A 57671-nucleotide genomic window follows, 5' to 3' on the forward strand; every position below is an offset into this window, starting at 1 on the left:
GATGGCCAGCAAGGTGGCTGGCGGTCGCGTGGCCACTGTCGCGATCGACCGCATTGCATTCCTGGTTCCGGTCGCAGTGGGCGCTCAGCTCTCCTTCTATACCCAGGCACTGGAAATCGGCCGCAGCTCGATCCAGATGATGGTCGAGGTCTGGAGCGACGATCCCCTGTCCAGCGAATGGCGCAAAGTCACTGAAGCGGTGTTTGTGTTCGTCGCCATCGATGGCAGCGGCCGTACTCGTTCGGTTCCGCCCAGAGCACGTTAAAACCGGGCGGCGTTAAACCCGATAAGCGTTTTGCGGTCCATTGCAGTCACCGTTACTGATCGAGAGCTGTCCCATGAGCACGCCCAACGTTGAAGCCGTCAAACTGGATGAACTGAACTGCTGGCGCATCCGCCACGGTCAGGCCGAATTGCTGGTGGCCCAGCAAGGTGCGCACATCCTCAGCTATCAATTGGCTGGCCAGCCACCGCTGATCTGGCTCAACGACGAGGCCGTCTTCAAGGCGGGCAAAAGCATCCGCGCCGGTGTGCCGGTGTGCTGGCCGTGGTTCGGCAACCTGGCGCGTAACCCGCAGAGCGTTCAGGCGATGCGCATCAGCAACGAACCCGCCGCCGCTCATGGGTTGGTGCGGGCGATCGACTGGGAATTGGGCGGCATCGAGGCCGAGGGCGAAAGCCTGAAGATCGAGTTCCTTCTGCCCAGCCCCGAAGGCGGCTTGCCAGGCTGGCCGCACAAGGTCGACCTGAAGTTGAGCATTCGCCTGGACGAGCAGCTGCATATCAGCCTGACCAGTCACAACCAGGGCACCGACACCGTCACGATCAGCCAGGCGCTGCACAGCTATTTCGCGGTCAGCGATGCGCGTAATGTGCATGTCGAAGGGCTGGACGGCCTGAGCTATATCGAGACGCTGGACGACTGGAAAACCGTGACCCAGTCCGGTGACTTGCGCTTTACCGGCGAAACCGATCGCATCTACCTCGATACGCCGAGCCGGCTGAGCATTGTCGACCCGGCCTGGGAACGGCGCATCGAGCTGACCAGTACCGGTTCACGTTCGGCCGTGATCTGGAACCCGTGGACCGAGCGCGCCGCGGCGTTCAGCGACATGGCCGACGATGGCTGGCAGCGCATGCTGTGCATCGAGACGGCGAATGTGATGGGTGATGTGGTGACGTTGGCGTCGGGTGCAAGCCATACCCTGGGCGTGAGCATCGCCAGCAAAACGCTCTAAGCAACACCAAGAACCAATGTGGAAGCGAGCTTGCTCGCGAAGAGGCCACAACATCCAACATCCATGTTGACTGTTATGCCGCCTTCGCGAGCAGGCTCGCTCCCACAGTTCTGTGCTTTTACAAATCCGACTCCTGCACCACCCTCACCTTCGCCGCATCCAGCGCATACGCTGCATCTGCCAGGTCATTGCTGACCTTCTCGACCTTCAGCGTGCCGGTCACCCACAGCGGCGTGTAGATGTCATCCAGCTTCAAGCCCTTGGGATAACGCACCAGCACCAGTTGATTGGGTGGCGGCGGCGGTACGTGGATGCAGGCGCCCGGGTATGGCACCAGGAAAAACAGCGTGCTGCGACCCTTGGCGTCGGACTCCAGCGGTACCGGATAACCACCTAGACGGATGTCCTTGTCGTTCATCGACGCTACGGTCTTGGTCGAATACATCACCGCAGGCAAACCCTTGCTCTGCTTCATGCCACCTTTCTCAGTGAAGGTGCCATTGGCTTCCGGGGAGTCGTGGTCGATTTCGGGCATGGCCTCGAGGGCTTTTTGGTCCGACTTGGGCATCAGTTCGAGCCAGTCGGTTTCCGGCAGCTCGCCGGCATGGGCAAGGCCCGTACTCAGTAAAACAAGAGTCAGCAGAAGACGGCGCATGAAAATGCTCGGTAAGGATAAGGAAATCGCCGGGCATTCTAGTCCTCCCGGGGCGCGCAGCCGAGAGGACTTTGTCGCTTGAATCAGTTCTTTCTGATCAAGCCGTAGATCACCAGCAAGATGACGGCGCCCACCAGTGCCCCGATGAAGCCTGCGCCCTCACCCGCCTGATAGAAGCCCAGGGCCTGGCCGCCATAAGTGGCCGCCAGCGAACCGGCGATACCGAGCAGGATGGTCATGATCCAGCCCATGCTGTCATCGCCCGGTTTAAGGAACCGCGCCAGCAGGCCGACGATCAAGCCGATAAAGATGGTTCCGATAATTCCCATGGCATTTCCCTCTGAATGGACAGTTATGCGAAAGCCTAGTCAGACTTTCGCATCCTGCCATGAGAGAACCGCGGTCCCTGAATGGTTCCGCCGCTGCCAGATGAAACTATTCGGCGATGAGCGCTTCGACCTTGAGGATCTGCGCGGCCAGTGTCTCGCGGTCTGCACAGCGCAGGTTGGCGTGACCGACCTTGCGACCGACCTTGAACGCCTTGCCATAGTGGTGCAAATGGCAATCGGCGATGGCCAGGACTTTGTCGGTCTCCGGCACTTTACCGATGAAGTTCAGCATCGCGCTTTCGCCGACCTTGGCGGTCGAACCCAGCGGCAGACCGGCGACCGCCCGCAGGTGGTTTTCGAACTGGCTGCACTCGGCGCCTTCGGTGGTCCAATGACCGGAATTGTGCACGCGCGGGGCAATTTCGTTGGCCTTCAGGCCGCCGTCGACTTCAAAGAACTCGAACGCCATTACACCAACATAATTCAGCTGCTTGAGCACCCGGCTGGAGTAATCCTCGGCCAAGGCTTGCAACGGATGATCGGTGCTGGCCACGGACAGCTTGAGGATGCCGCTGTCGTGGGTGTTGTGTACCAGCGGATAGAACTTTGTTTCGCCATCGCGAGCACGTACGGCGATCAGCGAGACTTCGCCGGTGAAGGGTACGAAGCCTTCCAGCAGGCAAGCCACACTGCCCAGCTCGGCGAAAGTGCCAACGACGTCTTCAGGTGTGCGCAGGACTTTCTGGCCCTTGCCGTCGTAACCCAGGGTGCGGGTTTTCAGCACGGCGGGCAGACCGATGGAAGCCACGGCGGCGTCCAGATCGGCTTGCGACTGAATGTCGGCGAACGCCGGGGTTGGAATCCCCAGGTCCTTGAACATGCTCTTTTCGAACCAGCGATCGCGAGCAATGCGCAAGGCTTCGGCGCTCGGGTAAACCGGCACGAACTGCGACAGGAACGCCACGGTTTCCGCCGGGACGCTCTCGAACTCGAAGGTCACCAGATCGACTTCATCGGCCAGCTGACGCAGGTGATCCTGATCGCCGTAATCGGCCCGCAGGTGTTCGCCCAACGCGGCGGCGCAAGCGTCCGGCGCCGGGTCGAGGAAAGCGAAGTTCATGCCCAGCGGAGTGCCCGCCAGCGCCAACATGCGACCCAACTGGCCGCCACCGATTACACCGATCTTCATCGTCAACAACCTCAGGCGATGCGTGGGTCTGGATTTTCCAGGACGCTGTCTGTCTGCTCAGCACGGAAGGTTTTCAGCACCGTGTGGAACTGCGGGTGCTTGGCGCCCAGGATACTCGCCGACAGCAGGGCTGCGTTGATCGCACCGGCCTTGCCGATGGCCAGGGTGGCGACCGGAATGCCTGCTGGCATCTGTACGATCGAGAGCAGCGAATCGACGCCCGAGAGCATCGCCGACTGCACCGGCACGCCCAGCACCGGCAGATGGGTCTTGGCCGCACACATGCCAGGCAAGTGGGCTGCGCCACCGGCACCGGCAATGATCACCTCGATGCCACGCGCCTCGGCTTCTTCAGCGTACTGGAACAGCAGGTCCGGGGTGCGGTGGGCAGAGACCACTTTCACCTCGTAAGGGATGCCGAGCTTTTCCAGCATATCGGCGGTGTGGCTAAGGGTGGACCAATCGGACTTGGAGCCCATGATCACGCCAACCAATGCACTCATCGTCGTGCCTCTTCTCTCTGGGCGCCCGCAGGCGCATCAAAAAACAACAAGCCACGCATTGTGCGTGGCTTGATTGTACGAATTATGGCCAGGCGAACCGGCCGAAGGCCGCGCAGTATACCTCAATGAAGCAGATAAACAGCCCCCGAAACGACCATCTGTCATGCGGCGCAAAGTGCCGGTTTTATTGACCGCAAGGTCAATCAAATCCACCCCCCATTCCCTGTAGGAGCCGGCTTGCTGGCGATCCCGGCGACGCGGTGTTTCAGGCAGACCGCGTCGCCTGGATCGCCAGCAAGCCGGCTCCTACAGTCCCGTGGGCGTTTGGGCAGCGCCACCTTCAAGTTTGCGCCACAGCAATCGCACGTTAGCTTTGCGCACCAACGCGCATCGGTACAGACGAATCTCCAACGGCACATGCCATTGCGGACCGCCACAGACCACCAACTCACCGCGCGCCAATTCGGCGCGCACGCTCAGTTGCGGCACCCAGGCAATCCCCAGCCCTTCCAGCGCCATGCTTTTGAGGCTGTCGGCCATGGCGGTTTCATACACAGTGGTAAAGCGCAGCGCGCGCTGGCGCAACAATCCATTGACCGAGCGCCCGAGAAACGCACCCGCGCTGTACGCCAGCAACGGCACGCTGGCCTCGCCTTCCAGATCGAACAGGGGGTTGCCCTGCTCATCTGCCGCACACACCGGGAGCATTTCGGTATGCCCGAGGTGCAAGGAAGGAAAGATTTCCGGGTCCATCTGCATGGCCGCATCCGGGTCATAGAACGCCAGCATCAAGTCACAACCGCCCTCGCGCAATGCATGCACGGCGTCGCCAACGTTGGTCGCCACCAACCGTGTAGCGATGTTCAAGCCTTCATTGCGCAGTTGCGCGATCCAGCGCGGAAAAAATCCCAGCGCCAGTGAGTGCGCCGCCGCAACTTGCATCACTTCGCCCTGCCCGCCTTCCAGATGATGCAGGTGTCGCAGCACTTCACCGAGCTGTTCGACCACGGTGCGCGCGGTGACCAGAAACAGCTGGCCCGCCGCCGTCAGCTCGACCGGCGTGCGCGAGCGGTTTACCAGGGTCAATCCCAGCGCGGCTTCGAGGCTGCGGATTCGGCGGCTAAAGGCCGGTTGAGTCACAAAGCGGCGTTCCGCTGCCTGGGAGAAGCTGCGGGTGGCGGCCAGGGCGCTGAAGTCCTCCAGCCATTTACTTTCCAGGTTCATCACGTCCTCCCGGACACGCACCAAATTAGGTCGCACGCTCGCCATCAACACGGCGTCACATGGGCATTATGCCGAATGTGCATAGGCCAGTGTTTAACAGCATTGGCCGAAAATTCTCCACAAGCCTAGCATTTGCAGTGTTCCGGCACAGCCCGGGTCCATATCGAGATGATTTCTATCATGTCCTCCGCTGCATCATTCCGCACAGAAAAAGACCTGCTTGGCGTACTCGAAGTACCGGCTCAAGCGTATTACGGCATCCAGACCCTGCGAGCGGTGAACAACTTCCGTCTCTCCGGCGTTCCGATTTCGCATTACCCGAAGCTCGTTGTCGGCCTGGCCATGGTCAAACAAGCTGCCGCTGACGCCAACCGCGAGCTGGGTCACCTCAGTGAAGCCAAGCACGCTGCCATCAGCGAAGCCTGTGCCCGTCTGATCCGCGGCGATTTCCACGAAGAATTCGTGGTGGACATGATTCAAGGCGGCGCTGGCACTTCGACCAACATGAATGCCAACGAAGTCATCGCCAACATCGCGCTGGAGGCCATGGGTCACCAGAAGGGCGAATACCAGTACCTGCACCCGAACAACGACGTGAACATGGCGCAGTCGACCAACGACGCCTACCCGACGGCGATTCGCCTGGGTCTGCTGTTGGGTCACGATGCGCTGCTGGCCAGCCTCGACAGCCTGATCCAGTCGTTCGCCGCCAAAGGTGAAGAGTTCAACCACGTTTTGAAGATGGGCCGTACCCAGCTGCAAGACGCCGTTCCGATGACCCTCGGCCAGGAATTCCGCGCCTTCGCCACTACCTTGGGCGAAGACCTGGCGCGCTTGAAAACGTTGGCACCTGAGCTGCTGACCGAAGTGAACCTGGGCGGTACCGCGATCGGCACCGGCATCAACGCCGACCCGCGTTACCAGCACCTGGCCGTTCAGCGCCTGGCCACTATCAGCGGTCACCCGCTGGTACCGGCGGCCGACCTGATCGAAGCCACCTCCGACATGGGCGCCTTCGTGCTGTTCTCCGGCATGCTCAAGCGCACCGCGGTCAAGCTGTCGAAGATCTGCAACGACCTGCGCCTGCTGTCCAGCGGCCCACGCACCGGCATCAACGAAATCAACCTGCCGGCGCGTCAGCCAGGCAGCTCGATCATGCCAGGCAAGGTCAACCCGGTAATCCCGGAAGCCGTTAACCAGGTCGCGTTCCAGATCATCGGCAACGACCTGGCCTTGACCATCGCGGCCGAAGGCGGCCAGCTGCAACTGAACGTGATGGAGCCGCTGATCGCCTTCAAGATCTTCGACTCGATCCGCCTGCTGCAACGCGCCATGGACATGCTGCGCGAGCATTGCATCACCGGCATCACCGCCAACGAAGAACGCTGCCGTGAACTGGTCGAGCATTCGATCGGCCTGGTCACCGCGCTGAACCCGTACATCGGCTACGAAAACGCCACCCGCATCGCCCGCATCGCCCTCGAAAGCGGCCGAGGCGTGCTGGAACTGGTGCGCGAAGAAGGCTTGCTCGACGAAGAAATGCTCGCCGACATCCTGCGCCCGGAAAACATGATTGCTCCGCGTCTGGTTCCGCTTAAAGCCTGAGCCGACGCGTTACCTGTAGCACCGCTCACCAGGTCGAGGGACTAGACACCTCTCACCTTTTGAGGGCTTGGAGATCACTCTCCAGGCCCTTTTTTTTACAAGCGAAAAGATCGCAGGCTGCGATCTTTTGATCTTGCAGCATCCTCGATTCACCGCATGCACCACAATCGTGCAGACGGACGGTACTGTCATCGGTATAGTGCCGCCCCTCTTCGCGTGAGCGGTCGTCGGTAGCGAGGCCACAACCCATGCGAAACCCGAACTAATAACAAACCCGCGATATGAAACCGGGACGAACATCGACCCGCCTGTTGTGCCGTGCGCAAACGGGTGTAACTCGATGTGTCTGTCCGGCCAGCATTGTTGCCCACACAAAAAACAGCGAGGAATAATTCATGCTCGAAGTCATTAACGACTTCCTCTCAGGGAAAGTACTGATCGTGCTCATTGTCGGGCTCGGTAGCTACTTCACGATCCGCTCGCGTTTCGTACAATTGCGCCACTTCTTCCACATGTTCGCGGTATTCCGTGACAGCCTCAAAAGCAGTGCCGGTCAACTCAGTTCGTTCCAGGCCCTGATGCTCAGCCTTGCCGGCCGTGTCGGCGCAGGCAACATCGCCGGCGTCGGTATTGCCGTGACTCTTGGCGGCCCCGGTGCCGTGTTCTGGATGTGGGTGACCGCACTGGTCGGCATGTCGAGCAGCTTCTTCGAATGCTCCCTCGGCCAGCTCTACAAGCGCTGCGACTCTGAAGGCCAATTCCGTGGCGGTCCTTCCTATTACATCCAGCACGGCCTGCAAAAACGCTGGCTGGGGATGATCATGGCGTTCCTGCTGCTGATCACCTTCGGTTTCGCCTTCAACGGCCTGCAATCCCATGCTGTGACCCACTCGCTGAACAACGCTTTCGGCCTCGACACCACCTGGACCGGCCTTGGCCTGGCCGTGCTGCTGGGCATGGTGTTCATCGGCGGGATCAAGCGCATCGCCAAGGTCGCTGACCTGCTGGTGCCGGTGAAAACCCTGGTGTACATCGGCGTGACCATCTACGTGATCGTGCTGCAGTTCGATCAGGTACCGGGCATGTTGATAACTATTGTCAAAAGCGCGTTCGGTCTCGATCAGGCTTTCGGTGGCCTTATCGGCAGCGCGATTATCATGGGCGTGAAACGTGGCGTGTTCGCTAACGAAGCAGGCCTGGGCAGCGCGCCGAACGTGGCCGCGGTGGCCTCGGTCGAGCACCCTGTCGCACAAGGCGTGGTTCAAGCGTTCAGTGTGTTCCTCGACACTTTCGTGATCTGCACCTGCACGGCCTTGCTGATCCTGCTCTCGGGCTTCTATACCCCGGGTTTCGAAGGCGACGGCATTGCCCTGACCCAGAACTCCCTGGCTGCCGTGGTCGGTGACTGGGGCCGGATGTTCATCTCCGTGGCGCTGGCGTTGTTCGTGTTCACCTCGATCCTCTACAACTACTATCTGGGCGAGAGCAACCTGCGCTACCTGATCGGTGAGAACCGCAAGGCGCTGATGGGCTACCGTGCGCTTGTTCTGGTGCTGATTTTCTGGGGCGCCATCGAAAACCTCGGGACCGTATTTGCCTTTGCCGACATCACCATGACGATGCTGGCATTCGTCAACCTGATCGCGCTGTTCCTGCTGTTCAAGGTCGGCATGCGCATCCTGCGTGACTACGATGACCAGCGCGCAGCCGGGATCAAGACGCCGGTGTTCGACTCGAGCAAGTTCCCGGACCTGGATCTGGATCGCCAAGCCTGGCCGGCCAATCCGCCAGTCCTTGCTCAGGCTCAGAGCGAGCCGCAAGGCGTGACCGCAGCGCAACGCTGATCGGTTAAAGTGCGAAATCCCTTGTGGGAGCGACGATTCGACTCGCCCCCACAAGACATCATCGTTCTCGGAGCACCCCCATGAATTCCTCGACCTACCCTGCCGCCCAGCACGTCATGGTGCTCTACACCGGCGGCACCATCGGCATGCAAACCAGCGCCCACGGCCTGGCCCCCGCGTCCGGTTTCGAAGCGCGGATGCGCGAGCACCTGAACAGCCAGCCTGATCTCGTGGTACCGCAATGGCGCTTCCGCGAGATGTCGCCACTGATCGACAGCGCCAACATGTCCCCGGCGTATTGGCAGCAATTGCGTGAAGCGGTGGTCGACGCCGTGGACGTGCAAGGTTGCGACAGCGTGCTGATCCTGCACGGCACCGACACCCTCGCCTACAGCGCCGCCGCCATGAGTTTCCAATTGCTCGGCCTGCACGCCCGTGTGTGCTTCACCGGTTCAATGCTGCCGGCTGGCGTGACCGACAGCGATGCCTGGGAAAACCTCAGTGGTGCGCTGGTTGCATTGGGCCAAGGCCTGGCGCCGGGTGTTCACTTGTATTTTCACGGCGAACTACTGGACCCGACCCGTTGCGCCAAAGTGCGCAGTTTCGGCCGGCATCCGTTCAAGCGACTGGAACGTCAGGGCGGCGGCATGAAAGCGCCTTCGATCCCAGCGCAACTGCATTACAACCAACCCCGGCAACTGGCGAACGTCGCGGTGCTGCCGTTGTTTCCCGGCATCGGCGCCGAAATTCTGGATGGCCTGATCGACAGCGGCATTCAGGGCCTGGTACTGGAGTGCTACGGCAGCGGTACCGGGCCGAGCGACAATCCGGGGTTTCTCGCCAGCCTGGAACGGGCGCGGGACAACGGTGTGGTGGTCGTGGCCGTCACGCAATGCCATGAAGGTGGCGTACAACTGGATGTCTATGAGGCCGGTAGTCGTTTGCGGGTTGCCGGTGTGCTTTCAGGTGGTGGCATGACCCGTGAAGCGGCGTTCGGCAAACTGCATGGCTTGCTGGGTGCAGGGCTCGAACCCGCTGAGGTTCGGCGGCTTGTTGAACTGGATCTGTGTGGCGAGCTGGCTTGATACATCTAACCTACGCAATTGGCGCGCTCAAGTTTCTCCTCGGCTCTTCGAGAACTTGAGCCGCGCCTTGAAACATAAACCCTTACAAAGACAGTGCAAGTATAACTCCCACAATAAAGTCCAGTTAGTTACCTTGCTCGGGCAGGACGCAACTTAACTTTATTACAGGAGTTACATGCAATGAGCATTAAAACCAAAGACTGGACCGCACAAATCAACCGGATGCCTGGCGCAGCTTCTTTCCGCACCTTTGGCACCGTAACGGTTGCCCATACGGGCATTACGCCGAAGCTGGTCATGAGTGCACTGCAAGACAAATCCTTTGATCTGCGCCTGGAATTGCAACTTGAAAAGTCCAACGACATTTCGCTGCAAGTAGAAACAGACAAGTTTGTCGAATACAAAGTAATGGGCAACTCAAATGTCACCGGCGTCAGTATTTTCCACCAAGGAAAACTGCTGCACCATATCGATAAAGTAATGATTAGCCATTAAGCGCAGCCTATTTCCCGCGCTTTAAAACTTCCCGCCAGACACGTTAGGTGCCAGGCGGGAAACTTCGTCGTTCACGTTACGCCTTGCGCTTGTAGCAAACCCGCCAGAGCCTCGGCCTCAACCGGCCGGCTGATCAGGTAACCCTGAACTTCATCACAGCGTTCGGCTTGCAAAAACTCAAGCTGCTCCAGCCGCTCCACGCCTTCAGCCACCACTTTCAATTTCAAGCCGTGCGCCATGGCAATGATCGCCCGGGTGATCGCCGCGTCTTCTGTGCCCTCTCCCAGGCCCCGGATAAATGCCTGATCGATCTTCACGTAATCCACCGGGATGCGCTTGAGGTAGCTCAGGGACGAATACCCGGTGCCGAAATCGTCGATCGCCAGCTTCACCCCCAAATCACGCAGTTGCTGGAACGTCGCGATAATGTGCTCGACGCTGTCGAGCAACTGGCTTTCGGTCAGTTCCAGCTCCAGGTAATGCGGCGACAGTCCGGTTTCTTCCAGGACCTGACGGACCAGGCTGACCAGCTTGCCTTGGCGCAATTGATGCACCGACAGATTGACCGACACCCGTATCGCCTCGAGTCCCTGGCGCTGCCACTCGCAGGCTTGCCAGCAGGCCTGGCGCAAGACGAACTCACCGATCGGGCCGATCAACCCGGTCTCCTCCGCCAGACCGATGAAATCCCCCGGCGGCACACGCCCCATGGTCGGGTGGTCCCAGCGCACCAAGGCCTCGGCGGCATTGAGCTTGCCCGTGGCGAGGCACAGTTTCGGTTGGTAAAACACCTTCAGCTGCTTTTCTTCGACCGCTTTACGCAGATGATTTTCCAGCTGCAAGCGTTCAAGGGTGCTGGTTTGCAGGCTATCGGTGTAGAACTGGAAATTGTTACCGCCCAAATGCTTGGCGTGTTGCATGGCCATGTTCGACTGACTGACCAATGCCGATATTTCCCGGGCGTTGTCCGGCAACAGGCTGATGCCCATGGATGCGCTGACCACCAGCTCATGACCCTCGACGGTCACCGGCAAACGCAATTTGGCCGACAAGCGCGTCGCCACCCGCGCCAGACTGGAGAGGTTGCCGTAGGCATTGAACAGCACGGCGAATTCATCACCGGACAAGCGTGCAATGGTGTCTGCCTCAGGTAAGGCGTTGACCAGGCGCCGAGCCATTTTCTGCAACAGCTGATCGGCCACTTCGTGACCCAGGCTGTCGTTGAGCTGCTTGAAGCGATCCAGATTGATGTGCAACAACGCCAGGCTGCGATAACCGCCCTGACGCACCCGCTGGTGCGCCTCGCTGAGCCGTTCGCGGAACATCGAGCGATTGGCCAGGCCCGTGAGTTCGTCGTAATGGGTCAGGTAGCGCATGCGCTCTTCAGATTCTCGCCGTGCCGATAGATCCGCGAAGAAGCCCACAATATGGCTGACATTTCCCCGGGTATCGCGCACTGCGGTCAATTGCAGCCATTGTGGATACATCTCGCCGTTCTTGCGGGTTTCCACCAGCTCACCCTGCCAACGGCCGTGCTGCTCCAACGTTTGATGGATCGCACCGAAATGCCGGCGCGCATCGCGACTGCAGGGTAACTCGACCACGTTGCGCCCGAGAATTTCCTCGATTTCATAGCCGGTGACTCGGCTGAAGGCTTGATTGACTGCGATCAGGGCATAACTCGGATCGAAAATCACAATACCTTCGCTGGCGGCCTCGAACACCGTCGCCGCCAGCTGCAGTTGCTCCTCCTGGGCCTTGCTGACACTGATATCGCGCCGCGTGCCCACCATGCGAATCACCCGGCCGTTGTCGGCGCGTTCGACCGCCCGACCCCGGTCCTCGATCCACACCCAGTGGCCATCGCCATGCCGCACGCGGTACTCGATCTGGTAATCCTCGGTGCGGCCCTTCAAATGCTCGACCAACGCCCTTTTCAGTGCAGGAAGATCGTCAGGGTGCAGGCGGGGCTTGAGGTGGCGCAGTATTGCCGTCACCTGTTCCGGCTCAAGGCCGAACAATTCCTGGATCTGCGTGTGATGGACTTCGTCGGTTTGCAGGTTCCAGTCCCACAGCCCCAGTTCGCTGGCCTTCAATGCCAGCGCCAGGCGCGCCTCGCTCTTGCTCAGCGCCTGATTGGCCGCATCCAGCTCCAGACTGCGCTGGGCGACACGGCTTTCCAGCTCGACCTGGATTTCGCGCAATTCGTCTTCGGCACGCCGACGTTGATCGATTTCCCTGGCCAGCTTCTGATTGAGTTGGTCGCTGCAGTTCTGCGCTTGCTGCAGGTGCTCGATCAGCGCCTGATTCTGAAAGCGTCGTAACAGGCCGCGATCGATCAGCCGATTCACTTGCCAGGCGACCACACTCAACGCACCCAGCAAAATCAGGCCGAACCAGCCCCAACCGTGTTGCTGCTCGTCCCCACCCCAAAACATAAAGGCTATGGCCGGCAACAGGCAGGGCAAGGTGAAAGACAGGAACGCCGGCAAACTCACCGCGTAGGCCACGCTGGCCGACAGCGCCGCGGCACCGATCAGGCCGAAGACCCACGCTTGTTGAATGAAGTTATCGGCGGGAACCAGCGCAATACCGGCACCGGCCAGGGTCAGGCCAGTGAGGCCTGAGCCCAGTAAAAACATGCGCCGCCAGATCGGATGCGCCTGGCGGTTGGGAATCGCCGAATCGAAGGCCGCCACCTGGATCACCCGCAATGCGACCAGCGACAGCAACCACACCAGCCAGACGCTGACCAGGAAGTAACGCTGCGGACTCCAGAGCAAACCCGCGCACACCAGGCCATTGATCAACATGAACAGCGTGGGCAGCAAGGAGCCCTGATACAACAGACGCGTGCGTTCGACCGCCATTTCCATGGCGTATTGTTTCCGGATAACCCGGGGCTCCACAGTAGGGCCCGACAGGTCGAAGCTGAGGGTCATAGGCAATGTTCTTGTTCTTATAATGATGAGCATGAGCCCGAAACGTCGACGGAGCATACACAAGCCAATGCCCGGACCAAACTGCTCCCGATCAAAAAACAGACCAAAGTATCAGCCGCCAGGCATGGCAGAATGCCGTCAGACGGGCCCGGCAAACGATTGCAGCCGATGACTGACCGGTCGTCCCGTGCGTAACTTTCATCGGCTAAAACAAAGCGGGGTTTGCCCGGGGTGACGCAGCCCCCTAGAATGCCCCGATGCGCGATGATCTCTCCCTTCTGCTGAACTCCCTCAACGATGCCCAACGCCAGGCCGTAGCTGCCTCCGTGGGTCGTCAGTTGGTCCTGGCCGGTGCTGGTTCCGGTAAAACCCGAGTGCTGGTGCACCGTATCGCCTGGTTGATCCAGGTCGAAAACGCCTCGCCCCACTCCATCCTGTCGGTGACGTTTACCAACAAGGCTGCTGCCGAGATGCGCCATCGCATCGAGCAGCTGATGGGTATCAACCCGGCCGGCATGTGGGTCGGCACCTTCCACGGCCTGGCGCACCGCTTGTTGCGGGCACACTGGCAGGAAGCGGGCTTAAGCCAGACCTTCCAGATTCTCGACAGCGACGACCAGCAACGCCTGGTTAAGCGGGTGATCCGCGAGCTCGGCCTGGACGAACAACGCTGGCCCGCCCGTCAGGCTCAATGGTTCATCAACGGGCAGAAAGACGAAGGCCTGCGCCCGCAACACATTCAAGCCAGCGGCGATCTGTTCCTGGCAACCATGCGTGGCATCTATGAAGCCTACGAGGCCGCCTGCCTGCGCGCCGGCGTGATCGACTTCTCCGAATTGCTGCTGCGCGCGCTCGACCTGTGGCGCGATCACCCTGGCCTGCTGGCGCACTATCAGAAGCGCTTCCGGCACATTCTGGTGGACGAGTTCCAGGACACCAACGCCGTGCAGTACGCCTGGTTGCGCCTGCTGGCCAAAGGTGGCGACAGCCTGATGGTGGTCGGCGACGACGACCAGTCGATCTATGGCTGGCGTGGCGCGAAAATCGAGAACATCTACCAGTATTCCGAAGACTTCCCGGACGCCGAAACCATTCGCCTGGAGCAGAACTACCGCTCCACCGCTGGCATCCTCAAGGCCGCCAACGCCTTGATCGCCAACAACACCGGGCGTTTGGGCAAGGAGTTGTGGACCGATGGCGGCGACGGCGAAGCGATCAACCTGTACGCCGCGTTCAATGAACACGATGAAGCGCGCTACGTTGTCGAAACCATCGAAAGTGCGCTGAAAACCGGCTTGGCTCGCAGCGATATCGCGATTCTGTACCGCTCCAACGCCCAATCGCGCGTGTTGGAAGAAGCCTTGCTGCGCGAGCGCATTCCGTACCGTATCTATGGCGGCCAGCGCTTCTTCGAACGCGCAGAAATCAAGAACGCCATGGCCTACCTGCGATTGCTTGAAGGCCGTGGCAACGATGCCGCGCTGGAACGGGTGATCAACGTGCCAGCCCGGGGCATTGGCGAGAAAACCGTCGAAGCGATCCGCGACCATGCCCGCCACAGCGATGTGTCGATGTGGGAAGCGATGCGTCAACTGGTGGCCAATAAAGGCGTTACCGGCCGCGCAGCCAGCGCGCTGGGCGCGTTTGTCGAGTTGATCGAGAACCTCGCCGCCAAGTGCATGGAAATGCCGTTGCACCTGATGACCCAGACCGTCATCGAGCAGTCGGGGCTGATCGCCTACCACGAAGCGGAAAAAGGCGAGAAGGGCCAGGCCCGGGTAGAAAACCTTGAGGAACTGGTCAGCGCGGCACGCAACTTCGAAAACAGCGAAGAGGACGAGGACCTGACGCCACTGGCGGCTTTCCTCGGTCACGCATCGCTGGAAGCCGGCGATACCCAGGCCGACGAACACGAAGACAGCATTCAATTGATGACCCTGCACAGCGCCAAGGGCCTGGAATTCCCCTATGTGTTCCTGGTGGGCATGGAAGAAGGCCTGTTCCCGCACAAGATGAGCCTGGAAGAACCCGGCCGTCTTGAGGAAGAGCGACGCCTGGCCTATGTCGGCATCACTCGGGCCATGCAGAACCTGGTGATGACCTACGCTGAAACCCGACGCCTGTACGGCAGCGAGACCTACAACAAGGTATCGCGCTTCGTACGTGAAGTGCCCAAGGGCCTGATTCAGGAAGTGCGGCTTTCCAACAGCGTCAGCCGTCCGTTCGGCGGCAACCAGTCGATGAGTGGCAGCAACCTGTTCAGCGGTAGCGAGATTCCGCAGACCGGCTTCAGCCTGGGCCAGACTGTGCGCCACTCGATCTTCGGTGACGGCGTGATCCTCAACTTCGAAGGCGCCGGGGCGGCGGCTCGGGTGCAGGTTAACTTCAGCGAAGGCAGCAAGTGGCTGATGCTGGGGTACGCGAAGCTGGAAGCGATCTAAAGTTTCAATGGTGCTTTTCTGTGGGAGCGAGCTTGCTCGCGATTGGGAACGACGCGGTGTTTCTGAAACACCGCATCATCGTTTTTCGTCGAAACGCCGCCCGGAGCAGGCTGGCTCCCCCACAGTCTGATCAGACTTAAAGGATAAAGTCATGGGCTCAGATATCTTTCCTACAGAACTTATCCCCTTATCCTACAGACCAAAGGTAACAGGCCCTATTGCGCTGATTGAAGCTGAATGCAACCTGTCAGGCAAAAGCCCGAAACACTCTGCCGCTAGCCAGTAACACTTCAGCTGTGCAACATGGCGCGCGTGCCTTCCACAAATGGGAATTCCCTTTATGAAACGTTTTCTTAGCATCGCCATGGCGTTGTGCATCGGCCTGACGATGAGCCTCGACGCCAATGCCGCCAAGCGCTTTGGTGGTGGCAAAAGCGCAGGCGCTGCGCCGACACACCAGACCAGCCAGATGGCTCCTTCTTCTCCAGGCATGGGCGGCGCTGCGGCGACCGCTGGTGCAGCCGGTGCCGCTGGCGCCGCAGCCAAGGCCGGTGGCGCTTCGCGCTGGCTCGGCCCTCTGGCCGGCATCGCCGCCGGTGGCCTGCTGGCGTCCATGTTCATGGGCGACGGTTTCCAGGGCATGCAGATCTTCGACATCCTGATCATGGCGGTCATCGCGTTCCTGGTCTTCCGCTTCATCGCCGCTCGTCGTCGCAAGCAGCAAGCGCAGTATGCTCCGGCCGGCCACGCGCCGATGCAACGTGAAGCCTTCGAACCCAAGCCTGCTGGCGGTTCGATCTTCGGCGGTTCGGCTGCACCTGTTACCGCTCGTCCGGTAATCAATGCTCCGGCCTGGTTCAACGAAAATAGCTTCATCGAAGCTGCGCGCAATCACTTCCAGTCCCTGCAGCAGCATTGGGACGCCAACGAAATGGACAAGATCTCCGAGTTTGTTACCCCGCAGATGCTGGAGTTCCTCAAGCGCGAACGTGCCGATCTGGGCGACGGCTTCCAGGCCACCTACATCGATAACCTCGTTGTGCAACTGGACGGTGTGGATGATCGCGCCGACAAGACCATCGCCACCCTGACTTTCAGTGGCGTGTCGAAAACCTCGCGTTTCGACCAGGGCGAAGTGTTCAGCGAAAGCTGGAACATGGAACGTGCACAGGGCGAAAACCAGCCTTGGCTGGTGGCCGGTATCCGCCAGAACGGCTGATTCCCCTCCGCGCTTCACTTGATGTAATAAAAACCCCAGCCTCGGCTGGGGTTTTCTATTTCGCGGTTGCATCTATAGCGAGCTACTGTATAAACCGCCCCATATAAACCGCGCCATACAAGCAAGAGGATCCCGGACGTGGAAGAAATCATCGAACAACTGCGTGAAGCCAACGAGCCGGTACCGGTCCCCTTGGAGTTGCCCGACGAAGATCTGCTGGTCGAAATCGAAGAACAACTGTTCATCGACATTCCGTTCGTCTTCAGAGAATTCCTGCTGACCGTCAGCGACGTGGTCTATGGCAGCCTGGAGCCGGTCACCGTCACTGACCCGCAATCCCACACCTACCTGCCGGATGTTGCCGCCAACGCCTGGGATGCAGGCGTCGATCGCAGCCTGATCCCGATCTGCCAGGACGGCGACGACTACTACTGCGTCGAAGAAGACGGCACCGTGGTGCTTTGGCAAGCCGAAGAAGAGTTGATCGCCGAAGAAACCTGGGAATCGGTATGGCACTGGGCGCGGGACGTCTGGCTGGAAAGCTGAGCCTGCCGACGCCCCACATGCTTAATGCCCCGGCGAATCCTTGTGGTTTTCCAGGGTATCGAGCAAGGCCACCTGCATCCGTGTGTGCACACGGATGAACCAGCGCCAGAGCAGCGCCGCTACGGCGGCCGCGACCACGGCGATCAGCACCAGCAACTTGTTGGTCGGCAGAATACTGGCCGACAAGGCTGCCAACAGCAGGAAAATCACCAGCAGCGAGAGGATCGGGATCACTTCGGAGATCACCCGGCGCACTCGCTGCGTGTGACGGCCCGCCATCTCCGGTTTGACGCCCATTTCCGCCAGCAACATCGACAATGCCTTGAGCTTGCGATACGCGGCAATCAGGAATGGCAATGACAGCAGCAGCGCCCCACCCCAGATCAACGCTTTCTGCCAGCTCGAGTCGCTGACCCAGCCTTGCAGATAAGTGGACATTCCTTCGGCGAAGTAAGCCCCGGAAAAGAAGATCGCGATCACCAACGCCAGATTGACCCCCACCTGCAGCAAGATCCGTCGAATCATCGATGCCAGCAATGCGCCCTCGCCTTGCGGCTGGATGCTACGCAGCCATTCGCCATACATCCCCAACACTCGACCCAGTCGCTGCGGCATTACGGCAGCCAGTTTGATCGATAGCGGGTCTGCTGCCCGGATCAGATAGGGCGTCATCAACGTAGTAAGCACCGAAACCGCCACGGCCACCGGGTAAAGGAAGTTACTCGTGACCTGAAGGGTCATGCCCAGCGAGGCAATGATGAAAGAGAATTCGCCAATCTGCGACAGCCCCATCCCGACGCGCAGTGAAGTACGTCCGTCGTTGCCTGCGATAAAGGCGCCAAGGCCGCAGGACAGGATCTTGCCGAGCACCACCGCCACGGTGATCACCGCAATTGGCCAGGCGTATTGCAGCAGAATCATCGGATCGAGCATCAGGCCAATGGCGACGAAGAAAATCGCACTGAACAGGTCGCGAACCGGTTCGATCAGCCGCTCGATTTTCAGCAACTGCCGCGACTCCGCCATGATCGCGCCAATCAGGAACGCACCGAGCACCATGCTGTATTCAAGTTTGACCACCAGCAGGCAGAAGCCAAAGCACAGGCCCAACACGGTGATCAGCAGCATTTCGTTGCTTTCGAATTTAGCCACGTAGGCCAGCAACCGCGGCACCAGCAAGATGCCAATGACCAGCGCGACGATCATGAACAGCGAAAGCTTGCCGACGGTGGAGAACACCTCACCCGAACTGACCGTGCCGCTGACCGCGATACTCGACAGCAAGGCTATGATGCCGATACCCAGGATGTCTTCGACGATCAGTACGCCGAATATCAACTGCGCAAAGCGCTGGTTTTTCATCTTCAGGTCATTGAGCGCCTTGACGATGATCGTGGTCGAGGAAATGGCCAGGATCGCCCCGAGGAATAGCGAGTCCATGGTGTTCCAATCGAACCAGCGGCCGATTTCGTAGCCGATCCAGATCATCAGGACGATTTCCAGGAACGCCGCGATAAACGCCGTGGCACCGACCTTGAACAGCTTGCGCAGGCTGAACTCCAGGCCCAGGCAGAACATCAGGAAAATCACCCCCAGCTCTGCCAGGGTCTTGATGGTTTCTTCATCGTGGATCAGGCCGAACGGCGGAGTGTGCGGGCCAATAATGAAGCCGGCCACAATGTAGCCCAGCACCACCGGTTGCTTGAACCGATGGAAAAGTACGGTCACCACGCCTGCGACCAACATGATCACTGCCAGGTCCTGAATAAAACTGATGGCGTGCATGGCGTGGGGCTCCTTGGGTGCAATGGCTTAATCACCGGACGCGGGAAGCGCCCGATCGAGCAGTCTAAAAATCTGCTTTGCGTGTAGGACTTTTCCCTGGACCAGGGCTTTTGCAGGGTAACACCGCGACTTCCGGCGCAAAGGCGGTGCAATATATGGAAACAGATCGATTGGGCGTGACGGCGGCTGCCCGCGCGGCGTCCCGATATCTGTTGGTTTGAAAAAAACCGCTGAAGCGCCCGCAGAGGTGCGTCCCTCAAACCTTGCCTTGACCCGTGAGAACGCTATGGAACCCGGAAACGCCCAACTGTCGATGACAGTATTGATGACCCCCGACATGGCCAATTTCTCTGGCAATGTTCATGGCGGCACCCTGCTCAAGTACCTCGACGAAGTGGCCTACGCCTGCGCCAGCCGCTATGCCGGCCGCTACGTGGTGACCCTGTCGGTGGACCAGGTGATTTTCCGAGAGCCGATCCATGTCGGTGAACTGGTAACCTTCCTTGCGTCGGTCAATTACACCGGCAACACTTCCATGGAGGTGGGCATCAAGGTGGTGACCGAGAATATCCGTGAGCGCTCGGTACGCCATACCAACAGCTGCTTCTTCACCATGGTCGCCGTGGATGACCAGCGCAAGCCAGCCCCGGTGCCGCCGCTGCAACCTGAAAACAGTGAAGACAAGCGCCGTTATATCCAGGCCCAGCAACGTCGTCAGATTCGCCAGGAGCTGGAAAAGCGTTATCAGGAAATCAAGGGCGACGCTTAAAGCAAGGGATCGCAGGCTTCGGCAGGCTGCGATCCTTTTGCCGCAACCCGGTTACAAACTGATCGGGGTTGCCTCGAACCGCACCCGCGGATGGGCAATCCGGTCCTGCGCCTTTACCAGTTCCAACTCGTAACTGGCGCAGGCCTGGGTTTCCAGCAACACCTCATGCACCGCCGACGCGGCGAATTCGAAAGCCGCCACCAGGCTGTCGCCCAGCAGAACGCGAGCCAGAAACAACCCGGACGTCAGGTCGCCAACACCCACCGGCTGACGCGGAAACGCCAGCAGCGGACGCTGCAACTGCCAGCTGCCTTCGGCCGTCACCAGTAACATCTCAAAGACATCCGATTTTTTGCCGGGGTAATCCAGATGCTTGACCAGCACCGCCTTCGGCCCACGTGCCAGCAGCGCACGCGCCATCGCCAGGCAATCGAACAGTGACTGCGGCTTGCGCCCGGAGAAACTGTCGAGTTCCAGTTGATTGGGGCACATGAAGTCGGCCACGCTGGCGGCCTCCTCCAGCAGGAAATCGCTGACTTCCGCCGGCACGCTGCAACCCTTCTCCGGATGACCCATCACCGGGTCACACAGGTACAGCGCCTTGGGATTGATCGATTTGATTTGCGCCACACCCGTCAGTATCGCCCTGCCCTGGGCTGCACTGCCGAGGTAACCGGACAGCACCGCATCGCAATTGCCCAGCTCGCCAATGGCCGCGATACCTTCGACCAGATCGGGAATCTGATGCGGTGCCAGTACGTCCCCAGCCCACTGGCCGTATTGGGTGTGATTGGAGAACTGCACGGTATTGAGCGGCCAGACATTCACCCCGACCCGCTGCATCGGGAAAACCGCGGCACTGTTGCCTGCGTGACCGAACACCACGTGGGACTGGATAGCGAGCAGATGGGGCGTACGTTTCATGCGGTGAGTTATCCGTAAAACGATTGAAATTCAAGCCGCGCAGTATGCGACTAAACGCAGCCTGTACGACAGACCGGCGACACAGTTAAGCTGACACTATCTTGTTGGAGCGCCCTGTTGATGCTGACCCTTGAAAATATTCTAGTGCTGATGCTTTTCGCCACCGCGGGTGCCTGGCTATGGCACAACCACGGCTTGCGCGAACACGCACTGGAGCGGGTCAAGCAGCATTGCGCCAAGCTCGGGATCGAGTTGCTGGATGGCAACGTAGCATTGAAAAAAATCGCTTTCATCAAGGATGCCAATGGTCGGCGACGATTGGCCCGTGTGTATAACTTCGAATTCACCGTGACCGGCGAAACCCGCCACAACGGTACCATCACACAATTCGGCCCACACAGCGCACAGATCGAACTGGCGCCTTATCCGATGCCATTCGACGACACTCCCACGGTGGTCGACGTGGTCAAGCCGCGTGCCGAGGTGATCGAGTTGAGCCAGTGGCGACAGGAACATACCAAGTGGCGGCCTTGAGCTTGATCGTCACCCCAGCCGACAGCCGTCCAGGCCTTTTTTCAGCACCTCGACATCCTGCGACTCACTAAAAATAAGTTCAATCCGCGAATCTTGCCGCCATTCGCTACTTCTCCATTCCAGCCTCGCGTTATCCAGCGCATTGACCGACACCCAACCCTCGACGCTGTGGATAACCAGCTTGGCCCGCCGCCATTCAAGGCCTGCGAGCCACCGAGCGATTCTGTCAGAGTCAAAGGTCTGGCTGGGGTGCCAGCGCCAGCCAATGCTCCAGCCGCCCTCCTGTTCCTGGCTCAAGCAAATCGGCAGCGCCGGATCAGTCCAGATCGCCGGCAACTGCGCCAGCCCCTTGGGCGCCACGAAGTTATCCACACCCGCCACAGCCTGAGCGTCCAGGCCAGGCAATAGGCTCAATGGCATCGCCGCGTGGTGCGCCCAGTACAGCGGGCGCACCGGCAACTGAGCGGTGAGACGCTGGCGAGCGATTTCATCGAGGTGTTCCGACTTGTTCATCAGCAACAGACCAGCACTCTCCAGTGCCTCCTGTTGCGCTGGCGGTAGCGGCTTGCCAGCGGCAAGCGCCTGGGCGTCCAGTACCAGAACGCAAGGCTGGACGCTCAGGACACCTTGCCACGGTGCTTCCCGCAACTGCCTGAGCAACTGCGCCGGATGCCCCAGCCCGGACGGCTCGATGAACAGTCGATCCGGACGCGCCTTACGCAGCAAACGGCCGAGACCGATCTGAAACGGCGCACCGTTGACGCAACACAAACAGCCCCCGGCCACTTCACCCAGTGCGATACCATCGGCATCACGGGTCAGCAACGCGGCATCGATACCGATCTGACCGAATTCATTGATCAGCACCGCCCAGCGCTCACCCGCGGGACGTTGCGCCAGCAGGTGCCTGATCAGGCTGGTCTTGCCGGCCCCCAATGGCCCGGCGATGACATGGGTGGGTATGTTCTGCAACATGATCGAAGGTGTCTGAGGAGGTAAGGATGCGGTGGATAGGAGTGTCGTTGCTGCTGGCGCTCAATATCGGCGAGGCGCTGGCCCAGGCATGCGTGGTCCACAGTCAGGCGGAACGGCTTGACGTGAAAGTCTGCCAGCAGAACCGCAACATTCCGCAAAAACTCTTCGCCGACGGCTTCTGCCAGCCAAGCCTTGCAGGGCAGAAAGTCGAGGTACAGTACGTCGACCAATGCCCTGGTGGAGCGTTCGACGTGTGCAGCAACGCCCAAGTCGCCAATATGCCTTACCGGCAGGATATTCACTATTACGGCGTTGTCACGGATGCGGCGTATTTGAAGCCGTTTTGCGAAGCCCAGAGCCAGGGGACCTGGCTCAAGCCTTGAGAGTCAAGCGGCGTCTTCATACCAAGGGCCGAACGGATCAGACAACAAGCACCAGCTCTCTGCGCCCAGCGCCATCTCCTCATCGCTCAACAGGCAATCGGCGAGCTCGGCGGCAAGCTGCGCGAAATCGATGTTCTGGCCAATGAACACCAGTTCCTGCCGACAATCCCCGCTAGCAGCGTCCCAGTTCTGCAGGATTGCGGCAGTGCTTTCCTGGTCCTGAGGCCACTGATCCTTCGGCACGAACCGCCACCAGCGCCCGGCAAAACCATAACGCATCATCCCACCGGCCTGGGACCAGCTGCCGGCGTCTGTGTGTTTGTTCGCCAACCAGAAGAAGCCCTTGGAGCGCAGCAGCTTGCCATTGAGCCATGGACCGTTGATGAAGTTGAAGAAGCGCTGCGGATGGAAGGGACGACGTGCGCGATAGGCGTAGGACGCGATGCCGTATTCGTCGGTTTCCGGTACGTGTTCGCCGCGCAGTTCCTGTAACCAGCCCGGCGCCTGCGCCGCTTTCTCAAAATTGAAGCGACCGGTATCCAGGATCTTCTCCAGCGGCACTTCGCCCATGACCATCGGGATGATTTGCGCCTGGGCGTTGAGTCGTTCGAGGATTGCTGTCAGCTCCTCGCGTTCGCGACTGCTGATCAAGTCGATCTTGCTGATCAGGATGACGTCGGCGAACTCGATCTGCTCGATCAACAGATCGGTGATCGCGCGCTCATCCCCCTCGCCCAGCGTTTCGCCACGGGAAGCCAGGCTTTCGGCAGCCTGGAAGTCGAGCAGGAAATTCATGCCATCGACTACAGTGACCATGGTGTCGAGCCGGGCGATGTCGGAAAGGCTCTGGCCGTTGTCGTCGCGAAAAGTAAATGTCTCCGCCACTGGCAGCGGTTCTGAAATGCCGGTTGATTCGATCAACAGGTAATCAAAACGACCCTCCCGGGCGAGCGAGCCGACTTCCTCCAACAAGTCTTCACGCAACGTGCAGCAGATGCAGCCGTTGCTCATTTCCACGAGTTTTTCTTCAGCACGATTGAGACTGACATCGCGCTGGACCTCGCTGCCGTCTATGTTGATTTCACTCATGTCGTTAACGATTACAGCAACGCGCAGACCGTTTCTATTACGTAGTATGTAATTAAGAAGTGTACTTTTTCCGGCTCCAAGAAAGCCGGACAGGACTGTCACGGGAAGGCGATTGGGCATCAGATGGTCCTCACAAGGTGGCCAGGGAAATTATCGGGCTTGCTTCTATGTTATCATATAACATTGCAATTCGACTTCCACGATGGACCTGCTTATGAACGCGCTGACTCTGCCGGATATCGCCGCGCAGGCCTCACGCCAATCCCTGCCACTGGAGTGGGTGGGCATGTGTGGCATTGCTCTTCCTGTTTTGCTCGACGGCAAATTATTGCCGGCAACGGCCGATGCCGGTGTGAGCCTCGATAACGGCGAGGCGCGCGGTATTCATATGTCGCGCCTGTACCTGGCGTTGGAAACGCTTGAGCACGAAACGCTCTCGCCCGGTCTGCTGCGACGGGTTTTGCACAGTTTCCTGGACAGTCACGAAGGGCTATCAAACGGCGCTTACCTGAACATTCACACCGATATTCTGTTGAAAAGACCGGCGCTGATCAGTCCATTGGCTGGCTGGAAAAGCTATCCCGTCAGCATCGAAGCACGTTTGAAAAACGCGATGTTCCACGTGGAACTTAAAATCGCGTTGCCTTATTCCTCAACCTGTCCTTGTTCAGCAGCGCTTTCCCGACAACTGATTCAACAGCAATTCGTCGATGATTTTGCCAACCGGGCTTTGCATCACACCGAAGTACTGGCTTGGCTCGGTTCCCCTGAAGGCATCGTCGCGACGCCCCACAGTCAACGCAGCACGGCGCAGTTGAGTCTGCGTTTGCACGAGTGTCTGGATGAGCTGCCACTGATCGCAGTCATCAACGACGCTGAAGCAGCGCTCGGCACAGCCGTACAAACCGCCGTCAAGCGCGCTGATGAACAGGCGTTCGCCTTGGCCAATGGACAGAACCTGATGTTCTGCGAAGACGCCGCTCGACGCTTGAACCTGGCCCTGAAACGCTCACCCGGCATCAGCGGCTTTCAGGTACGCGTTATCCACGCTGAAAGCCTGCATGCCCACGACGCCGTTGCCGAGAGTCGCTGGAACTGGGAGGCCGCATAAGCCGTTTGCAGGCTTTGCGCTGGGATATTTACCTAAGATGTGGCGCGTACCAACAATCAGTCTTGTGCGCGGCTACAGGGCTTTGCATACAGAGTGTTGAGTGGGCACGACAAACGTCTACATGACAGCGGCCGGGTTTTGGATCTAAGGTTAATCCGCTGACGCATGTGATCGAAGCATTCGAGAACAACAATCATGATCCAGATCACTCTGCCCGATGGTTCATTGCGTGAATACGATCAACCGCTGTCCGTACATGAGGTTGCCGCGAGTATTGGCCCCGGGCTGGCCAACGCTGCGGTAGCGGGTCGGGTGGACGGCCTGTTGGTCGACTGTGAGTTCGTGATTCGGGCCAATGCCAGGGTCAGCATCGTTACGCCGCAGGAACCCGACGGCCTGGAGATTCTCCGGCGCTCCTGTTCGCTGATGCTGGCGATGGCGGTCAAGCAATTGCATTCCCATGCTCAATTGCGAACCGGCTCGGCGCTGGGTGACGGGTTCTTTTGCGAGTTCACTGTCGAGCGCCCAATGCTGACCGCTGATCTGCCGCTGATCGAAGCGCGCATGCAATCATTGGCGGCGACCAACCATTCGATACGCCGCAGTCGGAGTCACTCCCCATCTGCCGCCGATCTTTCGCTGTACCGCCTCGGGGACACCGAGTATTTGACGAGCGGCCCGCATGTCCCCACCACCAGGGTCTTGCAGGCCTTTGCCCTCGATCACGTCAACGGGACCTTGCAGCAACGTATCTATGGCACCTGTTGGTCCAGTCACCAGGAGTTGCAGCATTGGCGCCTGCCAGCCCATGTGGTGGTGGTCAGCATGGATGACCGTCAGACGAGCTATGCCCACGCGGTCACCGAACGCCTGCGCCGCAGTGGCGTGCGCGCCCTGGCGGATCTGCGTAATGAAAAAGTTCGCCACAAGATTCGACATCACAGTCAGACGGTGCCGTACTTGGTGGTGGTCGGCGAACAGGAAAGAGCTGGTGGGTATGTCAGCGTGCGCAATCGCAACGGGGAGGATTTTGGCAGGATGAAGGTTGAGGCGGTGTGTGAGTGGTTGGGTCAGCCGGGAGTTTCAGGCGCCTGAACGAACGTCTTCGCGGGCAAGCCTCGCTCCTACAGATTGAGGCTTGCTTGCGAGACTTTTACGCTCTTGGCTTCACGGTTCCGCAATCCTGTCCCAACCAGACCGCACGGGTATCGAGGCTACCCTTCTGCTGAATGCCGGTGGCGTTGAACGTGCCATTGACCTTGGTGGTGAACTCGCGATCGCTGAGGAACGTCGCAACACCCGCACCCTGCGCTTTCGGGCAGCTGAAGCGGAATTTCCACTGGTTGCCGGTCCGCTCGGTGACTTCCTGTTTGCAGCCCGATTGTGGGTCGGTCAGCGGAATGTTGTCGCTCTTGACCTGCTCTGGCGTCAGGCACGCCCGAATCCCTTTGCCACCCATGGTGATGCCCTGTTTTTCCAGCTGCGCGCGCTGTTCAGGGGTCATCTGACTTTGAATTTGACCAAGGATCAGTTGCAGATCCGGCAGGTTCTGGTCATCGACTTTCATGTTGCTCGAGGTCAATTCCCACAAACCTGGCTGAAGCATCTGCGCCTGAGCAACCACAGGAAGTACCAAACCAAATGCCATGGCCAAACCCAGCAGACGAACGTTCATCGAGTAACTCCTGATTAGTAGTGGCCGTTAGACGTCGCCGGCGGGCTTCGGTTCATGGGCCAATTAAATAGCGACATTCTGCACGGAACATGGTCTGTTAAGCATTGAATCTTCAGGAGCAAGGCTGCCCCCATGGATTATTTTGGACCGCATGTTTTTGGCTATGTCATCGCACTGCTGCACTTCTTGGGCTTGATTGCGGCAATCCACGCCGTGTTGACCGTCCGCACCGCCCAAGGCTCGATTGCCTGGGCCTTGTCATTGTTGTTCATGCCTTACCTGACACTCATCCCCTATCTGGTCTTTGGGAGCAGTTCCTTCGACGGTTACATCAAGGCACGGCGCCAAGCCAACGAGGAGATGCGCAAGGCTGTCTCTGAGCTCAACTGGCGGCCATGGGTGGAGGAAGCCCTCACCGCGCGCGCTTCGAGCGCTTACGCGTCGTTAAGGGCGATGCCGAAACTGGGGCGCATGCCCTGCCTGGCAAACAATGAAGTGCACTTGCTGGTGAATGGACAGGCGACCTTCGAGGCGATTTTCCACGCCATCAGTCAGGCCAGGGAAGCCGTACTGGTCCAGTTTTTCATCATCCACGATGACCGCCTCGGCCGACGCCTGCGTGACCTGCTGTTGCAAAAGTCCAGCGAAGGCGTGGCGATCTACCTGCTCTACGACCGAATCGGCAGCCACTCCCTGCCCCACAGTTACGTCCAGTCGTTGCGCGATGGCGGTGTCGAGGTCAAAGCCTTCGCCACCCGCAGCGGCTGGCTCAATCGCTTCCAGGTCAACTTTCGCAACCACCGCAAAATCGTGGTCGTCGACGGTATCCTTGGCTTCGTTGGTGGCCACAACGTTGGCGATGAATACATGGGCGAGAAACCACCCCTGGCACCGTGGCGCGATACCCATGTGCAAGTACGGGGACCGGTGGTGGCCTGCATGCAAGAGTCCTTCGCCGAAGATTGGTTCTGGGCAGCCCGCGCATTACCGCCGCTGATACTTCCGGAGGTTTATCCGGACGGCGGAGTGCTTTGCCAGATGCTCGCCAGCGGCCCGGCGGACGCCTACGAAACCTGTTCACTGTTCTTCGTCGAAGCGATTCACGCGTCGACCGAACGGGTGTGGATCACAACTCCATATTTCATCCCCGACGAAGCGGTACTCGCTGCCTTGCGTCTGGCGGTCTTGCGCGGGGTGGATGTGCGGATTCTGCTGCCGTCGCGGCCCGACCATCGAATCGTCTACGCCGCGTCCAGCCTCTATGCCTTTGAAGCCGTGCGCGCCGGTGTGCGGGTGTTCCGCTATGAACCCGGGTTCCTGCATCAGAAAGTGGTGTTGATCGACAGTGAAATCAGCGCCATTGGCAGCGCCAACATGGACAACCGTTCGTTTCGGTTGAATTTCGAAGTGATGTTACTGACGGTCGACAGGGCGTTTGCTGCCCAAGTGGAGCAGATGCTCAACGACGACTTCGACCAGGCTCACGAAATTGCCAAGGAAGAAGGCCGGGAGACCCGTCGCTTGCAGCAGGTCGGCATGCGGGTCGCCCGGCTTATTTCGCCCATCCTCTAGGGATTGTAGATATCGTCTCGCGTCCAGGGCAGCTCATGGCTGCCATCGGCGTGGGCCTTCACCGCAAGAATCTGGTGCAGGTTGATCCAGCCACGGGCGAACGCGTAGGCACAACCGGCCAGGTACAGGCGCCAGATACGCAGGGCTTGATCCGGCACCAGCTTCGAGGCGGCCTCAAGGTTGTCTTCCAGATGTTCGCTCCAGTGATCCAGGGTCCGTGCGTAATGCAGGCGCAGGCTCTCGACGTCGACGATCTCCAGCCCTGCTTCACTGATCTCGGCAGAGATCATCGACAGGTGCGGCAGTTCGCCGTTAGGGAACACATATTTCTCGATGAACTGCCCGACACCGCGTCCCACCGGGCGGCCATCCGTGTGCTTGGCGGTGATCCCGTGGTTCATGACCAACCCACCCTCTTTCACCGCGCCGAACAAGGTTTTGCAATACTCGGCGAGGTTTGCGTGCCCGACGTGTTCGAACATCCCGACGCTGACCACTTTGTCGAAGCGCCCGTCCTGAGGCAGGTCGCGGTAGTCGAGTAACTGCAGCTCGACCAAATCCTCCAACCCTTCCTCTTTTACGCGTTCCTGGGCCAGGGCCAGCTGTTCCTTGCTGAGGGTAATGCCGAACACCTTCGCGCCAAACTCACGGGCCGCATAGCGCGCCAGCCCGCCCCAACCGCAGCCGACGTCCAGCAGATATTCGCCAGGTTGCAGGCGCAACTTGCGGCACAGGTGGCGGAATTTTGCTTGCTGGGCCTGCTCAAGGGTTTCGCTACCGGTCTCGAAATACGCGCAGGAATAGGCCATGTCGCTGTCGAGCCACAGTTGATAAAACGCATTGGACAGGTCGTAGTGGTAGGAAATCGCCTTGGCGTCTGTTTCCTTGTCGTGGGCGGTGCGCACAGGCTGACTGTCGAGATCACCGAGCAATGCCTGACTCCACTCATCGCAGATGCGGATCACATCGCTGATGGAACCTTCCAGTTCCAGTTTGCCCTCGACAAACGCTGCCCCTAGCGCGTCCAGGCTAGGATGGGTGAACTGGGTGACCATTTGTGGGTCCTTGACCACAATTGTGACACTGGGCGTCGGCCCCAGATTGAATTCATGGCCGTCCCAGAGTCGCAGGCGTAGCGGTAAATGCAGATTCTGTAAGGCCGGTGGAAGTTGCGCGAGCATGGAAAATCCCCCTTGTTTCAGACGTCTGCTGTGAGGTTAGACCATCCTTGAAAAATAGCTGGCTATCGAATTGAGAGCGCTCCTCTATGAGTCGAAGAATGTTCCGAATTCACAGAAATGATCGCTCTCCCCTAGATGACTGCAAATCCGGCCCACAGTTCTGTTTCCAAAGCCTCCTCAAAACTCTTCCTTGAGCTTGAGCAGCGGCTCCTGAAAGCGCAGTAAACGCCCAGCATTACCCAACACCAACAACGTACTGAGGTTGTGCAGCAACGCCGCGATCATCGCGCCTGCTGCCCCGAGCCAGCCAAACGCCGCGAATGCAACGATCGCCAAGGTCCAGCCCAAACCGATAATCACGTTGACCTGCAAGGTCTGTCGACACTGTCGACTCAAGCGCACGCAGGTGCCGAGGCGACGCAGGTCGCTACCAATCAGCACGATATCCGCTGAAGCCAGCGCGATGTCTGACCCGCCTGCGCCCATCGCCACTCCGACAACTCCAGCCTTGAGCGCCAGGGAATCGTTGATGCCGTCGCCCACCACCATAGGACGAAAACCGTTACCGATTTCTTTCAACACCCGATTCAATTTGTCCTCGGGCAAAGCCTGCGCTTCGACCTCACTGATGCCGACATCCCGAGCGAGTGTGTGAGCGACGCTGTACCGGTCGCCGGTGAGCAAAAGCTGCCGGCCCAATCCAAGATCCTTCAGCTCGCTCAAGGCAAACTTCGCTTCCGGTTTAACGCTGTCGGCCAACAACAGCCAAGCGAGAAACTCACCGTTGAGCGCCAGCCCGGCAATGGGGCCGTCGTGGTCGGGAATGTATGAGGTAGGTATACCCAATTGGGCGAACAACTCTGGCCGCCCAAGCGCGGCCTCGCCCTGCTCCGTCATGGCCACCACGCCCAATCCCTGACGCTCGTGAATGTCCGACAACAACAGAAAATGCTCTTGTGTGACCAGCCCGGCCAGCGCCCGACTGACCGGGTGACTGCTCGCGGAACCGAGGCTGGCGGCGAGTTTCAAGACCTGGTTGCGATCCTCCAATGGGCTCTCAATGGATTGCAGGCGCAAGGTCCCGAAGGTCAGGGTTCCGGTCTTGTCGACTACCAACGATGTGAGGTCTGCCAGCTCTTCGAGAAACGCCGAGCTGCGAATCAGAATGCCGTGCCGAGCGGCTACCGCTACCCCGGCAATCGCCGTAGCGGGTGCCGACAACACCAACGCACAAGGACAGGCAGCCACCAACACCGCGAGCATCACTTGGGCATCGTTGGTGATGAACCAGGTTACTGCGGCCAGTAGTAACACCAGCACCAGGTAACTCCCGGCATAACGCTCCAGCAACCGGGTGATCGGCGGCTTGGAACGCTCGGCGTTTTGCATCAGCGCGATCACTTTGCCGAGGGTCGATTCGTCGCCGGTTCGAGTCACTTCTATACGCAGCAGGCCATCGAGATTAATCGCTCCACCGAATACCGCCATGCCGACGCCCGCTTCCATCGGCACGGACTCGCCGGTTATGGACGCGGTGTCCAGACTGGCCTGGCCTGACAACACCCGGCCATCCGCCGGTACCCGATCACCGGCACGGACTTCCACCCGATCGCCAGCCCTGAGCGTACCGTTGTCGACCTCGACGATGGAGCCGTCAGCCTGAACCTTACGCGCGTGGCTGCGGGTCAGTTTGCCGAGGGCATGAATCGCTTCCTGCGAACCGATCACGCTGCGCTCTTCCAGTACATGGCCGAAGATCATGATGATCGGCAGCAATGCAGCAGTCAGCAAATCGCCTGTCGCCCACGCACCGAGCATGGCCAGGGCGATCAATTGATCGGTAATGCCGTGCAGACTCGGATACCGCAGACTGTACCAAGCCGAACGCATCACTGGCACGGAAACTAACATAGATGCGAAACCCAGCAGCAATTGGCTGACCCCAGTCTGTTCCGGCGACAACCAGCGCCATGCGAGGCCCAGCGCGAGCAAGCCGAGTGCGAGCATGGCCAGGGTCAGTTGACGGGCAGCGCTGCGTTGTTCGGCCGAGGACAACATGCTCGGTCCAGCGGCGGTTTGTGCGGTCATTGTGCAGCTCCCTGAATGATCAGGCGGGAATCGTCTTTCGGATCAACCGTGGTGACTGAGCCGGCCTGGCCAAGAATTTTCGGTATCCGCTCGCGGTAGATTCGCAGCAACATTTGCGGGTCGGCGGCCTGTTGTTGCGTGGCCAGACTCATCACCGTGGCGGTATCAGCCGACGCTTGCGCCAGCCGTTCACTCGCCTGAGCGTGGGCGACTTGCAGCGTGCGGTCGGCTTGCTCATTGGCGGTCTGGGTCAGCTTCTCGGCTTCAGTACGCGCGTTGGCCACGGCTTTGTCCGCTTGTTGGCTGGCGGTCAGTACGGCGTTGAAGGCGTTGACTGCAGGACCCGGCAGACTGGATTGCACATCGACCCGCGCCACTTCGATCCCCAGTCCCTGGCCCGTCGCGGCCAGTTCCGCCAGGCGTTGATTGATGCCTTGCACCAAATCACCTCGCAGACGCTCACGTCTTTCTGCGGCCTGATTATCGACGCCGATCAACTCCGGTCGTGCGACCAGAATAGTGTCCAGATCTCGAGCAGCAGTGAGTGCTACGGCGCTACGGGTCACCAAACGATCCAGGGCCGGCAGCACATGCTTGCCTTGAAGCACAAAGGCATACGGCTCAGTGACCTTGTAGAAAACCCGCACATCCAGTTGCACCACCCCGGCATCCCCCGTCAGCAAATAACCGGAACCTGCCAGCGCATCACTGATCGGCGTCGCAAAGCTGGCCACGCGATCGGCCTGCAATGCGGCGCCAGTACGCAACAGATTTTCCACCCGACGCTCGATTACCCGGTCCGCCGCCGGCAGCAAAATCACCTGTTCAAACGGTCGCGGCCAGGCCAAAAGCAAACCGGCATTCTGGATGCGATCCAGCGCGCCGAAGTGCAAAACCACCGCGCGATTTTGCGGATCAATCTGTCGCACATTGGACAACGCCCACGCCAAAGCGGCCAACACCGTTACTGCATACAGGGCGAGAAACGCCAAGCGCCCGGCCTGAATCCACGGGCTGCTCAACTCATTTGTTCCACGTGGAACCAAATTCATGGCTGCGATCCGGGTTTATTTTCAAGCGTTGGCGGACCGTCAACCAACACCCGGAAAGGCGCGGCATCGGTACGCAGTATCAGTTTCGTGCCCGGGGTGATCACTGTGCCCAAGGTGTCGAGCGAGCGCAGCAAGTTGTAAAGCTGCGGTGAGCTAGCGTAGGCACGAGCATAAATTTGCGCGGCTTCGACCCGGGATTGCGCCTCAATGTCAGCCGCTTTCACCCTGGCATCGGCCTGGAGTATTCGTGCATCACGTTCCGCCGCGGAGCGAATTTGCGCCGCTTCGCGCTTGCCGATGGCGGTGCGCTCTGTGGCGATAGTTTCACGCTCGGCGCGCATGCGATCGACCGTCGCGGTGAGCGTGACCGACGGCAAGGTCAGACGCTCGATGCCGACTTGTAGCACTCGCACGCCATACGTGCTCAGCAACTGCTGGTCGATTTGCTTGCGCAGCTGCGCTTCGAAATCGACGAGGTGCACCTGATTGGAATCGGTGTTCACCAGATTGGCCAGATCGAAACTACTGGCCGTGGTTTCCAGGGCCGAGCCGACGAAGGTGCGGATCTGCCGTGCCGCTTCGTCCGGCTGGTTTTGCACTGCACGCATGAAGCGCTGCACGTTGTCCGGATCACCCTGCACCTGCCAGGCCACATAAGCCTGAACGATGATGCGCAAACCGTCCCGCGTACCCACATCCTGCAAACCACTGGACGTGGTGCGCAGTCGCAGATCAACCGGGATCGCTGCTTCGAAGGGTGCCGGCCAGCGCCAGCCAAGGCCCGGTTCCAACAACACTCGCGATGGGTTGCCAAAACGCGTGATGACCGTGGCTTCGCCCGAACGCACTTGCACCAGGCTCGCGGCCGCCACGGCAAACGCCACCAACAACGCCGCCCAGCCCATGCGTCGCCAAGGGAACGAGCCACCTTCTTGCGGATCGCCGTGATGGTGATGGTGATGGCCGTGGTGATGTCCGCCATGGCCATGATCGTGGCCACTGTGGCCACTGTGGTCAGCGTGATCGTGGGTATGTGACTGGCTCAATTGACGGCTCCTGGCTGAGCAGTTTTACGCGACGGCGCAGGGTCAGCCGGCACCGTGAACGTACGGAGATCGATGGTCGGCGCATTGCTGCTGCCGCCCAGACGATGATCGAGGACCAGCAACCTTGCATTGGCCAGGCCCTGGGAAAGTTGACTGAGGTATTGCTCCAACACGAAGGCTTGGCCGGCGCTCGCATAAGCTTTTTGTTCGGCGGTAAATTTCAGGTCGCCAGCCTTGGCCGCTGCGGTGATTTCATGGGCATTCGCCATTGCCTGATCTCGGGCAATGCTCGCCAGCAACTGCGCCTGGTTGGTGGCGTCGGCGGCGGCTCCACGCTCACGGGCGATCAAAGCCCGCGCGCCGATCTGTGCTGCTTGCACCCCGTGATAAGCGTTGGCAGCCCCTGCCGGTGGATGAATCGCTTCGACCACCGTGGCGAGAATTTCCACGCCGCTGTCGAGTTTCTGCAGGTCGGCCTGCACGGCCCGGCCAATCTCTTCGGCGAGCCCTGTACGATCCTCACCGAGCAAACCGTCAAGGGTTCGTGACGCGAAGTCGTGGACCAGAATGCGGCTGGCGGTGCTGCGGATCAGCGTCGGCACATCCGCGCTGTTGTAGGTCGCCGCAAACGCCGCCTGATCGCTCAAACCAATGCGATAAACAAAACGCACGTCCATGTTGACGATCTGAAAGCTCTGCTTGTCTGCACGGCTGCTGGCAATCACCTGGGATTTGTCATTCACATGGGTGGCGTCCCACAACCTGTTGGCGGTCATCGGCGCCGGGCCTTCGGCCGGGTCTGCCTGCAGGGGGGCTGACTTCTCGCCGAGACTGGTGGCCAATTCGTGAACCACTCCATTTTCGACACGTAGCACCCGGCCCAACGGCCAAGGTAACCCTGCATGCAGACCAGGACCCAACACCGTCACCGGTTTGCCGAAACGCTCGTAGATCCCCCGCCCTTGCAGCGGTATTTCGTGAATACCGGTCAGTGACCAACCGACGATGGCCACAACACCCAGCACCGGCAGAAATGCCCGGCGCATGTAAGTGAAGGCCCAAATCTGCCGCAGGTCGATGCCGAAACGGCTGTGCAATTCGTGCTGCAACGCCTGCAATGGCTGCGGCGGCCAGCGCAGCATGTCCGCGATAAAACTGCGCGCCAACAATGCAGGTTCAAGTTGTTCGCGACGCGGGCTGAACAATGACAGCAGGGCACGTAGTAGTAACTCGAAGGCGACGAACCCCGGCAGCAGGCCAATCAGTACTGCCAGACGCACCGGCCAGACCGAAGTTTCATTGCCGAACAACAGGCATACCGCTGCGATTATCAGGCTGATGATTGCCACGCGGGTCAGCTGCGCCAAGGCTCCTGCTTCAGGCCATTGGGCGCTGTTTTCCTGAGCAAGCTGACGCTCCAGAACCAGCAAACCAAAGGCCAGCAATAACGCCAGGGCCGCGCCGATTGTGGCCGACATGCCCAGAGCTACAGGCGGTAAAGCAAGGGTCCATGCTTGTTCGACGCACAACAACGCCAGCAGCGCCCAACCACCGAGCCACAGCGTCGGGGCACCGATTTGCCTGAGTAGCTTCAGCCAGCGCTGACTGATTCGCTCCAGCAGCCGTTCGTACCAGCCCACCGGGACTTCAGCTTCATAAGCGTCGACCACCGGCGCCAAGGGATTCATCGCCCGCGAACGCCATTGCGTCACCCACCCGGCGGATTGCAAGCCAGCGACCAACACCAGCAATGCGGCACTCTGATTGAACAACAGAGCAGGCCAAAGGGATTGCGGCGCAAACAACCCGACAAAAAAACCGAGCACCAGGCCCATTGCTGCGAGCGCGCCGAGGCCGATGGCGAACTGGCGCAACCGTCGCCCTTGAAAAACTGCCTGTTGGAAGCGCGGCAGCCTGGCTACCTGCGCGCTTTCATCACCCTCTTCGAGATCGACTTGCATACCACCCCAGTGTTTATCTTTGCCCACGCGGCATTTTCGTTACGATATAACAAATACAGTGAAATTATCGTAGTCAAATCCCCATCGAAAAATGAACAACCTGTCGCTAGGCTGAAGGCTTGACCGAAATGCATCGGAAGCCACATATTACGTTCGTAATTTTATTCCAAGACTTTTACCCCTCCCGATCCGCTTTCAATCCAAGGAGTACATCCATGAGCACTTATGACATCGTGATACTTGGCAGTGGACCCGGTGGTTACAACGCAGCGATCCGTGCGGGCCAACTGGGTTTGAAAGCGGCGTGCGTAGAAGGACGCGCCACGCTCGGCGGCACCTGCCTGAACGTCGGTTGCATGCCGTCCAAGGCATTGCTGCACGCCTCTGAACTTTACGATGCAGCCATGGGAACGGAATTCGCCAACCTTGGGATCGAGGTCAAACCCACGCTCAACCTTGCCCAGATGATGAAACAGAAAGATGAAAGCGTGACCGGGCTGACCAAGGGCATCGAGTTTCTTTTTCGCAAAAACAAGGTCGACTGGATCAAGGGTTGGGGCCACATCGACGGGCCCGGAAAAGTCACCGTGACGGATAACGCCGGCGGCAAGACCAAACTGAGTGGCAAAAACATCATCATCGCCACCGGTTCCGAACCCACTCCCCTGCCCGGCGTGGACATCGATAACCAACGCATCCTCGATTCCACCGGCGCACTGTCACTGACAGAGGTGCCGAAACACCTGGTGGTGATCGGCGCCGGGGTGATCGGGCTGGAGCTGGGTTCGGTCTGGCGGCGCTTGGGGGCGCAAGTGACCGTGGTGGAATTCCTTGATCGGATCTGCCCGGGTGTGGACGGCGAAGCAGGCAAAACCCTGCAACGCTCATTGAGCAAGCAAGGCATCAGTTTCAAATTGAGTTCAAAAGTGACCAGCGCCACAACGTCCGCAACCGGTGTGCAGCTCAGCGTCGAGCCCGCCGCGGGCGGCACCGTCGAGTCGCTGGAAGCCGATTACGTGCTGGTGGCGATCGGACGCAGGCCCTATACCCAAGGTCTGGGGCTGGAGAACGTCGGCCTCGCCACAGATAAACGCGGCATGCTCGCCAACAAAGGGCATCGCACCGAAGCCGCAGGCGTCTGGGTGATTGGCGACGTAACCTCTGGCCCGATGCTCGCGCACAAGGCCGAAGATGAAGCCATGGCCTGCGTCGAGCAGATTGTCGGCAAGGCCGGCGAGGTCAATTACGAGCTGATCCCAAACGTGATCTACACCAGACCGGAGCTGGCCAGTGTTGGCAAGACCGAAGAACAACTGAAGGCCGAAGGCCGTGCTTTCAAGGTCGGCAAGTTTCCGTTTACCGCCAACAGCCGGGCGAAGATCAATCACGAAACCGAAGGTTTCGCCAAAGTACTGGCCGATGAACGTACCGACGAAATTCTGGGTGTGCATCTCGTGGGACCAAGCGTCAGTGAAATGATTGGCGAATATTGCGTGGCCATGGAGTTCAGCGCGTCCGCCGAAGACATTGCCCTGACGTGCCATCCACACCCGACCCGTTCCGAAGCTTTGCGCCAGGCGGCGATGAATGTGGAGGGGATGGCGACGCAGATGTAAGCCTTCAGATTTTTTGTGGCTGGTCCTTCGCTTTCGCGAGCAGGCTCGCTCCCACATGGAATGCATTCCAATGTGGGAGCGAGCCTGCTCGCGAAGAAGTCGCCTCGGTCTAAAGTGGCAAATGCGCCAACGGCAAAGCTCCCGGTGTCTTCACCGTATGAATCGCAAAGTTGCTGCGGATATCACTCACACCCGGCAGCTTCAACAAACACCCAGTGAGAAACCGGTCGTAGGCGCGTAAATCCGGTACCACCACTTGCAGCAGAAAATCCGATTCCCCTGACACCAGAAACGCCGAAATCACCTCGGGCAACGCCGTCACGGCCAAACGAAAAGACTCTGCCTGCTCGTCGTTGTGGCGCTCTACTTTGACTCCAACAAACACGGTCAATCCAAGCCCGACTTCATCGCGATCCAGATTGGCCTGATAACCCCGAATCACTCCGGCTTCTTCCAGCATCCGTACCCGTCGCAAGCAGGGCGAGGCAGACAGACCGATTTCTTCAGCTAATTGCACATTACTCAGGCGAGCATCCCGTTGCAGAGCGGCGAGTATCTTGCGGTCGTAGGCGTCCAGTTTCATCGTTTGGCAGATCCTGCTAGAAGAATTTGGATTTGTTGGCAGGTTATGCCAAATCAGACCGCTTTAGAAGCGAACTACGCAAGCACCTGCCCTGACCTCTGGCCCTAGACTGGCCCTACTGAATCGACAACGGACAGGGGTACGACATGGCGGGACTCGGGCTGTTTTTCATGGCGCTGGCAGTGGTCTATCTGCTACCGGGCCCCGACATGATCCTGCTGCTACAAACAGGAGCCCGTCAGGGCAAAGGCGCGGCATTGGCCACGGCGGTCGGCCTGGGTATCGCCCGCGGTTGTCATGTGGTGTTGGCGGCGTTGGGGTTGGCGGCATTGTTCAAGGCGGCTCCCTGGACCTTTGACGCGGTGCGTCTGGTCGGTGCTGCTTATCTGCTGTGGATCGGCATTCAATGTCTGCGAACGACGATGCTGCCAAGCCTGAACGGCCCAGGTGCGACAGATGAAAAACCACGCTGGGGCGAAGCCATTCGCCGCGGTTTACTGACCAACCTGCTCAACCCCAAGGCGCTACTGTTCTGCTCGGTGTTGCTGCCGCAGTTCATCGACCCATTCAATGGACCGGTACTCGCGCAGTTTGCGGTCCTGGGCCTGGTGTTGGTTGGTGTCGGTTTACTGTTCGATAGCGCCTACGCTCTGACCGGCGCAGCACTGGGGCGTTGGCTGCAACGCAGCCCCGGTGCCCAGCGCCTGCAACAATGGCTGTTCGGTAGCCTGTTGATCGGTTTCGCCGTGCGGCTGACCTTTGTTCAACAGGCTTGAACCTTATCGCACCTTGCGGCGGCGGCGCTTGACCTGCACCAGCGCCACCGCCATGACCACCAGCAAGCCACCCAACTGTAGAGCTGTCTTGTACGGCCGCAGGGTCGAGCGAGCAGCGTCGGTGACCTGAGTGACATAGCGCTTGTCGGCGTTCTCAAAGTCGGGATACGGGCATTGATGCCCAAAATCCGCCGCCCACTCCACGAATGGCCCCTCTTTGACATATCGCTGGTAGAGCGCACTTTGTTCTTCAAGGCTGCTGTTCCAGCCGGCCGCTTCACACAGGACAGCGGCAAACGCCTGGCTGGTGTGGGGCAAATTGTCGGCAGCACGGCTGGCCAGTGCGGTCGCCACGAAACGATAGTGATAGCGCTGATCGGGTCGGGCGGCGCTGGCTTGCTGACGCTTCAATTCGTCCTCGGCTACCAGCGGCCCGACCTTGAGTGCAGTACTCTCAAGGCTGAAGTTGCCACCGAACGTGGCATAGTCCGGCGCCATTTCGTAGCCGAGGATATCCATCCCCCACTCGCGCGCGGTCCAGGCCGCGTTGAACAGTGCCGCGGCACGTCGCGTCGGCCACCACGCCGAATCGGCCGCCATACGTTGCTGGCCGTACAATCTGGCTTTGTGGCGCAAGCCATCGTTATCGAAATAAGCCGGCGCTTGCTCGTAGTGTCCTTCGCGCAGCAAACGCCGCCCAAGCAGATTGCGCAGGCTCGCCGCCACCGGCAGGGGCACGTAGTTGTCCCGGTCCTGCTGACTCAGTGGCGGCGGCGCCGGTACCTGGGTGTCGACGTAATGCTTGAGTTCGTCCAGCGTCAGTACACGTTCGGCAACAGTGGCCGCGTCGAACCAATAGATGCCTTGGCTGCGGTACAACTGGTCGAACGCCTGCAGATAATCCCCGCGTTGCAGGGCCAGGATCGCGCTTTCGCCTTCAACCCGGCATTTGGGTTCAAGTGTTTCGAAATCGAAGTCCGGCGTTCTCCGATCGCCCCACGATTCATTCTGCGGGAAGGCCTTGGCTGCCTTTGCATACGCCGCAGCCGCCGCAACTTTATCGCCATCGCGCACCGCCAGTTTGGCCCGCAGCCACCAGGCCAGGCCGCCCTCGCCGGCGTGCTCAAGAAAGACTTTGGCGCTGGTGAAATCGCCCTGTTGATAATTCATGGCGGCCAGACGGTCCGCGTTGTCGAGGCTACCGCGCGTGCTGTTTTGCAAGAGCTTGATCAGTTTTTGCTCGTTCGGCGGTTGATCCCCGAATGACCAGCCCAGCCGACTGATCAAGGAGGCGGTCACCAGTTGCTGCACAGGCTTACCCTTGAGCAACCCGGCCAGTTGATCCTCGGGCATCGACGCCAGATCAGCCATCAACAGCTTCAACGAGGTGTAACCCACTGCCGAACCCTGAAGGTTTTGCGTGGCATAGAGTTCTATGGCGCGGTTCCAGTCACCCGCCGTCCGGGCCACGCGGGCTTCTTCACCGAGGCTGGCGACGCCCAGTTCCAGCGGGTCGCTGAAGCCGTCGATGCTCAGCTGGCGTGTTTGCTCGAAGGCTATGCGGGATTGATCCAGCAGGTCGGGAGCCGCATTGGCCTGTGAACTCATGGCGAACAACGCCCGACCCAGCGAGTAAGCCGCCCAGGTACTGCGCAATGTCCGTTGATCTGCGGGCAGCGCCAGCACCTTGCGGAAGTATTCGGCGGCCAGCGTTTGGTCGCCGGCATTGAAGGCCACCGCGCCCACTAGATAGAACCTGAGTTCGGCGGGCAGGTCCGCGCCCTGTGCTTCAACCTGACGGGCATCGGCCAGCCCACGCAACTGTTTCACCTGCGCCTGCTGTTCATGGGTCAAACCTGCCTGCTCGGCCTGATCCCGCTGTTCGCCATGAGCGGAGGTTTCACCATAGGCTGCGCCAGGAGCAAGGGTGGCTGCCGTGACAGGCTTGAGACCGGCAATCGCATGGCCAAGGCGACTCACCTCGAAACTGAAATTGCCTTCCGGCAACTCAGCCAGGGTTTGACCTCGATTGTCCAGCAGCCGCATGGGGAAATCAGGCCCGCACGCCATGGCCGCCAATGGCAGGCCAAGGCTCAGACAGAGCAGGTGACGGGGCCATTTACGGGTGAACATTCGAAGCTCCTTGATCAATTGTTGCGCAGCGTGCCCAACCGATGGCGCGCTGTCCGCCAGCCGCTATCCGACCGTCGCGCAGGCGGGTGAAGGTAAGCAGATTCGGGTCTTGTTGCAACGTATAACCGGCCAGCGCATCGGCGCCCTCGCAACCCTGTACCGCCAGCGTCACGCGCTCGGGCCAATGGTTGTCGAGGTTGCCCTCGTTGGTGATTCCGATGTCAAACAGGCCTTCGTGCGCCGAAAGTTGCAGTGCGAGGCGACTGCCAAGGACCTCACCACGCGACACCGCGCGCAACGTCGACAGGCTCCAGGCTCGACGGTCGTTGGCCAAAGGCAGGCGAAACCAGATCAGACCCGCCAGATGAGCCGGCGGATCCGCGCGCAACCGCCCAGCAAGACTGCTCAATTGCAGTGGATCAGCCAACAACTCCCGGCGCTTGCCGCTACGTTCAATGGCTACTTCGCTTTCCACGATGGGCGCGGCACCGACACTCGGCAACAACGCGACCCCATAAGCCGGTAGGGCCAGGAAAAACGGTTTCGAAGTAATACGACTCCAGGCCTCTGCCCATTGTCGAGCGAGATCGGGATCAAACAAGCCGCGTCGCGGATCGCTCACGGCATGTACCTGTAACACGCTGCTATCGACAGTGGATAACAAGGCCGGCAACTCTGGACTGTCGAGCCACGCCGGCAGTGCAGTGATGCTCAAGGCCATGGACGCCGGCAGCACAGAACGCAGGCGCACAAGAAAATCACGATAGGCAGGTAACCGAGCGTTGCCTGCATCGTGGTCGATTTCCACCCCGGCGAGGATCAGCCCCTGCCCCTGCCAATCGCTGAGCAGTTGCTTGATCTGCCCCGTGACCTCGTCCTGATCCAGCGACTGGAGCTGGCCATCAAGGCGAATCACCGCAATCAACGGCCGGCCATCCCGCTGGAGCAGAGCCGGATCAATCCGCGCCCGACTCCAGCCCGCCTGAGGGAAGGCCTGTAATGCCAGCACCCGCAAGGTGGAAAAATCGGCGCGACTGTCCCGTAACGCGGCCTCATGCGCCGGGGTCCATTGTCGTTGCCATACGTATAGTTGCTGATCGAGTGGCGGAGCATCCTGCTGTTCGCAACCATTGAGCAGCACCAGCGTCATCAGCGAGACGATCACGCGAGAAAGGAAAACCATGAGCAAACGCCTGTCCCTGAAATGCACAAAGGGCCTTTCTCGGCCCTTTTTCGTTCTGCACCCTACCCTACTCAGCCATCGACCGTCGGGCAATGGCCCCTGCGACAATCCTTCAGAGATCCAGGACCAATGGCTGCGTGCCCTGAGCCGGCACCGCGCAACAAATCAGCACCTGACCTTCATCCGGGACCTCTGCTGGCGGCTGTGGATAATGGACCTGGCCACTGACCAGCCGAGTCTTGCAGGTCCCGCAAGAGCCGCCACGGCAACTGAATTCCGGATGCAATCCGCGGCTTTCCGCCAGCTCCAGCAAACTGCCGCCGTCGGGTTGCCAGCGAGCTTCCTTGGCTGAGCGCTGGAACACCACCGGCATCGAGGTGGTGGCCGCCGGCGGCTGCTCAATGACCACAGCGTCGGGGTCGGGACGTCGGTGCAACGTAGAGGGACCGAAGGTTTCGGCGTGAATTCGCGCATCGCGAATATCCAGTTCGCGCAGGGCGTCATACAACGCCTGGGTAAAACTGCCGGGACCGCAGAGGACAAAATCCAGCAGATCGTAGTCCTCGACCTCAAGCAGCTCAGAAAGCCGTGCGACATCGATTCGCCCGGTTAAATCGAAGTCTTCGCCCTCACGTGCCTCCGGCTCCGGTTGACTGAGAAGGCGCACCACCCTGACTGCGTCGTCGGCACTCTCAAGCAAACGATCCACCTCGGGACGAAACGGCTGATCGGCCAACGTGCGAGAACTCTGGAAGAACCAGGTCGGCCGTATGTGGCGAGTGCGCAAGCCTTGATAGACCACCTCTCGCAACATCGACAGCAGCGGTGTAATACCCACGCCGGCAGCCAAGAGCACCAGCGGCCGACGTTCATGGGGCGCCACGGTGAAATGCCCCTGGGGTGCGCGCGCCTCCAACAGGTCACCGACACGAACCTGTTCATGCAGGTGCGAAGACACTCGCCCGTCACGCTTCACACTGATACGGAAAAAGTCATCCGACGGTGCACTCGACAGGCTGTAGGTGCGGATATGCATTTCGCCGTCAATGTTGAAGCGCAGCGGTAAATGCTGCCCAGCCTGAAACAACGGCAACCCGGCGTCGTCGGCCGGCACCATATAAATCGAGCGGATGTGCTGGCTTTCCGGTTCAATCCGCACCACCCGCAGCGGCCGCCATTGATCGCCCAAAGCCTTGGCTTGCAGACGTGCCTTGGCCTGCTCCCAAGTCCCCGTCAGTAAACTGGTGGGCGAAACACCATCAAAGCGCCAACGCAACCCAAGGGCGGCGGGACGACGGACAACGTGTTCCACGTGGAACATCCATAAACGTTCGGCGCCTTGAAATGCCTCAACCTGCGGACCGTCAAGAATGATTTCGGTGCGCCCGCTGAGATGCAGCAGGTCTCCGGAATTGAAATCGATGAACAGCAAACCGGCCTTTGGATTGATAAGCAGATTGCCCAACGTATTGAAAAACAGGTTGCCTGCAAAGTCCGGGATGGTCAGGCGATTCCCTTCCACCTGGACGAAACCCGACTGACCGCCACGGTGGGAAACATCCACCGACCGTACGCCATCGACGTCCACATAACTGGCGACGAAGAAGGTGTCTGCCTCGGCGATCGTGGCTTTGGCCGTATCATCCAGTTCGTTGAATTGCTGCGCGGGACGCGTTGCCGGATCCGCCAGGGGCACAGAACGCATCTGCCTCAATTGGATGTACTGCGGACAATTGCCAAAGGACTGATCCACCTTCACAGCAAGTCCGCCCGCAGTCATTGCGCCGATATGGCCATTGATGCGATTGCGGCGCCGGGTATGCAGTTCAATGCCCAGCAGACCAATTGCCGCGCCAGTGCTTAACTGCGCAGGATCATCGGCCGCCGGCAAGCTACTAAATTGCAACAATCCTGGTTCGGGTGAATGGGCGAAACCCGGCTCACCTTCAAGCACGCTGGCCCAGGGACGACCGTCAGCATCGACCGCGCCGTACACCATGAACGGAAGCTGCTGATAGAAGGTGCGGTGTTGATCCGGCATGTGGTCACGAATCACCCTACGCCCGAGTACGTCCATTCGCTCACTGACACCGATATGAGCCTGCAACTCTTTTTCGCCAGCATGCCACGGTGAATGGTCCATTGCCGCTTCTCCCCTGCGCCATCGGCACAGCGTGAAAGGCCCGACAACGTCGGGCGAAAAACATCAGGCAGTTTTTTGCATGCCGGCGACAGTGCGCGGCATGCCGATAAAACCGGGCAAGGCTTCAACTTTTGCCAGCCAGGCGCGGATGTTGGCGTAGTCGTCCAGCGACACATTGCCTTCCGGTGCGTGGGCGATGTAGCTGTAGGCAGCCACGTCGGCAATGGTCGGTTCGCTGCCGGTCAGGTAAGGCGTGTTGGCCAGTTCCTTATCGATTACCTTGAGCACGCTATGGGCGTAAGGAATCACTTCATCAGGATTGTACGGCGCGCCAAACACCGTGATCAGCCTTGCCCGGGCGGGGCCAAAGGCGATTGGCCCGGCTGCGACCGACAACCAGCGCTGCACTCTGGCGGCACCGACCGGATCGGCTGGCAGCCAGCGACCTTTACCGTATTTTTGCGCCAGATAGACCAGGATCGCATTGGAATCCGCCAGCACCACACCTTGATCGTCCAGCACCGGCACCTGGCCAAAAGCGTTGAGGGCCAGGTACTCCGGTTTTTTATGCTCGCCCTTGGCCAGGTCGACGAAGATCAGCTCGGTCGGCAGCTGCAACAGCGAGAGCATCAGTTCCACACGATGCGCGTGGCCGGAGCGTGGGAAGTTGTAGAGTTTGATGGCTTGCATGGTCGACTCCGCAGGTCAGTGGCGCTGTTGGGGAGAGATCAGCACCGATGGCGGTCATCTTCTACCAGTCACCAAAACAACAGAATAACCAGCAAACGCAATCCATTATTTCGTCCAGTGAAACAAACCATCAGTCCTGCAATGCCGGATGCTCGCGAAGTGCCTTCACCATAAAGTCGACAAAACTGCGAACTCGCGCTGCAGCCTTGTGCCCACCTTGATAGAGCACATGGATGGGCAATGGCGGCATTTCGAAATCCGCCAGAACGATTTCCAACTCCCCTGCCGCCACTTTGCTCGCCGACTGATAGGACAGAACCCGAGTGAAACCCAGTCCAAGCGCCGCGGCGGTAATCGCTGCCTGATTCGCCGTTACGGTCAGACGCGGCTCAGCCCGGACACTCAATGGCTCGCCCCGGTCGAGGAAAGGCCAGTGTTTCAACTGGCCAATGGCGGAAGTCGCAATGATCGGCGCCTGAGCCAACTCATGCGGATGTTGTGGTCGACCATGGATAGCCAAAAACTGCGGGGATGCACAGATCACCCGCCGCACTTCGCCCACCCGAATCGCATGCTGGTTGCTGTCAGGCAGCTCACCGATGCGGATGGCAACATCGACACCTTCCTCGACGACACTCACCACCCGGTCTACCAGCAGCGCATTGATCGTCACGTCGGGAAATTGCGTGAGAAAACTCACCATCAGCGGAGTGACGAACAACTCACCGAACAAAACCGGCGCCGTGATCGTCAGTTGCCCACGGGGCTGGGCATGACTGCCCGCCGCCGAATCCTCGGCTTCCTGCACCTCGGCCAGAATTCTCCGACAGTCCTCCAAATAACGCTGCCCCGCCTCGCTCAAATACACACTGCGCGTAGTGCGCGTGAGCAACTGCGTGCCAATGCGCTTCTCCAGCGCCGCCACCGCCCGGGTGACGCTGGCGGCAGACAAGCCCAAACGCCGTGCCGCTGCCGAAAATCCCTGGTCCTGGGCGACGGCGGCGAAGACTTGCATCTCCTGAAAGCGGTCCATGGACGAGTCCTCGATTCAGATAAAAAAATCGCAACCCAAAGGCTGCGATTTTTTAAGGTTCGATCAGCTGTGAATAACTTATTCCACAGTCACGACTATATAGTCCAGTTACTGTAAGAATATTCTAAAATCCATGTAAGTCGCATCCGTAAAGAATAAAACTCAAACTTCTTCCACTTAAATAGTTAGTAAGCAGAACGCTACAGTCTTGAGGGAAAAATAGAGCGATATCGAGCGATTTACCCTGAATACGCAGTCACCCTATCCGTACAAAAGGAATGTCAATGTCTGCACATTTTTCAGGTAATGCGTGGGGCAGTACCGGCACCGACCGGCGCCTGTTAAAAGTGCAATTCAGCTTTTTGCTGATGGTTCTAGGGGGACGGTGCAATCAGTTAGCCGTGGCCTGGTGGGCCTTGCAGGAAACAGCCTCTGCGCTCTATTTTGCCCATTTGATCGCTTTTTCCATCGCGACGGAGGTGTTAGCCAAACCCTTACTGGGATGGCTGGGAGACAAATACAACAAAATCCTGATCATCAAGCTAGCCTCATCGATCAGCTTGCTGACAGCGCTGTTGATGGTGATGCTGTCCGCTATGGGATCGTTCAATCCCTGGACGGTGGGCGCGCTAATGATGATCAGCAGTGCAATTGTCGGCGTGCGCGATCCTCTTCAGGCGTCGATCATTCCTTTGTTTGCAGATGGCGATAAAGTTATCCTCGCCTTTCGGACCAAAAGCGTGATGTCGTCATTTTCAGTTCTGCTCGGGCCGGCACTGGCCAGCGGGTTGATTTACGGATTCGGTACGACCTTCGCCTTCGCCGCCGATTGTATTACGATTCTTGTCGCCGGAGCACTGATCGCGACCATCCCAAATCACATCGGTGCCACTGATCGAGGCGAAAAAGCCTCAAGTGCCAGCGGATTCAGAATGATCTATTCCGGATTCAAAGTTATCTACGGAGTGAAAGTCGAATTTTATCTGGCAATCATTGCAATGCTGATCAACTTTGCCCTGTTTCCGTTCTTCACCATCCTGATCCCACTGTACGTAAAGGATGTCATTCAGTTCCCGGTCACTTATATCGGTCTTTTGGATTCTTGCTTCGGGCTGGGCATTTTGGCGGGTAGCTACAAAATCATCGGCTGGCTATCCGACCATGTCCCCCGCGACATGTGCGTGTCTGCCGGCTTCGCATTATTGGGATGCAATCTGGTGGTGGTTGGCAGCGTTTCATCGTCTTTAATCGTACCTGCTGCCTTCTTCTGCGGCGGTGTCGGCTTGATGTTGATCAACATTCCCACTTCAGCTGTGAGGTTGCTGGCGACGCCAAATCACTACCGCAACCGGATTTTTGCCACTGTTTCATTTCTGTCTGCGGCGGCCAGTCCTTTGGGCAGTTTCGCAATGAACACCCTGATTGCTGGCTGGGGGGTATTAATGACAATCACACTTCTGGGCGTCATGGTGCTTTTGTTGTCTTTGTTGGTCTTCCTGGTGCCTGATTTTAGGACTTTTATGCGTTCCCAAGATACGCAGCTGAACGATGCATACCTCGACAAATATCCTAAAGCGTTTGCATCTACGGCGACAAAATAGCTTATCTATAAAAAAGGGGGCGACACCAAAGTGTCACCCCCACTCGTTTGGCCAATCCTCTGGAATACTCTCCAAAGCACCAACTCGATCAGCTGTGGATAACTTATTCCACAGTCACCGATTTCGCCAGGTTGCGTGGCTGGTCAACGTCGGTGCCTTTCAGCACGGCAACGTAGTACGACAGCAACTGCAGCGGGATGGTGTAGAGGATCGGCGACAGGATGTCGTGGATGTGCGGCATCTGCACAACGTGCGTGCCTTCACCATTGGTCATGCCGGCCTTCTCGTCAGCGAAAACAACCAGTTGGCCACCACGGGCGCGGACTTCCTGGAGGTTGGACTTCAGCTTCTCCAGCAGTTCGTTGTTTGGCGCCACGGTCACCACTGGCATGTCGTTATCCACAAGCGCCAGCGGGCCGTGCTTCAGCTCGCCAGCCGGGTAGGCTTCGGCGTGGATGTAGGAAATTTCCTTGAGCTTGAGGGCCCCTTCCATCGCGACCGGGAATTGCGCGCCGCGCCCCAGGAACAGCGTGTGATTCTTCTCGGCGAACAGTTCAGCGATTTTCTCAACGGTGCTGTCCATCGCCAGGGCTTCACCCAGACGGGTTGGCAAGCGACGCAGCTCTTCGACCAGCGTTGCTTCAACGCCTTTGGCCAACGAGCCATGTACCTGGCCCAGGGACAGGGTCAGTAACAGCAAGCCAACCAATTGCGTGGTGAAAGCTTTGGTAGACGCCACGCCGATTTCGCGACCGGCCTGGGTCAGCAGGGTCAGGTCGGATTCGCGCACCAGCGAACTGATGCCGACGTTGCAGATGGCCAGGCTGGCTAGGAAACCCAATTCCTTGGCATTGCGCAGCGCAGCCAGGGTGTCGGCGGTTTCGCCGGACTGGGAGATGGTCACGAACAGAGTGTCGGGTTGTACCACCACTTTGCGGTAGCGGAACTCGCTGGCGACTTCGACCTGGCACGGGATGCCGGCCAGTTCTTCGAGCCAGTAACGGGCAACCATGCCGGCGTGATAGCTGGTGCCGCAGGCTACGATCTGCACATTGCGCACTTTGGCGAACAGCTCGGCGGCCTGTGGACCGAAAGCTTGTACCAGTACACCGTTCGGGCTCAATCGACCTTCCAGGGTGCGCTGCACCACGGACGGTTGCTCGTGGATTTCCTTGAGCATGAAATGGCGGAACTCGCCTTTTTCAGCCGCTTCGGCGCCATCGCGATACTGCACGGTCTCACGCTCGACAGCTTTGCCGCTGACATCCCAGATCTGCACGCTGTCGCGGCGAATTTCGGCGATATCGCCCTCTTCCAGGTACATGAAACGGTCAGTCACCTGACGCAACGCCAATTGGTCGGACGCCAGGAAGTTCTCACCCAGGCCCAGGCCGATCACCAGCGGGCTGCCACTGCGGGCTGCCACCAGGCGATCAGGTTGCTGCGCGCTAATCACTGCCAGGCCGTAAGCACCGTGCAGTTCCTTCACCGTTGCCTTGAGGGCCTCGGCCAGGTCAGGAAGATCCTTGAGTTTGTGGTTCAGCAGGTGGGCGATGACTTCAGTGTCAGTGTCCGAGGTGAAAACGTAACCCAGGGCCTTGAGTTGTTCACGCAGGGCTTCATGGTTTTCGATGATGCCGTTGTGCACCACTGCCAGATCGCCAGAGAAGTGCGGATGCGCGTTGCGCTCGCATGGTGCACCGTGAGTGGCCCAGCGAGTGTGGGCAATACCCAGTCGGCCGACCAGCGGTTCTTCGGCCAAGGCTTGCTCGAGTTCGCTGACCTTGCCCGGGCGACGCAAACGCTCGAGCTTCTGATCGTTGGTGTACACCGCTACGCCCGCGCTGTCATACCCACGGTATTCCAGGCGCTTGAGGCCCTCGACCAGAATGGCGGTGATGTTACGTTCTGCGACTGCGCCGACAATTCCACACATGTTATTTCTCCTGACTGACAGCCGCGCAAATCAAAGTGATACCGCGGGCTTGAATCTGATCCCGCGCTTCGAGCGACAGGCGATCATCGGTAATGAGGGTATGGACGCTGCTCCAGGGCAGCTCCAGGTTGGGAATCTTGCGACCGATCTTGTCGGCCTCCACCATCACGACCACTTCACGGGCGACTTCGGCCATGACCCGGCTAAGTCCCAGCAATTCGTTGAAGGTGGTTGTACCGCGGACCAGATCAATACCATCGGCGCCGATGAACAATTGATCGAAGTCGTACGAGCGTAGTACCTGCTCGGCAACCTGGCCCTGAAAGGACTCGGAATGCGGGTCCCAGGTGCCGCCGGTCATCAACAGCACCGGCTCATGCTCGAGTTCGCTCAAGGCATTGGCGACGTGCAGGGAGTTGGTCATCACCACCAGGCCCGGTTGTTGCCCCAATTCCGGAATCATCGATGCGGTCGTGCTGCCGCTGTCGATGATGATGCGTGCATGTTCGCGAATCCGCGCGACGGCTGCGCGGGCGATGGCTTGCTTGTACCTGGAGACCGGTTGACTCAGGTCGGCCACCAGTTCCTGAGGCAGGGTGATCGCGCCGCCATATCGACGCAGCAGCAGACCGTTGCTCTCAAGAGCGGCCAGATCCTTGCGAATCGTAACTTCAGAGGTTTCGAAACGCTTGGCCAACTCATCCACACTGACTTCACCCTGCTCGTTGAGCAAGGCCAGGATGTTGTGGCGACGTTGAGGCGTGTTGCGTTTAGACATGATCTGATAAGTTTCGATTCGAAAGATAACGAAAGCAATCAAACCCTATCAGTGAAATTTCGTCAAGCGCGGAGTGATCAAAAGGCCTGTGGATAAAAATATTAAAGGCAAGCCCCCTTAGGGGAGCGAGACTTGCCGATTAATATTATTAACAACACTTACCCTGTGAATAACTTCTGCCAAACATTGAGATGTGGATAACTTAACTCTTCTTGAGCTTCTCCGGTCGCTTCCAACCGTCGATGTTCTTTTGGCGTGCACGGGCAACGGCCAACTGCGCTTTATCCACAGTGGAGGTAATAGTCGAACCGGCTGCCGTAGTAGCACCATCCAAGATATCCACAGGCGCCACCAACGAGTTGTTGGAACCGATAAACACATCTTCGCCCAGCACGGTTTTCCACTTGTTGGCGCCATCGTAGTTGCAGGTGATGGTGCCGGCACCGATGTTGGTGCGTGCACCCACTTCGGCATCGCCCAGATAGGTCAGGTGGCCTGCTTTGGCGCCTTCGCCCAGGTGAGCATTTTTCAACTCGACGAAGTTACCCACATGCGCCCGCGCTTCGAGCACAGTGCCTGGACGCAAACGTGCGAACGGACCGGCATCGCTGCCTTCACCGAGAATCGCCCCTTCGATATGGCTGTTGGCCTTGATCACCACGCCTTTGCGCAAGGTGCTGTCCTTGATCACGCAGTTTGGGCCGATGACCACGTCGTCTTCAATGACAACGTTACCTTCGAGGATCACGTTGATATCGATCAGCACGTCGCGACCGACACTGACCTCACCCCGGACATCGAAACGGGCCGGGTCGCGCAGGGTCACGCCTTGGGCCATCAAGCGACGGCCGGCGCGCAACTGATAATGACGTTCAAGATCGGAAAGCTGCTTGCGGTCGTTGGCGCCCTGCACTTCCATGGCGTCGTGGGGTTGTTCGGTGGCCACCACCAGGCCGTCACTGACTGCCATTTCGATCACGTCGGTCAGGTAGTACTCGCCCTGCGCGTTGTTGTTCGACAGGCGACCTGTCCAGTCGGCCAAGCGATCGGCCGGCACCGCGAGAATGCCGGTGTTGCCTTCTTTGATGGCGCGCTGGGCTTCGGTGGCGTCCTTGTGCTCGACGATGGCAGAAACCTTGCCATCAGTGTCGCGAACGATGCGGCCGTAACCGGTTGCGTCATCCAGCTCGACGGTGAGCAGACCCATCTGCCCAGGCACTACAAGCTTGAGCAAACGCTGCAAGGTTTCGATTTCAATCAACGGCACATCGCCGTAAAGCACCAGCACGGTGTCGGACTTGATGAAGGGAACAGCCTGGGCCACGGCATGACCGGTGCCCAGTTGTTTGTCCTGGAGGACGAAGTTCAGATCGTCAGCGGCCAAGCGCTCGCGCACCACATCGGCACCATGGCCGATCACCACGTGAATGCGCTGTGGATCAAGTTGTCGGGCGCTGTGGATAACATGGCCGAGCATCGAATTGCCGGCAATCGGGTGCAAGACTTTCGGCAGGGCCGAACGCATGCGGGTGCCCTGGCCAGCAGCGAGGATAACGATTTCAAGAGACATGACTGGCTACCAATCCTGGGTGGTCAGCGGCTGCGACCAACGTGATGAATATCGGAAAAGAAAAAAGGGTAGCCGAGGCTACCCTTTTTAATCAATCACACAACAAGCGCTGCCTTAGTGGCCGAACTTCTTGCGGATCTGCTGGACGGTGCGCAGCTGAGCTGCAGCCTCGGCCAGACGTGCGGCAGCAGAACCGTAATCGAATTCTGCGCCACGTTCATGCAAGGCCTTCTCGGCTGCCTTAACGGCTTCCTGAGCGGAGGCTTCATCCAGGTCGGCAGCACGTTGCACGGTGTCGGCAAGAACCTTGACCATGTTCGGCTGAACCTCGAGGAAACCACCGGAGATGTAATACACCTCCTCTTCCCCGCCCTGCTTGACCAGGCGGATCGGACCTGGCTTCAGATTAGTGATCAGCGGCGCGTGACCCAGAGCGATACCAAGATCACCCAGTGCACCGTGCGCAATCACCATCTCGACCAGACCGGAAAAGATTTCTCCTTCCGCGCTGACGATATCGCAATGGACTGTCATAGCCATCTGATTGCCTCAACCTAAATTAGCGCCCGTTGCCGGGCGCCGGGATTACAGTTTCTTGGCTTTCTCGATCGCTTCTTCGATGCCGCCAACCATGTAGAACGCTTGTTCTGGCAGGTGGTCGTAGTCACCGTTGAGGATGCCTTTGAAGCCAGCAATGGTGTCTTTCAGGGAAACGTATTTACCCGATGCACCGGTGAAGACTTCAGCCACGAAGAACGGCTGCGACAAGAAACGCTGGATCTTACGAGCACGGTTTACCAACTGCTTGTCGGCTTCCGACAGCTCGTCCATACCCAGGATCGCAATGATGTCCTTCAGTTCTTTGTAACGCTGCAGAACGTACTGAACGCCGCGAGCGGTGTCGTAGTGATCCTGACCGATTACGTTCGGGTCCAGCTGGCGCGAAGTCGAATCCAGTGGATCTACCGCTGGGTAGATACCCAGGGAAGCGATGTCACGGGACAGAACGACGGTGGCGTCCAAGTGGGCGAAGGTGGTCGCTGGCGACGGGTCGGTCAAGTCATCCGCAGGTACGTATACCGCTTGGATCGAAGTGATCGAACCTTCCTTGGTCGAAGTGATACGTTCTTGCAGAACGCCCATCTCTTCGGCCAGGGTCGGCTGGTAACCTACTGCAGAAGGCATACGGCCCAGCAGTGCGGATACTTCAGTACCGGCCAGGGTGTAACGATAGATGTTGTCGACGAACAGCAGAACGTCGTTACCTTCGTCACGGAACTTCTCGGCCATGGTCAGGCCGGTCAATGCTACGCGCAGACGGTTACCCGGCGGCTCGTTCATCTGACCGTAAACCAGTGCCACTTTATCCAGAACGTTGGAATCCTTCATCTCGTGGTAGAAGTCGTTACCCTCACGAGTACGCTCACCCACACCGGCGAACACGGAATAACCGCTGTGCTCGATGGCGATGTTACGGATCAGTTCCATCATGTTTACGGTTTTGCCTACACCGGCACCACCGAACAGACCGACTTTACCGCCTTTGGCAAACGGGCAAACCAGGTCGATAACCTTGATGCCGGTTTCCAGCAGGTCGTTGCCGCCTGCTTGTTCGGCGAACGAAGGCGCTGGACGGTGAATGCCCCAACGCTCTTCAGTGGCGATTGGGCCAGCTTCGTCGATCGGGTTGCCCAGTACGTCCATGATCCGGCCCAGGGTCGCTTTACCGACCGGTACGGAGATGGCTGCGCCAGAGTCGACAACGTCCAGACCGCGCTTCAAGCCTTCGGTGGAACCCATCGCAATGGTACGAACCACGCCGTCGCCCAGCTGCTGCTGAACTTCCAGGGTGGTCCCGGCCGCGCTTTGTACAGTCAGCGCGTTGTAGATGCTCGGTACGCTGTCGCGTGGAAATTCCACGTCGATAACGGCGCCGATGATTTGAACGATACGTCCGCTACTCATAGCTGGATCCTCTGAATATTTGAACCGTTAAACCGCGGCGGCGCCGCCGACGATTTCCGAGATCTCTTGGGTGATCGCAGCCTGACGCGCCTTGTTGTAGACCAGCTGCAAATCGCTGATCAAATCACCGGCGTTGTCGGTAGCGTTCTTCATCGCGATCATCCGCGCAGCTTGTTCAGCCGCGTTGTTCTCGACCACCGCCTGGTAGACCTGCGACTCAACGTAGCGGACCATCAAGCCGTCAAGCAGCTCTTTGGCATCCGGTTCGTAGAGATAGTCCCAGTGGTGCTTGAGATCCTGATCCGGGGTTGCCACCAGTGGAATCAATTGCTCCACGGTAGGCTGTTGCGTCATGGTGTTGATGAACTTGTTGGACACCACGGACAGGCGGTCAATACGGCCGTCCAGGTAGGCATCCAGCATCACTTTGACGCTACCGATCAAGTCGTTGATCGACGGCTCTTCACCCAGGTGGCTGATAGCTGCTACGACGTTGCCGCCGAAGTTGCGGAAAAAGGCCGCACCCTTGCTACCCACTACACACAGATCAATCTCGACGCCTTTCTCGCGGTTTACCGCCATGTCCTTGACCAGGGCCTTGAACAGGTTGGTGTTCAAGCCACCACACAGACCACGGTCACTGCTCACTACGACATAACCAACACGCTTGATTTCGCGGTCGATCATGAACGGGTGGCGGTATTCCGGGTTGGCGTTGGCCAGATGCCCAATAACCTGGCGGATGCGCTCCGCATAAGGACGGCTAGCAGCCATGCGCATTTGTGCCTTGCGCATTTTGCTGACCGCCACTTTTTCCATGGCGCTGGTAATTTTTTGCGTGCTTTTGATGCTCGCAATCTTACTGCGAATCTCTTTTGCGCCTGCCATGTAACACCTATCAGGTTAGCAAGCGGGAGCCTTGCGGCTCCCGCTGCGGCTTACCAGGTTTGGGTGGCCTTGAACTTCTCGATACCGGCTTTCATGCCAGCGTCGATATCGTCATTGAAGTCACCCTTCACGTTGATCTTCGCCATCAATTCGGCGTGATCGCGGTTGAAGTAAGCAATCAGCGCTTGTTCAAAGCTGCCGACCTTGGTGATTTCGACGTCAGTCAGGAACCCACGCTCAGCGGCATACAGCGACAACGCCATGTCAGCGATCGACATTGGGGCGTATTGCTTCTGCTTCATCAGCTCGGTAACGCGCTGACCATGCTCAAGTTGCTTACGGGTCGCTTCGTCCAGGTCAGAAGCGAACTGGGCGAATGCCGCCAGTTCACGGTACTGAGCCAGAGCGGTACGGATACCACCGGACAGCTTCTTGATGATCTTGGTCTGAGCGGCACCACCCACACGGGATACCGAAACACCGGCGTTCACAGCAGGACGGATCCCGGAGTTGAACATGGCCGATTCCAGGAAGATCTGACCGTCGGTGATGGAAATCACGTTGGTCGGAACGAACGCGGAAACGTCGCCAGCTTGGGTTTCGATGATCGGCAGTGCGGTCAGGGAACCGGTTTTGCCGGTCACTGCGCCGTTGGTGAACTTCTCTACGTACTCTTCCGAAACGCGGGATGCGCGCTCCAGCAGACGGGAGTGGAGATAGAACACGTCGCCTGGGTAAGCTTCACGGCCTGGTGGACGGCGCAGCAGCAGGGAAATCTGGCGGTAAGCCACTGCTTGCTTGGACAGATCGTCATAAACGATCAGCGCGTCTTCACCGCGGTCGCGGAAGAATTCACCCATGGTGCAACCGGAGTACGGTGCCAGGAATTGCAGCGCAGGAGATTCCGAAGCGCTGGCAGCCACGATGATCGTGTTGGCCAGGGCGCCGTTTTCTTCCAGCTTGCGAACCACGTTGGCGATGGTCGATTGTTTCTGACCGATCGCTACGTAAACGCAGTAGATGCCGCTGTTCTTCTGGTTGATGATCGCGTCGATCGCCAGAGCGGTTTTACCGATCTGACGGTCACCGATGATCAGCTCACGCTGGCCACGGCCGACAGGGATCATGGCATCGACAGCCTTGTAGCCAGTCTGTACAGGCTGGTCTACCGACTTACGCCAGATCACGCCTGGAGCAACTTTCTCGACCGCGTCGGTCTCGGTGTTGCCCAGTGGACCTTTGCCGTCAACAGGGTTACCCAGTGCGTCGACTACGCGACCCAGCAGTTCCTTACCAACAGGAACTTCCAGGATGCGGCCGGTGCACTTGGCGCTCATGCCTTCAGCCAGAGACTGGTAAGCGCCCAGTACAACGGCACCTACGGAGTCTTGCTCCAGGTTGAGGGCCATGCCGAAGACGCCGCCCGGAAACTCGATCATCTCGCCGTACATTACGTCGGCCAGACCGTGAATCCGCACGATACCGTCAGATACGCTGACGACTGTGCCTTCGTTACGGGCTTGGGAGGTCACATCGAGCTTGTCGATGCGGCCCTTGATAATTTCACTTATTTCGGAAGGATTGAGTTGCTGCATTGCTCTGCTGCCCCTTCAAACTCAAGATTTCAATGCTTCGGCAAGTTTCGCGATTTTTCCGCGAATCGAGCCATCGATAACCAGGTCGCCGGCGCGGATTACGACACCACCTATCAGGGCGGCATCCTCCGCAACTTGCAGGCGCACTTCCCGGTTGAGTCGTGCACTGAGAACCTTGGCGAGTTTGTCTTGCTGTTCTTTGTTCAATGCGAAAGCACTGGTGACTTCAACGTCTACCGATTTCTCTTGTTCGGCCTTGTACAGGTCGAACAGAGCGGCGATCTCCGGCAACAGCGGGAGACGGTCGTTTTCGGCAACGACGTGGATGAAGTTCTGTGCCTTGGCATCAAACTTGTCGCCGCACACGTCAATGAACGTGGCGGCCTTTTCTGCGCTCGTCAATCGCGGGGCCTTGAGCACGCGCTGCATGGTGTCGTCTTGCGACACCGCTGCAGCCAGGCCGAGCATGGCTGACCAATTGGCCAGTTGCTGGTGGGCCTGAGCGTGCTCGAAGGCCGCCTTAGCGTAAGGTCGGGCCAACGTGGTCAGTTCTGCCATGATCGCCCTCGCTTAGATTTCAGCAGCCAGTTGGTTAACCAGCTCTGCGTGCGCGTTTTGATCGATTGTGGCACCCAGGATCTTCTCGGCGCCGCCGACTGCCAGCAAGCCCACTTGGGCACGCAGCGCGTCTTTGACACTGTTCAGTTCCTGTTCGATCTCGGCCTGAGCCTGAACCTTCACACGGTCAGCGTCGATACGGGCTTTTTCAACAGCCTCTTCAACAATCTGATTACCGCGTTTCTTGGCTTGCTCGATGATTTCAGCTGCCTGAGCTTTCGCTTCGCGCAGTTGCTGACCCGCTTTCTCTTGGGCCAACTCCAGGTCGCGAGCTGCACGGCTGGCAGCGTCCAGACCATCAGCGATCTTCTTTTGACGTTCGTGCAGTGCCGCAATGACCGGAGGCCATACGAACTTCATGCAGAACAGTACAAAAATCAGGAACGCAACGGACTGGCCAATCAGGGTCGCATTAATGTTCACGCCAACACCTCGCAGTTTCGTTGTCCATCACACCAAATTACCCGGAAGATCCGAGTAATCAGCCAGCGATCTGACCAACGAACGGGTTCGCAAAGGTGAAGAACAGAGCGATACCAACACCGATCATGGTTACGGCGTCGAGCAGACCGGCAACGATGAACATTTTAACTTGCAGCATTGGAACCATTTCTGGCTGACGCGCTGCGCCTTCCAGGAACTTGCCGCCCAACAGGCCGAAACCAATTGCGGTACCCAGTGCGCCCAGGCCGATCAACAGTGCAACAGCGATAGCGGTTAGACCAACTACAGTTTCCATCTTTCCTCCCGACTTTTACGTCGTATGGTTTAGGTTTTTTTAATTTAAAGCGGTAAAACAAATCGTTTCAGATGCCCCGTGAGGAGCACCCTCCCGTTTGACCGGGAGGGACATCAGACTAGTCGAGACTGGTCTTAATGGTTTTCTTCGTGCGCCATCGACAGGTAGACGATGGTCAGCATCATGAAGATGAACGCCTGCAGGGTGATGATCAGGATGTGGAACACGGCCCACGCCCACTGCAGTACAACGCCCAGGCCACTAAGCCAGAGCAGACCGCTGCCGAACATCACAGCAATCAGAATGAAGACCAGCTCGCCGGCATACATGTTGCCGAACAGACGCAGAGCCAGGGAGATCGGCT

The 57671-nt window shown here is 59.0% G+C and carries 51 protein-coding genes (2 of these 51 cut by a window edge); 18 read left to right on the forward strand and 33 right to left on the reverse strand.

Annotated features, from left to right (window positions below; translation table 11 throughout):
* On the forward strand, positions 1-265 hold the 3' portion of the coding sequence (locus tag ACA054_RS31630; RefSeq protein WP_497687602.1) for an acyl-CoA thioesterase. It extends 140 nt beyond the left edge of the window; 265 of the gene's 405 nt are visible here — the last part of the coding sequence; its start codon lies beyond the left edge, outside the window; its stop codon occupies positions 263-265.
* Between the two features lie 73 nt (positions 266-338).
* Entirely contained in the window at positions 339-1238 is a 900-nt protein-coding gene (locus tag ACA054_RS31635; protein ID WP_497687603.1) for a D-hexose-6-phosphate mutarotase, read from the forward strand.
* Between the two features lie 118 nt (positions 1239-1356).
* Here the strand turns inward: ACA054_RS31635 and ACA054_RS31640 are convergent, their stop codons facing one another.
* The 5 genes from ACA054_RS31640 to ACA054_RS31660 all read right to left on the reverse strand — a co-directional run bounded on the left by ACA054_RS31640 (position 1357) and on the right by ACA054_RS31660 (position 5138).
* Positions 1357-1893 (reverse strand): DUF3299 domain-containing protein, encoded by a 537-nt coding sequence (locus tag ACA054_RS31640; protein WP_497687604.1) that lies wholly within the window; start codon positions 1891-1893, stop codon positions 1357-1359.
* Between the two features lie 83 nt (positions 1894-1976).
* Positions 1977-2222, reverse strand: coding sequence for a GlsB/YeaQ/YmgE family stress response membrane protein (locus ACA054_RS31645; RefSeq protein ID WP_497687605.1), 246 nt, complete (start codon positions 2220-2222; stop codon positions 1977-1979).
* Positions 2223-2328: 106 nt separating this feature from the next.
* Positions 2329-3411, reverse strand: coding sequence for a 5-(carboxyamino)imidazole ribonucleotide synthase (locus ACA054_RS31650; RefSeq protein WP_497687606.1), 1083 nt, complete (start codon positions 3409-3411; stop codon positions 2329-2331).
* A gap of 11 nt (positions 3412-3422) precedes the next feature.
* The gene (gene purE / locus ACA054_RS31655; RefSeq protein ID WP_103395969.1) at positions 3423-3914 is read right to left on the reverse strand and encodes a 5-(carboxyamino)imidazole ribonucleotide mutase; all 492 of its coding nucleotides are present in this window, start codon (positions 3912-3914) and stop codon (positions 3423-3425) included.
* A gap of 306 nt (positions 3915-4220) precedes the next feature.
* The gene (locus ACA054_RS31660; RefSeq protein WP_497687607.1) at positions 4221-5138 is read right to left on the reverse strand and encodes a LysR substrate-binding domain-containing protein; all 918 of its coding nucleotides are present in this window, start codon (positions 5136-5138) and stop codon (positions 4221-4223) included.
* 180 nt (positions 5139-5318) lie between these two features.
* On the opposite strand from ACA054_RS31660, the gene aspA reads away from it, so the two are divergent.
* The 4 genes from aspA to ACA054_RS31680 all read left to right on the forward strand — a co-directional run bounded on the left by aspA (position 5319) and on the right by ACA054_RS31680 (position 10167).
* Entirely contained in the window at positions 5319-6743 is a 1425-nt protein-coding gene (gene aspA, locus ACA054_RS31665) for an aspartate ammonia-lyase (RefSeq protein ID WP_497687608.1), read from the forward strand.
* A 395-nt stretch (positions 6744-7138) separates the two neighbouring features.
* Positions 7139-8587: an alanine/glycine:cation symporter family protein gene (locus ACA054_RS31670; RefSeq protein WP_497687609.1), complete on the forward strand. Its 1449-nt coding sequence runs from the start codon at positions 7139-7141 to the stop codon at positions 8585-8587.
* Positions 8588-8667: 80 nt separating this feature from the next.
* Positions 8668-9672 carry an asparaginase gene (locus ACA054_RS31675; RefSeq protein ID WP_497687610.1) on the forward strand — a complete coding sequence of 335 codons (1005 nt, stop codon included), beginning with the start codon at positions 8668-8670 and terminating at the stop codon, positions 9670-9672.
* Between the two features lie 180 nt (positions 9673-9852).
* On the forward strand, positions 9853-10167 hold the full coding sequence (locus ACA054_RS31680; protein ID WP_497687611.1) for a hypothetical protein: 315 nt from the start codon (positions 9853-9855) through the stop codon (positions 10165-10167).
* A 71-nt stretch (positions 10168-10238) separates the two neighbouring features.
* On the opposite strand, the gene ACA054_RS31685 is transcribed toward ACA054_RS31680, so the two are convergent.
* The gene (locus ACA054_RS31685) at positions 10239-13109 is read right to left on the reverse strand and encodes an EAL domain-containing protein (protein WP_497687612.1); all 2871 of its coding nucleotides are present in this window, start codon (positions 13107-13109) and stop codon (positions 10239-10241) included.
* Between the two features lie 257 nt (positions 13110-13366).
* Between ACA054_RS31685 and uvrD the strand changes: the two genes are divergently transcribed.
* The 3 genes from uvrD to ACA054_RS31700 all read left to right on the forward strand — a co-directional run bounded on the left by uvrD (position 13367) and on the right by ACA054_RS31700 (position 17315).
* Complete coding sequence (gene uvrD, locus ACA054_RS31690) at positions 13367-15550, forward strand: DNA helicase II (protein WP_497687613.1); 2184 nt, start codon at positions 13367-13369, stop codon at positions 15548-15550.
* 340 nt (positions 15551-15890) lie between these two features.
* Positions 15891-16769 (forward strand): Tim44 domain-containing protein, encoded by an 879-nt coding sequence (locus ACA054_RS31695; protein ID WP_497687614.1) that lies wholly within the window; start codon positions 15891-15893, stop codon positions 16767-16769.
* Positions 16770-16907: 138 nt separating this feature from the next.
* Positions 16908-17315 carry an SMI1/KNR4 family protein gene (locus ACA054_RS31700; RefSeq protein ID WP_003187120.1) on the forward strand — a complete coding sequence of 136 codons (408 nt, stop codon included), beginning with the start codon at positions 16908-16910 and terminating at the stop codon, positions 17313-17315.
* A gap of 21 nt (positions 17316-17336) precedes the next feature.
* On the opposite strand, the gene ACA054_RS31705 is transcribed toward ACA054_RS31700, so the two are convergent.
* Entirely contained in the window at positions 17337-19100 is a 1764-nt protein-coding gene (locus ACA054_RS31705) for a cation:proton antiporter (RefSeq protein WP_497687615.1), read from the reverse strand.
* 286 nt (positions 19101-19386) lie between these two features.
* Here ACA054_RS31705 and ACA054_RS31710 point away from each other — a divergent pair, with 286 nt between their 5' ends.
* Positions 19387-19869, forward strand: coding sequence for an acyl-CoA thioesterase (locus ACA054_RS31710; protein ID WP_095194575.1), 483 nt, complete (start codon positions 19387-19389; stop codon positions 19867-19869).
* Positions 19870-19920: 51 nt separating this feature from the next.
* On the opposite strand, the gene pdxY is transcribed toward ACA054_RS31710, so the two are convergent.
* A complete protein-coding gene (pdxY, locus tag ACA054_RS31715; protein ID WP_497687616.1) occupies positions 19921-20793 on the reverse strand; it encodes a pyridoxal kinase PdxY in 873 nt (290 codons plus the stop codon).
* 120 nt (positions 20794-20913) lie between these two features.
* On the opposite strand from pdxY, the gene ACA054_RS31720 reads away from it, so the two are divergent.
* A complete protein-coding gene (locus ACA054_RS31720; protein ID WP_497687617.1) occupies positions 20914-21327 on the forward strand; it encodes a DUF3301 domain-containing protein in 414 nt (137 codons plus the stop codon).
* A 9-nt stretch (positions 21328-21336) separates the two neighbouring features.
* On the opposite strand, the gene ACA054_RS31725 is transcribed toward ACA054_RS31720, so the two are convergent.
* Positions 21337-22302: a CobW family GTP-binding protein gene (locus tag ACA054_RS31725; RefSeq protein WP_497687618.1), complete on the reverse strand. Its 966-nt coding sequence runs from the start codon at positions 22300-22302 to the stop codon at positions 21337-21339.
* A gap of 26 nt (positions 22303-22328) precedes the next feature.
* On the opposite strand from ACA054_RS31725, the gene ACA054_RS31730 reads away from it, so the two are divergent.
* On the forward strand, positions 22329-22685 hold the full coding sequence (locus tag ACA054_RS31730) for an NADH:ubiquinone oxidoreductase (RefSeq protein ID WP_497687619.1): 357 nt from the start codon (positions 22329-22331) through the stop codon (positions 22683-22685).
* A 3-nt stretch (positions 22686-22688) separates the two neighbouring features.
* Here the strand turns inward: ACA054_RS31730 and zigA are convergent, their stop codons facing one another.
* The gene (zigA, locus tag ACA054_RS31735) at positions 22689-23894 is read right to left on the reverse strand and encodes a zinc metallochaperone GTPase ZigA (RefSeq protein WP_497687620.1); all 1206 of its coding nucleotides are present in this window, start codon (positions 23892-23894) and stop codon (positions 22689-22691) included.
* A gap of 94 nt (positions 23895-23988) precedes the next feature.
* Here zigA and folE2 point away from each other — a divergent pair, with 94 nt between their 5' ends.
* Both folE2 and ACA054_RS31745 read left to right on the forward strand, forming a co-directional pair.
* A complete protein-coding gene (folE2, locus tag ACA054_RS31740) occupies positions 23989-24885 on the forward strand; it encodes a GTP cyclohydrolase FolE2 (protein ID WP_497687621.1) in 897 nt (298 codons plus the stop codon).
* A 195-nt stretch (positions 24886-25080) separates the two neighbouring features.
* A complete protein-coding gene (locus tag ACA054_RS31745; RefSeq protein ID WP_497687622.1) occupies positions 25081-25980 on the forward strand; it encodes a His/Gly/Thr/Pro-type tRNA ligase C-terminal domain-containing protein in 900 nt (299 codons plus the stop codon).
* Between the two features lie 58 nt (positions 25981-26038).
* On the opposite strand, the gene ACA054_RS31750 is transcribed toward ACA054_RS31745, so the two are convergent.
* Entirely contained in the window at positions 26039-26560 is a 522-nt protein-coding gene (locus ACA054_RS31750) for a DUF3617 domain-containing protein (protein WP_497687623.1), read from the reverse strand.
* Between the two features lie 132 nt (positions 26561-26692).
* On the opposite strand from ACA054_RS31750, the gene cls reads away from it, so the two are divergent.
* Positions 26693-28132, forward strand: coding sequence for a cardiolipin synthase (gene cls, locus ACA054_RS31755; RefSeq protein WP_497687624.1), 1440 nt, complete (start codon positions 26693-26695; stop codon positions 28130-28132).
* Here the strand turns inward: cls and cfaB are convergent.
* From cfaB to hflK (ACA054_RS31780), 5 genes are all read right to left on the reverse strand, one after another.
* On the reverse strand, positions 28129-29313 hold the full coding sequence (cfaB, locus tag ACA054_RS31760; protein WP_497687625.1) for a C17 cyclopropane fatty acid synthase CfaB: 1185 nt from the start codon (positions 29311-29313) through the stop codon (positions 28129-28131). The two genes, cls and cfaB, sit on opposite strands and share 4 nt — an antisense overlap.
* 177 nt (positions 29314-29490) lie before the next feature.
* Positions 29491-31401, reverse strand: a complete 1911-nt coding sequence (locus ACA054_RS31765; RefSeq protein ID WP_497687626.1) for a cation-translocating P-type ATPase — start codon at positions 31399-31401, stop codon at positions 29491-29493.
* Complete coding sequence (hflK, locus tag ACA054_RS31770) at positions 31398-32453, reverse strand: protease modulator HflK (RefSeq protein ID WP_497687627.1); 1056 nt, start codon at positions 32451-32453, stop codon at positions 31398-31400. Before hflK (ACA054_RS31770) ends, ACA054_RS31765 begins: the two co-directional genes overlap by 4 nt.
* Positions 32450-33499: a protease modulator HflC gene (gene hflC / locus ACA054_RS31775; RefSeq protein ID WP_497687628.1), complete on the reverse strand. Its 1050-nt coding sequence runs from the start codon at positions 33497-33499 to the stop codon at positions 32450-32452. The genes hflK (ACA054_RS31770) and hflC overlap by 4 nt, the downstream gene beginning before the upstream one ends.
* Positions 33496-35460, reverse strand: a complete 1965-nt coding sequence (gene hflK / locus ACA054_RS31780) for a protease modulator HflK (protein ID WP_497690401.1) — start codon at positions 35458-35460, stop codon at positions 33496-33498. The genes hflC and hflK (ACA054_RS31780) overlap by 4 nt, the downstream gene beginning before the upstream one ends.
* A gap of 215 nt (positions 35461-35675) precedes the next feature.
* Here hflK (ACA054_RS31780) and lpdA point away from each other — a divergent pair, with 215 nt between their 5' ends.
* A complete protein-coding gene (gene lpdA, locus ACA054_RS31785) occupies positions 35676-37076 on the forward strand; it encodes a dihydrolipoyl dehydrogenase (protein WP_497687629.1) in 1401 nt (466 codons plus the stop codon).
* A 109-nt stretch (positions 37077-37185) separates the two neighbouring features.
* Here lpdA and ACA054_RS31790 read toward each other — a convergent pair whose 3' ends face one another.
* Complete coding sequence (locus tag ACA054_RS31790) at positions 37186-37659, reverse strand: Lrp/AsnC family transcriptional regulator (RefSeq protein WP_497687630.1); 474 nt, start codon at positions 37657-37659, stop codon at positions 37186-37188.
* Positions 37660-37805: 146 nt separating this feature from the next.
* On the opposite strand from ACA054_RS31790, the gene ACA054_RS31795 reads away from it, so the two are divergent.
* On the forward strand, positions 37806-38435 hold the full coding sequence (locus tag ACA054_RS31795; protein WP_497687631.1) for a LysE family translocator: 630 nt from the start codon (positions 37806-37808) through the stop codon (positions 38433-38435).
* Positions 38436-38438: 3 nt separating this feature from the next.
* Here ACA054_RS31795 and ACA054_RS31800 read toward each other — a convergent pair whose 3' ends face one another.
* The 5 genes from ACA054_RS31800 to ACA054_RS31820 form a co-directional block, all read right to left on the reverse strand.
* Complete coding sequence (locus ACA054_RS31800) at positions 38439-40568, reverse strand: hypothetical protein (protein ID WP_497687632.1); 2130 nt, start codon at positions 40566-40568, stop codon at positions 38439-38441.
* Positions 40555-41751: a DUF3142 domain-containing protein gene (locus tag ACA054_RS31805; protein ID WP_497687633.1), complete on the reverse strand. Its 1197-nt coding sequence runs from the start codon at positions 41749-41751 to the stop codon at positions 40555-40557. The genes ACA054_RS31800 and ACA054_RS31805 overlap by 14 nt, the downstream gene beginning before the upstream one ends.
* 112 nt (positions 41752-41863) lie before the next feature.
* On the reverse strand, positions 41864-43894 hold the full coding sequence (locus ACA054_RS31810; protein WP_497687634.1) for a 2Fe-2S iron-sulfur cluster-binding protein: 2031 nt from the start codon (positions 43892-43894) through the stop codon (positions 41864-41866).
* Positions 43895-43957: 63 nt separating this feature from the next.
* Positions 43958-44584 carry a glutathione S-transferase family protein gene (locus ACA054_RS31815; protein WP_497687635.1) on the reverse strand — a complete coding sequence of 209 codons (627 nt, stop codon included), beginning with the start codon at positions 44582-44584 and terminating at the stop codon, positions 43958-43960.
* 130 nt (positions 44585-44714) lie between these two features.
* On the reverse strand, positions 44715-45617 hold the full coding sequence (locus ACA054_RS31820) for a LysR family transcriptional regulator (RefSeq protein ID WP_497687636.1): 903 nt from the start codon (positions 45615-45617) through the stop codon (positions 44715-44717).
* Positions 45618-45901: 284 nt separating this feature from the next.
* Between ACA054_RS31820 and ACA054_RS31825 the strand changes: the two genes are divergently transcribed.
* On the forward strand, positions 45902-47218 hold the full coding sequence (locus tag ACA054_RS31825; RefSeq protein ID WP_497687637.1) for an MFS transporter: 1317 nt from the start codon (positions 45902-45904) through the stop codon (positions 47216-47218).
* 103 nt (positions 47219-47321) lie between these two features.
* On the opposite strand, the gene glmS is transcribed toward ACA054_RS31825, so the two are convergent.
* From glmS to atpB, 11 genes are all read right to left on the reverse strand, one after another.
* Positions 47322-49154: a glutamine--fructose-6-phosphate transaminase (isomerizing) gene (gene glmS, locus ACA054_RS31830; protein WP_497687638.1), complete on the reverse strand. Its 1833-nt coding sequence runs from the start codon at positions 49152-49154 to the stop codon at positions 47322-47324.
* Between the two features lies 1 nt (position 49155).
* Positions 49156-49935, reverse strand: coding sequence for a DeoR family transcriptional regulator (locus tag ACA054_RS31835; protein ID WP_497690402.1), 780 nt, complete (start codon positions 49933-49935; stop codon positions 49156-49158).
* Between the two features lie 199 nt (positions 49936-50134).
* A complete protein-coding gene (gene glmU, locus ACA054_RS31840) occupies positions 50135-51502 on the reverse strand; it encodes a bifunctional UDP-N-acetylglucosamine diphosphorylase/glucosamine-1-phosphate N-acetyltransferase GlmU (protein WP_497687639.1) in 1368 nt (455 codons plus the stop codon).
* 114 nt (positions 51503-51616) lie between these two features.
* Positions 51617-52042 carry a F0F1 ATP synthase subunit epsilon gene (locus ACA054_RS31845; protein WP_007969909.1) on the reverse strand — a complete coding sequence of 142 codons (426 nt, stop codon included), beginning with the start codon at positions 52040-52042 and terminating at the stop codon, positions 51617-51619.
* A gap of 45 nt (positions 52043-52087) precedes the next feature.
* Positions 52088-53467, reverse strand: coding sequence for a F0F1 ATP synthase subunit beta (atpD, locus tag ACA054_RS31850; protein WP_008045671.1), 1380 nt, complete (start codon positions 53465-53467; stop codon positions 52088-52090).
* 27 nt (positions 53468-53494) lie between these two features.
* Positions 53495-54355, reverse strand: coding sequence for a F0F1 ATP synthase subunit gamma (atpG, locus tag ACA054_RS31855; protein WP_008064595.1), 861 nt, complete (start codon positions 54353-54355; stop codon positions 53495-53497).
* A gap of 50 nt (positions 54356-54405) precedes the next feature.
* A complete protein-coding gene (atpA, locus tag ACA054_RS31860; protein WP_497687640.1) occupies positions 54406-55950 on the reverse strand; it encodes a F0F1 ATP synthase subunit alpha in 1545 nt (514 codons plus the stop codon).
* 21 nt (positions 55951-55971) lie between these two features.
* On the reverse strand, positions 55972-56508 hold the full coding sequence (locus ACA054_RS31865) for a F0F1 ATP synthase subunit delta (protein ID WP_497687641.1): 537 nt from the start codon (positions 56506-56508) through the stop codon (positions 55972-55974).
* 12 nt (positions 56509-56520) lie between these two features.
* Positions 56521-56991 (reverse strand): F0F1 ATP synthase subunit B, encoded by a 471-nt coding sequence (locus ACA054_RS31870; protein ID WP_008064601.1) that lies wholly within the window; start codon positions 56989-56991, stop codon positions 56521-56523.
* Between the two features lie 58 nt (positions 56992-57049).
* Entirely contained in the window at positions 57050-57307 is a 258-nt protein-coding gene (atpE, locus tag ACA054_RS31875; protein WP_003097235.1) for a F0F1 ATP synthase subunit C, read from the reverse strand.
* Positions 57308-57441: 134 nt separating this feature from the next.
* On the reverse strand, positions 57442-57671 hold the end of the coding sequence (atpB, locus tag ACA054_RS31880) for a F0F1 ATP synthase subunit A (RefSeq protein ID WP_497687642.1). It continues 640 nt past the right edge of the window; 230 of the gene's 870 nt are visible here — the last part of the coding sequence; its start codon lies off the right edge, out of view; it ends in the stop codon at positions 57442-57444.

The organism is Pseudomonas sp. LBUM1653 (assembly GCF_059716115.1).

Coding starts and splice junctions, on each gene's coding strand:
- ACA054_RS31635 (WP_497687603.1), top strand. CDS start 339: ATGAGCACGCCCAACGTTGAAGCCGTCAAACTGGATGAACTGAACTGC.
- ACA054_RS31640 (WP_497687604.1), bottom strand. CDS start 1,893: ATGCGCCGTCTTCTGCTGACTCTTGTTTTACTGAGTACGGGCCTTGCC.
- ACA054_RS31645 (WP_497687605.1), bottom strand. CDS start 2,222: ATGGGAATTATCGGAACCATCTTTATCGGCTTGATCGTCGGCCTGCTG.
- ACA054_RS31650 (WP_497687606.1), bottom strand. CDS start 3,411: ATGAAGATCGGTGTAATCGGTGGCGGCCAGTTGGGTCGCATGTTGGCG.
- purE (WP_103395969.1), bottom strand. CDS start 3,914: ATGAGTGCATTGGTTGGCGTGATCATGGGCTCCAAGTCCGATTGGTCC.
- ACA054_RS31660 (WP_497687607.1), bottom strand. CDS start 5,138: ATGAACCTGGAAAGTAAATGGCTGGAGGACTTCAGCGCCCTGGCCGCC.
- aspA (WP_497687608.1), top strand. CDS start 5,319: ATGTCCTCCGCTGCATCATTCCGCACAGAAAAAGACCTGCTTGGCGTA.
- ACA054_RS31670 (WP_497687609.1), top strand. CDS start 7,139: ATGCTCGAAGTCATTAACGACTTCCTCTCAGGGAAAGTACTGATCGTG.
- ACA054_RS31675 (WP_497687610.1), top strand. CDS start 8,668: ATGAATTCCTCGACCTACCCTGCCGCCCAGCACGTCATGGTGCTCTAC.
- ACA054_RS31680 (WP_497687611.1), top strand. CDS start 9,853: ATGAGCATTAAAACCAAAGACTGGACCGCACAAATCAACCGGATGCCT.
- ACA054_RS31685 (WP_497687612.1), bottom strand. CDS start 13,109: ATGACCCTCAGCTTCGACCTGTCGGGCCCTACTGTGGAGCCCCGGGTT.
- uvrD (WP_497687613.1), top strand. CDS start 13,367: ATGCGCGATGATCTCTCCCTTCTGCTGAACTCCCTCAACGATGCCCAA.
- ACA054_RS31695 (WP_497687614.1), top strand. CDS start 15,891: ATGAAACGTTTTCTTAGCATCGCCATGGCGTTGTGCATCGGCCTGACG.
- ACA054_RS31705 (WP_497687615.1), bottom strand. CDS start 19,100: ATGCACGCCATCAGTTTTATTCAGGACCTGGCAGTGATCATGTTGGTC.
- ACA054_RS31710 (WP_095194575.1), top strand. CDS start 19,387: ATGGAACCCGGAAACGCCCAACTGTCGATGACAGTATTGATGACCCCC.
- pdxY (WP_497687616.1), bottom strand. CDS start 20,793: ATGAAACGTACGCCCCATCTGCTCGCTATCCAGTCCCACGTGGTGTTC.
- ACA054_RS31720 (WP_497687617.1), top strand. CDS start 20,914: ATGCTGACCCTTGAAAATATTCTAGTGCTGATGCTTTTCGCCACCGCG.
- ACA054_RS31725 (WP_497687618.1), bottom strand. CDS start 22,302: ATGTTGCAGAACATACCCACCCATGTCATCGCCGGGCCATTGGGGGCC.
- ACA054_RS31730 (WP_497687619.1), top strand. CDS start 22,329: ATGCGGTGGATAGGAGTGTCGTTGCTGCTGGCGCTCAATATCGGCGAG.
- zigA (WP_497687620.1), bottom strand. CDS start 23,894: ATGCCCAATCGCCTTCCCGTGACAGTCCTGTCCGGCTTTCTTGGAGCC.
- folE2 (WP_497687621.1), top strand. CDS start 23,989: ATGAACGCGCTGACTCTGCCGGATATCGCCGCGCAGGCCTCACGCCAA.
- ACA054_RS31745 (WP_497687622.1), top strand. CDS start 25,081: ATGATCCAGATCACTCTGCCCGATGGTTCATTGCGTGAATACGATCAA.
- ACA054_RS31750 (WP_497687623.1), bottom strand. CDS start 26,560: ATGAACGTTCGTCTGCTGGGTTTGGCCATGGCATTTGGTTTGGTACTT.
- cls (WP_497687624.1), top strand. CDS start 26,693: ATGGATTATTTTGGACCGCATGTTTTTGGCTATGTCATCGCACTGCTG.
- cfaB (WP_497687625.1), bottom strand. CDS start 29,313: ATGCTCGCGCAACTTCCACCGGCCTTACAGAATCTGCATTTACCGCTA.
- ACA054_RS31765 (WP_497687626.1), bottom strand. CDS start 31,401: ATGACCGCACAAACCGCCGCTGGACCGAGCATGTTGTCCTCGGCCGAA.
- hflK (WP_497687627.1), bottom strand. CDS start 32,453: ATGAATTTGGTTCCACGTGGAACAAATGAGTTGAGCAGCCCGTGGATT.
- hflK (WP_497690401.1), bottom strand. CDS start 35,460: ATGCAAGTCGATCTCGAAGAGGGTGATGAAAGCGCGCAGGTAGCCAGG.
- lpdA (WP_497687629.1), top strand. CDS start 35,676: ATGAGCACTTATGACATCGTGATACTTGGCAGTGGACCCGGTGGTTAC.
- ACA054_RS31790 (WP_497687630.1), bottom strand. CDS start 37,659: ATGAAACTGGACGCCTACGACCGCAAGATACTCGCCGCTCTGCAACGG.
- ACA054_RS31795 (WP_497687631.1), top strand. CDS start 37,806: ATGGCGGGACTCGGGCTGTTTTTCATGGCGCTGGCAGTGGTCTATCTG.
- ACA054_RS31800 (WP_497687632.1), bottom strand. CDS start 40,568: ATGTTCACCCGTAAATGGCCCCGTCACCTGCTCTGTCTGAGCCTTGGC.
- ACA054_RS31805 (WP_497687633.1), bottom strand. CDS start 41,751: ATGGTTTTCCTTTCTCGCGTGATCGTCTCGCTGATGACGCTGGTGCTG.
- ACA054_RS31810 (WP_497687634.1), bottom strand. CDS start 43,894: ATGGACCATTCACCGTGGCATGCTGGCGAAAAAGAGTTGCAGGCTCAT.
- ACA054_RS31815 (WP_497687635.1), bottom strand. CDS start 44,584: ATGCAAGCCATCAAACTCTACAACTTCCCACGCTCCGGCCACGCGCAT.
- ACA054_RS31820 (WP_497687636.1), bottom strand. CDS start 45,617: ATGGACCGCTTTCAGGAGATGCAAGTCTTCGCCGCCGTCGCCCAGGAC.
- ACA054_RS31825 (WP_497687637.1), top strand. CDS start 45,902: ATGTCTGCACATTTTTCAGGTAATGCGTGGGGCAGTACCGGCACCGAC.
- glmS (WP_497687638.1), bottom strand. CDS start 49,154: ATGTGTGGAATTGTCGGCGCAGTCGCAGAACGTAACATCACCGCCATT.
- glmU (WP_497687639.1), bottom strand. CDS start 51,502: ATGTCTCTTGAAATCGTTATCCTCGCTGCTGGCCAGGGCACCCGCATG.
- ACA054_RS31845 (WP_007969909.1), bottom strand. CDS start 52,042: ATGGCTATGACAGTCCATTGCGATATCGTCAGCGCGGAAGGAGAAATC.
- atpD (WP_008045671.1), bottom strand. CDS start 53,467: ATGAGTAGCGGACGTATCGTTCAAATCATCGGCGCCGTTATCGACGTG.
- atpG (WP_008064595.1), bottom strand. CDS start 54,355: ATGGCAGGCGCAAAAGAGATTCGCAGTAAGATTGCGAGCATCAAAAGC.
- atpA (WP_497687640.1), bottom strand. CDS start 55,950: ATGCAGCAACTCAATCCTTCCGAAATAAGTGAAATTATCAAGGGCCGC.
- ACA054_RS31865 (WP_497687641.1), bottom strand. CDS start 56,508: ATGGCAGAACTGACCACGTTGGCCCGACCTTACGCTAAGGCGGCCTTC.
- atpE (WP_003097235.1), bottom strand. CDS start 57,307: ATGGAAACTGTAGTTGGTCTAACCGCTATCGCTGTTGCACTGTTGATC.